The sequence below is a fragment of the Kitasatospora sp. NPDC001664 genome, from assembly GCF_053596675.1.
On sequence record NZ_JBSFGS010000003.1, the window covers coordinates 447,667 to 494,937 of the forward strand.

Here is a 47,271-nt window from a genome sequence, read left to right on the forward strand (position 1 = left end):
CGCGGTGGGCCTCGGCTCCGCCTCCGTGCTGGCTGCGGGCGGGGCCGTGGTGCTTAGGCGGCGTCAGAGCCGGTAGCGGTACCGGCCGAGACCGTCGCGTTAGGGCGGGTGGCGCGGTGTCGGACCGTCGTGCCACAGGAGCGGCGAGGGAGAAGGAGGGTCCCGGATGGCGACTGCCATGGGACGAGAGCGGCGGGAGGGCTGGCGCCGCCGGGCGCCGGGCGTGCTCGCGCTGGCCTCGGCGCTGTTGGCGCTGGGCGCCTGGGGCGTGGGGCTGGGCGCCTCGTCCGAGCTGCCGCCGGTTCCCGGGACGCCCGCCGCCGCGCCCGTCCCGGTCGTGGTGGTGCCGGCCGTACCGGCGCCGGTGCACGGGATGGCCCGGTCGGTGCCCCGGCGGCTGCGCATCCCCGAGCTGGACGTGGACGTCCCGCTGGTCGAGCTGACCCTCGGGACGGACGGGTCGCTCCAGCCGCCGGAGTCCGAGGAGACCGCGCTGGCCGGCTGGTACGCGGCCGGGACCAGCCCGGGCGAGACCGGCACCGCCGTGCTCGCCGGGCACGTCGACACCGTACGCGGCCCCGCCGCGCTGTACCGGCTGGCCACCCTGACGCCCGGTCAGGCCGTCCTGGTCGACCGGACGGACGGCGGCACGGCCCGCTTCGTGGTGGACGAGGTCGCCAACCACCCCCGCGAGGCCTTCCCCAGCGACCGGGTCTACGCCCCGGCCCCCAGGCCCGAGCTCCGGGTGATCACCTGCGGCGGCCGCTACGACCGGGCCCACGGCGGCTACCAGGACAACACCGTGGTCTACGCCCACCTGGAGCAGCGGCCGTGACGGCCGGTCAGCCGCCCGTCGGATCGGTGTAGTCGGCGGTCCGCCGCACCTCGCCGAAGCGCGGGAAGATCCGGCCGACGGCGAACTCGTGCTCGTCGGCCGCGAAGCCGGACATGGCGTCCGCGACGAACTCCACCTCGTAGCCGAGGTCACTCGCCGCCCGCGCCGTCGACTCCACCCCCATGGTGGTCACCAGGCCGCCCAACACCACCGTCCCGACGCCGAGTTCGCGCAGCCGCGCGTCCAGGCCGGTGCCCTGGAACGCGCCCACGGTCTGCTTCACCACGGTGACGTCCCCGGGCTGCACCAGGCCCTCGGCGAAGCCGCTGCCGGGCGGCTGCTCGGCCACCCCGGGGCGGTCCACCCGCACCAGCACCACCGGCCGCCCCTGTACGCGGAACGCCTCCGCGAGGCGGCGGCAGCGGGCCAGCACCTGCTCGCCCTCGTACGGGGCGAGCGGGAGCGCGACGATCCGGGGCATCAGGTCGATCAGGACCAGGGCGGTGTTCACGGGCCGAGCATAGGGGCCGCGCGGCGTTCGGCCCCGGCGGGGCAGGGGAAAACCCGTCGATCCGCCGGCCGGTCCGGCCTACGCTCCTGTCCATGTCCCACGCGAAGACCAGCTACGTCTGCCTGCCCTGCCGGGCCTCGTACAAGCAGCCGTACGAGGGTGCCCACGAGCGCCGCTGCCCGCGCTGCGCCGAGCCGCTGATCCACGTCGGCTCGGCCTTCGCCGCCCCCCGCCGCCGCGACACCGCCGCCTGGCGGGTCCTCTCGGTGCTGCTGCACGCGGGCGTCCGCTTCCACAAGTCCTGCTGCGGCGGCCCCGGTTACCGCCCCCGCACCGTCCCCGAGGTCCGGGAGCGGTTGATCCACGTCCGCCGCACCGGCCGCCCGGCGGCGGAGGCGCTGGTGCGGTACGGGCTCTGACGCGGACCGGCCGTGCCACGCCCTCAGGGAGGGGGTGGCACGGCCGGTCCGTCTCACACGGTGCTCAGCACTGGGGCCGCTTGCCGTGGTTGGCGCCGTGCTTGCGGCGGGCCTTCTTCTTGCGGCGTCGCTTGGAAGACATCGCGTCTGCTCCTCTCGGTGCGGTCTGCCGGTCCTCCGTTCAACCTCGCACGGGCGGGAGAGGTCGGCGAGGCGGCGCCGCTGTGCGGGTGACGGGGCGTGAGCGGAGGGGGACCGGCCGGTTCCGGCCGTCCGGTGACGGTCACGCGGGGGAGAAGGGTGGATGGTGTGGCGCAGGTGTACGGGTGGCGGGTGCGCAGGGACGGGTGGGGCGGGGAGCGGCGGATGGGGCGGGCCGCAGAAAGGCCGACAAGCGACCGGCCGGCGCATGCCAGAGGTCTAGGCCAACAGGGGCTCCGCTCCTAGGGTGTGACGCACCGTCAGCCGGGCCCGGGTGTCGACGGAGACCGTCCGCCACCACCACCCAGGGGGTACCCGCATGTCGCTACGCCTGTTCTCGCGCGTGGTCAGATCCGCGCTGCTCGCCGTGAGCGTGCTCGCCGCGCTCCTCGCCGCCACCCTGCCCACCGCCTCCCCGGCCGCGGCCGCCGTACCGGACCGTTACGGCTTCGCCTTCCTGGACAACGCGACCCCGCCGCCCGCCTACGTCCCGGACACCACCCGCCAGTGGGGCAGCTGGCCGTCGCCGGGCGCCAACCCGGTCAAGGTCGACCAGGTGGGTGTCGGCCAGTACGTCGTGCACTTCCCGCTGATCGCGGGCCCGGGCGGGATCGCCCACGCCACCGCCGTCGGTCGCACCGGCAGCTGGTGCCAGGTCAAGGGCTGGGGCCCGGTCGGGACCGGACTCGACGTGACGGTCCTGTGCTACAAGCCCGGCGGCATCCCGGTGAACTCGCTGTTCACCGCGCTCTACACCACCAGCAGCGGGGTCCCCGCCCCGGCGGGCGGCGGCTACGGCTACACCTACTCCGCCCCCACCGGCGCGGTGATCACCCAGTACAACTCCTCCGGCGGGGCCAACACCGTCAGCCACGGCTCCACCGGCATCTGGAAGGCCTGGCTGCCCGGCCTCGGCGCCGCCACCCCGCTCGGCAACTTCCAGGTGACGGCGGTGGACGGCGTGCAGGGCGCCCGCTGCAAGGTGGCCGACTGGTACCCGGCCGCCAGCGGCCAGACCGCGATCGTCGCCTGTTTCGACGCGGCCAACAACCCGTACGACACCCGCTGGACGCTCAGCTACTCGGTCAAGCGCGCCGTGCACGGCCCGGCCTTCCCGCCCAAGTACTTCGGCCACCTCTGGTACAACGGCGGCGTCCCGGCCGCGACCAGCTTCAACTCGGTCGGCGCGGTCAACTCCCTCGCCGGGTCGGTCCCGTACTCGGTGACCATGCCCGGGGTGGCGCAGGCCCCGGACACCTCGCACACCACCGCCTTCGGTCCCGGCCCGGACTACTGCGGCGAGGCCATGCCCTGGAACCGCAGCGGCAGCACCCTGACGCTCTACCCGATCTGCTTCAACGGCAGCGGCAGCCCGGTGACCGGGCGGTTCTTCACCGCCTACACCTCGGCGTTCTGACCCGCCGTCGGTAGACCCGGCCCGGGCGCTCAGGGGGTGTGGAAGAGCACCTCCGGGGCGTCCGGGCGCGGGCCGTCGAGCACCGGCTGCGGGCGGCCCTTGAGGTGGAGGTCGAGGAAGGCGCCGACGTAGCGCCTGGTCAGCTCCACCGAGCGGGCACCGGAGAGCGGGTAGTCCGGGTCGGGCAGGCCCAGCTGGTCACCGAGGGCCGGGTAGTCGCTGAAGGTGAAGTGGCCCGAGCCGGTGAAGGTGATCCAGCGCTTCCAGCCGCCGAACCGGCTCCAGTTGGCGTCCCAGCTCGGTTCGTGGCCCGGCGTTGTCTCGGCCGCGCCCAGCAGCAGGAACGGCCGGTCGTCGCTCGCGGGCGGGGTCATCAGCGAGCCGTCCATGTCGACCCCGGCCTTCACCCGCGGGTCGGCCGCCATGGTGGAGGCGGCCGAGGCGCCGCCTATCGAGTGGCCGGCCATCGCGATCCGCTCGCGGTCGATCATCCCGGCGTAGCGCCAGGCGGGGTGACGGCCGGTCAGTCGGTCGAGCAGGAAGGAGACGTCCTTCGCCCGGCCGTCGGTCACCTTGTCGTAGCCGACGGTCTCGGCCTGCTCGCAGGCCAGGCACTCCGGCAGCCGACCGCCCGGGAAGGCGGTGCCGACGCTCTCGTACGCGTGGTCCACCAGGGCGACCAGGTAGCCGCGCGAGGTGAGGTCCTCGGCCAGCGAGCTCAGGGTGGCCCGGTGGACGCCGAATCCGGGGGAGAGCACCACCAGCGGGTACGTCCCGCTCAGCGGCCGGGCATCCGTGCGCCCCGCCGTCCTGGTGGCGGCCACCACGGCCGGGTCGACGACGTCCTGGAGCTCGCGCGAGGCGAGCAGCCGCCGCGCCTCCTCCACCCGCAGGTACGGCGCCGGACGCCCGGTGCCCTGGCGGGCGGGGTAGTACATCGTCACCATCAGCTCGCGCGGGCCGGCCTTCGCCCACTGGTCCACCCGGCTGCGGTCCACCAGGTGCAGCACCTCCTCGCCGACCCCCAACGGGCCGGTGGGGTGCGGTAGTTCGAGCTGGGTCCGCACAGGCGTGGTGGCCGTTGCGGACGGGCCGGGCGCGGCCGAGGCGGTGGCGGCCAACGGCAGCGGGAGCAGCAGGGCGAGGGTCAGGGTGGCGGCGGCGGTGAGGCGTGGGTTCATGCCTTCGAACCTATGCGGCCATCCCTGACGGAACGTCAACTCGGCGGAGGAAGGGGGTCATCCGCTCGGATGACCCCCCGGCTCCACCCACGGTCTGACGGTGGGTGCCCGGGCTCATCGCCGGGGGGCGACCGCGGTCAGAGGAAGTTGTTGGGCCAGATCATGGTCCGCCACATGTGGGCCACCGGTGAGCCGTCGAAGCCGAGGCCTTCGCGCGGTTGCCGGAAGCACCGGCCCAGGGTGTCCTCGAACTCGCTGATGTCGATCTCCTCGGCCGGGTCGAAGTCGAAGGTGTAGACGTCGTTGAGCGTGATGAGGCGGGCCGTCATGTACCAGCGGTGGGCGCGCACGTCCCGGTAGGCGCGGTGCACGTGCCCGGGCGGGCGGTAGTCGGGGCCGAAGAAGGCGTTGTAGGCGTCCGGGTAGTCGTAGCCCACGGCGGGGTCGGGGAAGAAGCGGAGGATCTCGTGCTGGCGGATCGCCCAGGCGATCTCCTCGCTGACGTAGGGGGCGACCAACTGGGCGCCCCAGTGGCCGTGGTGACTGCGCAGCAGACCGCCGACGGCGATGTCGTGCAGCAGGCAGGCGGTGACGACCGTGTCGCCCAGGTCCAGGTCGCGGGCGCGGCGGGCGCTGTGGATCAGGTGCAGGGCGGTGAAGCGGTCCTGTGCGAGCCGCAGGCGGAAGAAGTCGGCGAGCGTGGGCCGGTCGGGCATCACGGGCAGCGCCGGGTTGTCGCCCATCATGAAGACGCGGTCCTCGCCGAGCTTCGCGATCCACTGGCCGCCGTCCAGGTGCTGGTCGGTTCCCAGGGTGGCGATGGCCGGGAGGGTGGTCATCCGTTCCAGGCCCTCCTGGCCCGAGGGCCGGGGTCGGAGGAGGAGTGAGGACCGCGGCGCGGTCCGCTCCCGCGCGGGGCGCGGCAGGACGAGGCGGGAGGGGGCGGGGGAGGGGAGGGCGAGCGGCGTGGGGAGGGCGTGCGACTGCGGTTCGGCCGTGCCGACCCCGGCCTGGTCGCAGAGCCGGCCGATCCGGGTGGCCGCCTCGGGGGAGACCGGTCCGGTCAGGGCGGCCCCGAGGTCCCCGGTCAGGGCCAGGACCGCGGCCTCGGCCTCGCAGGCCCACAGGTCATGGGAGTTGAGCAGCCCGGTGCCCGGTCCGTAGCGGTAGTCCCCGCGCCGGTGGAGCGGTCCCGGCGCGGGGGCACCGGTGCCGATCGGCCACAGCAACCGGGCGCCGCGCTTGTGCCACTGCTCGCGGTCGACCCGGCTGGGCTGGCTGTCGTCGATGAGGACGTGCCCGGTCAGGTCCTCGCCCAGTACGAGCTCGTCCAGGTCCAGCCTTTCGGTGACGGCGCTGACGGTCACCCGGCAGGTCCGCAGGACCTCTCCCACGTCGGCCGTGACGCGCGTGCGGGCCTCGCCGCCCGCCGCCCGGACCACCCGGTCGACCCGGCCCAGCCGGGTGGGCCGGTCGCAGGCGAGGAAGGCCGTGTCGGGTAAGGCGGCGAGCAGGGTGGTGAGGACGGAGCCGCCGATCGAGCTGGCCGCTCCGATCACGCCGATCCGCAGCGGACCGCCGCCGACGGCGACGGAGTCCAGGACGTCGAGCGTCAGGGACCGGATCAGGTGGACGGTGCCGCCGTGGCCGGTCGTGACGGCCGGAACGTTCCTGCCCGGCACGGCCGCGCCGACCCCGCGGGGGACCGCGTCGCGCCCGAAGCGGGTCAGCGCCGGGAGGGTGGCGCCGAGGCCCACCACGTGGGTGCCGAATCGTTTCCGTGCTAAGTCGACTGTGTCGCGGACGATGCCCGAGATCCGCTCCGCTGACGCCTCGGGGGTCAGGTCCGTGACCAGGTCCGCGGTGACCGGGGCCTGCAGCACGACCCCGCGGTGTCCGGCGTGTGCTCCGTAGTCGGCCAGCACCAGGGGCGGCAGGGCCGCCAGGAGGTGCTGGCCCCAGCTCGGGGTGACGCCGTACCGGGCGTCGAGCAGTGGCAGCAGGTGGTGGATCTCGGGGCCCCGGGTGGGGTCGTGACGGCTGATCAGGCTGGGCACCACGAAGGCCCGGTCGGCCGGCAGGTCGGGCGTGATCCGGCCCTCGTACAGACCGAAGGCCCGCTCGACGGTGGCGAGGCTGAGGGCCGCGGCGTCCGCCGGATCGGCGAGGTCCGGCCGGGCACCGGCCTGCCGGACCATCGCGTCGAGGAGCCGGAGCGCGTGCTCGCGGTCGGGCACGGTCCGCGGCGGACTCGTGGAGTGGAGTGCGGGAAGCATGACGATGACAACCCCCTGGGGCCCAACGGCCCGCGTGTGACGGATTCCTGGCAGAAGGGGGCATGCCGCGGTCGCGGCGGAGTGCCGCTGCGGTGATGGATTCGGATCCGGGTCTTCCCCTGCCCCCGAAGAAGATCAACGACGCTGTCGATCATGAGTCACGGTCGGGGGCGAGGAGATCGCGCCGGTGTCAGTTGATCGTCCAGCGGTGCAGGGCGCCGTCGACCAGGGAGGCCAACTCGCCTGCGGGGCGGTGGTGGTGGGAGGGGTGGAAGCCGGGGACGGTGGCGAGGCGGGCGCCGTCGGTGGGGTCCCAGACGGTGAGGCCTTCGGGGGTGGCGGCGTACAGGAGGCCGCCGACCGCGAAGAAGGGGCCGTCGGGGCCCGCGAAGGCGGTGAGGCGGAGGGGGGTGTTGAGGGCACCGGCGAGGTCGTCGACGTGGAGGACCAGTGCACCGGGGCGGAGCCAGGCGCTGTCGTCGCCGAGGCCGCCGAGGGCGAGGCGCTCGCCGTCGAGCCAGACCATCGGACGGTTCCAGAGGTAGTCGGGTTGGAGGGGGTCGCGCCGGCTGGGGCCGTCCTCGCTCTCGTAGGGGTTCGCGGTCAGCCAGTGGTGCAGGCTCCAGAGGGACGGGGCGCCGACGGGCTGCCAGATCCAGCCGTCGTCGGCGATCCGGCGGCCGTCGGGGCTGATGCGGAGGGCGCCGTGGAAGTAGTCGAGGGCGCGGTCCTCGTCGAGCTCACGGTCCGTCAGGAGGGTGCCGTCGGCGGGGTCGGAGACGTCGAGGCGGTTCCAGTCGGTGCGGTGGACCAGCAGGGTGCGGCCCTGGTGCTCGGTGAAGGCGAGGGAGAACGGGACGGTGTAGGTCCTGTAGGTGCCGCCGGACAGGGACATGGTGACGGCGCCGGTGGTGAGGTCGAGGACCTGGCCGAGGGACTCCTCGTCCACGTGATCCTGCACCACGGCGGCGTACCGGCCGTCGGCGCCGGCGTGCAGGCGGAGCGCGGGGACCATGTCGCCCCAGGTCCGTGCGTCCGGCGGCAGGGCGACCGTGGTGCGGGCGAGCTCCTGCCAGTGTTCGTCCCCGGGGTGCCAGCGGACGAGGGTGCCGTCGGCGAGCAGGAGCAGCCAGCCGCCGGCCGCGCCGCCGGGAGCCAGGTCGGTGACCGGGCCGAGCGCGGCGGGCAGCGGCGAGCGCACCACGGTCGGGTCGGTCGGGCGCGGGCGTTCCACCGGGCCCGGGTGACCGCGGGTGCCGAGCAGGCCGCGGGTGGCGGCGTCGGCGCAGGGGGCGCAGAACGGAGTCACCCGGACCATCGGGCCGACGTCGGTCGGCGGGACGCAGTCCTGGCAGACCCGGGCCTGGTCGGTGCCGTCGCCGGTGAAGTGCACGTACTGGTAGAGCGGTTCGGTCGTGGCGAGCAGGTGCTCGCAGACCGGGACCGGTGCCGACGTCAGGTGATGGCCGCAGGCGGGCGCGGCGGTGGTCCCCCGTGGATCGTTCACGGGGGCGAGTACAACACGGCCTCAGGCGTGATCGGCAGCGAATTTCCCGGCGTCCCAGAGGCCGCCGAGTGCGGGTGCGAGGGCGGACTCGGCGAGGGCGGAGAAGGAGGGCGCGTCCGGGGCGCCGTGCGGGAGGGCGCCGAGCAGCGGGGCGCCGGCGGCGGTGGGGAGGTCGGCGAGGTTGCAGCGCATGGCGAGGTCGGGGGCGGCGGGCCAGCTGCCGATGACCACGCCTAGGGTGGCCAGGCCACGGGCGCGCAGCGCCTCGGCGGTGAGGGTGGTGGTGTTGAGGGTGCCCAGGCCGGCGGTGGCGACCAGCAGGACCTGGACCTCCAGGCCGAGCGCCGCGGTGGCCAGTGCCATGTCGGCGAGGGTCTCCCCGGCCGGGTTGTAGCGGACCAGCAGGCCGCCCGCGCCCTCGACCAGGACCAGGTCGTGGTCGGCGGCCAGCGAAGCGGCCTCGGCGGCGGCCTCGGCGGCCGTCAGCGCCGGCAGACCGGAGCGCCGGGCGGCGGTCTCGGGGGCCAAGGGCTCGGGATAGCGGGCGAGTTCGCGCAGGGTCACGTGCGGGCCGGCCAGCCGGCCGACCTCCTCGGCGTCCCCCGGTTCGCCGGGGAGGACGCCGGTCTGACCGGGCTTCAGCACCGCCACCGAGGGGGCGAGCGCGGCCACGGCCGCGGTGACGGCGGTCTTGCCGACCTCGGTGCCGGTGCCGGTGACGAACAGGACGGTGCCGGGGCGGCGGGTCTGACGGGTGTTCACAGGAGCCTCAACGAAGAAGGAGTCAGCCGGCGGCAGCGGCGGCGGTCACGGCGGCCGTGATCCGCGCCAGGTCGGCGTCGGAGGTGACGTACGGCGGCATGGTGTAGACGAGGTCGCGGAACGGCCGCAGCCAGACGCCCTCGCGGACGGCGGCCTCGGTGGCCGCCCGCATGTCGACGGGGTGGTCGAGCTGGACGACGCCGATCGCGCCGAGCACCCGGACGTCCTTGACGCCCGGGACGGCGGTGGCCTCGGCGAGTCCGTCCCGCAGGCCGGTTCCGATCCGCTTGACCTCGGTGCGCCAGTCCTGGGAGAGCAGCAGCTCGATCGAGGCGTTGGCGACGGCGGCGGCCAGCGGGTTGCCCATGAAGGTCGGGCCGTGGGCGAGCACGGGGACCTCGCCCCGGCTGATCCCGTCGGCGATCCGGGAGGTGCACAGGGTGGCGGCCATCGAGAGGTAACCGCCCGTCAGGGCCTTGCCGAGGCAGAGCACGTCGGGGGAGACGCCCGCGTGGTCGGCGGCGAAGAGCTCGCCGGTGCGGCCGAAGCCGGTGGCGATCTCGTCGAAGACCAGCAGCACGTCGTGGCGGTCGCAGACCTCGCGCAGCACCCGCAGGTACTCCGGGGAGTGGAAGCGCATGCCGCCCGCGCCTTGCACCACCGGCTCGACGATCACCGCGGCGAGCGTGTCGGCGTGCTCGGCGACCGCCTGCTCCAGCTGGTCCGCGTACGCCTGCTCGAACTCCACCGGCGGCTCGGGGACGAAGACCTGACCCGGCAGCACCCCGCCCCAGAGGCTGTGCATCCCGCCCTCGGGGTCGCAGACCGACATGGGGTGGAAGGTGTCGCCGTGGTACCCGCCGCGCCAGGTCAGCAGACGCTGCTTGGCGGGGCGGCCGATCGAGCGCCAGTACTGCAGGCACATCTTCATCGCGACCTCGACCGCGACCGAGCCCGAGTCCGAGAGGAACACGTGCCGCAGCGGCTCCGGGGTGATCTCCACCAGCCGGGAGGCCAGCCCGACGGCCGGCTCGTGGGTGAGCCCGCCGAACATCACGTGGCTCATCCGGCCGAGCTGGTCGGTCACCGCGGCGTCCAGCACCGGGTGCCGGTAGCCGTGGACGGCCGCCCACCAGGAGGACATGCCGTCGATCAGCTCGTGGTGCCCGGCCACCGGCTCCGCCATCCGGAGCCGGACACCGGAGGCGGACTCCACCACGTAGGGGGTGGAGGTGCCGGGCATCGGGCCGTACGGGTGCCAGACGTGGGCGCGGTCGAGGTCGAGGAGGTTGTGCATGGGGGAGCGTCAGTTCCTAGGCGTTGGGCGCCAGTTCGGTGCCGGCGCCGCGGCGGCGGACCCGGACCAGGTCGGGCTGGGGCTCGTCGTTCGGGGTGCTCTGGGCGGGCACGGGGGCGGCGTGACCGCCGCACGGGCCGCAGCCACCGCCGGTGCCACAGCCGTGGGCGTCCTCCGAGGCCTCGGAGTCGGTCGAGCAGACCGAGCCGCAGCCGCCGCCGGCCGCGGCCTCGGAGCGGTGCCGCGGCAGGGTGGCCTCGCCCGCGCCCTCCACCACGAAGCCCGCGTCGGCGATCATGTCGAGGTCGGCCTGGCCGGCCTGGCCCTCGCTGGTGAGGTAGTCGCCGAGGAAGATGGAGTTGGCGATGTGCAGGCCGAGCGGCTGCATCGAGCGCAGGTGCACCTCGCGGCCGCCGGCGATCCGGACCTCGACGTCGGGGCAGACGAAGCGGACCATGGCGAGGATGCGCAGGCAGCGCTGCGGGGTGAGGTTCCACTCCTTGGCCAGCGGGGTGCCCTCGAAGGGGATCAGGAAGTTGACCGGCACCGAGTCGGAGCCGATCTCGCGCAGCGCGTAGACCACGTCGACCAGGTCCTCGTCGCTCTCGCCCATGCCGGCGATCAGGCCGGAGCAGGCGGAGAGGCCGGCGCCGTGCGCCTTCTGGACGGTGTCCACCCGGTCCGCGTAGGTGTGGGTGGTGGTGATGTCCCCGTAGGTGGCCTCGGAGGTGTTGAGGTTGTGGTTGTAGGCGTCGGCCCCGGCCGCCTTCAGCCGCTCGGCCTGGTTGTCGGAGAGGAGGCCCAGGCAGGCGCAGACCTCGACGGCCTCGTTGGAGTCCTTGATGGCGGCGATGGTGTCGGCGACCCGGTCGATGTCGCGGTCCGTCGGGCCGCGGCCGCTGGCGACCAGGCAGACCCGCTTGGCACCGCCGGCCAGACCGGCGGCGGCCGCCTCGGCCGCCTGCTCGGGCTTGAGCCAGGTGTACTTGAGGATCTCCGCCTTGGAGCCGAGCCGCTGGGAGCAGTAGTTGCAGTCCTCGGGGCAGAGGCCGCTCTTGAGGTTCACCAGGTAGTTGAGCTTGACCCGCCGGCCGAACCACTGACGGCGCACCCGCCCGGCGGCCGCGACCACGTCCAGCAACTCGTCGTCGGTGGTGGCGAGTACGGCCAGTGCCTCCTCCCGGGTGGGGAGTTCCCGGCGCAGGCCCTTGGCGGTGAGGGTGTCGAGCAGATCCATGGCCTTGATCCTGCCCGGGCGACGTCGCCCCGCGCCAGAGGGAACCCACCAAGAACAGGGCCTCGGAGGTGTGCGAGTTGTCACAGTTCCGCCATCCGGCGATCATCGGGCGATCCGCTCCGCGCCACCGGGCGGCCGGGCGCGGCGTGGCGGGCGACCCGGGTGCGGACGTGGTCGGATCATCCGCTTAGAATCTGCGCCATGACCACGCAGGGGGAGCGCCAGAGCCGCCGGGTCCGGGGCCGCCGCCGCCGGATCATCGCCCTGTGCACCGTCGGCGGTGTGGCCGTCGCCGTGGGCGTGGTGGTGGCCGAGTCGGGCGACTGGCTCCCGGGCGCCGGACGGACCACCAAGGAGGGCCTCAGCGCGGTGCCGGCCGACGCCGGTCCGCCGACCCAGCCGCTGACGGAGGAGCAGTTCTTCACCGTCGAGCGCTACTTCCCCGTCGGCCGGGCGGTCGACAACGGCGGCTTCAAGGCCCGCCGCACGGCGGCCCGCCAGGGCCAGGCCTGCGCCGAGGTGCTGGCCGACAAGGGCCGGGACGTGCTCAAGGACACCAACTGCCTCTCCTACGTCTCGGTCAGCTACACCCAGGACGGCAACCAGGTGCTGAGCAGCGTGACGGTGCTGCGCTTCCCCGACGAGGGGTCGGCGCAGCAGGCCGAGAAGGCGCTGGTCCCCAACGCCGAGGCGATCGCCTTCGTGCCGCCGGACCCGGGCGTCCTGCCGACGCCGTCCGGCTCACCGGCCCCCCTGCCGGGCGCTCAGCAGCAGACCAGCGTCCAGGTGGACGCGGTCGGTCACTACCTGACCGTCACCTCCTCGCGCTTCGCCGACCCGGCCTCCACCGCGGCGCCCGCCGCCCTGGACGAGGCCACCCGGGCCGTGGGGTACACGGCCCGGGCGCCCTTCATCTGGCTCTGACCCGGCCCTGAGGCCGCGTCACGGGCTTCAGGGGTAGCTGACCAGGTTGGCGACGTTGGTGGCGGAGTTGGACGGGCCGCCGGTGGAGTTCACCACGTGGGCGATGGTGCCGGTGCCGCCGAGCGAGACGGTCACCATGTCGTGGAAGCGCACCCCGCTCCGGTTCGGCGCCTCGATCGCGTGCTCGGCCACCACCCCCGGGTTGACGTTGAAGTAGCAGTAGCTGCCCAGGCCCCAGGCCTCGTGCGAGGTCACCGAGTCGGCCACCTTGTAGGCGGCGTAGCCGCGGGTCGCGCCGTTCTGCCAGGCGGCCTGGTTCGGCGGGTCGTAGGGCATCTCGTTCTGGAAGAAGTAGGTGCGGCCGCCGTTGCCGTTCCAGACCACCTGGTGCTGCTGGTAGTGCTCGACGAAGAGGCCGTAGAAGGTGACGGCGGTGCCGTTGACGGTCAGTCCGGTGGCGGCGGTGTTGGCCGTCCAGCCGACGCCGCTGCCGTGGTCGGCGCGCCAGATCCAGGTGTGGTCGCCGATCACGTCGGAGCTGTTCACCACCAGGCTCTGGGTGGCCCGGCCGACGCCCGCGCCGCCGATCCGGAAGAACACGTCGTGCAGGGAGGCCGGGTTCGCGGTGTGCCGGGCGGTGGAGCCGGCCGGGCCGAGCTGGAGCAGCACGGGGGAGTTCACCGGGCCGGCGTCGAAGAGCACTCCGGCGATCTTCACCCCGTCCACGTCGGCGACGGTCATCGCGGCGATGCCGTTGTCCGGGATCAGGGTGGCCAGGCCGAGGCCGAGCACCACGGTGTCGGGCCGGTTCACGTTCAGGGTCTGGTCGAGGTGGTAGACGCCGGGGGTGAAGAGCAGGTTCTTCCCCTGGCCGAGGGCGGCGTTGACCTGGGCCGCGGTGGCACCGGGCCTGACCACGAAGAACTGGTCGATCGGCAGTGAGCTGCCCGCCTGGCTGCCCGAACTCCACGACGTGCCGACCGAGTTGGTGCGCAGCGACGGGACGAAGACCCGGTAGGCCCCGGCCGCGTCCACGTACAGGAAGGGCTTCTCCCGGACCACCGGGGTCTGCGCCACGGTGGTGTAGGGCGGGCTGGGGAAGGTGTTGGCCGGGGCGTTGACGTCGCCGACGAAGACCATGTTCCAGTTGGAGCCCGTCCAGCTGCCCCACTGGGAGTTGCGGGAGAGCCACTGCTGCTGGGAGCCGGAGCGGACCTGGCCGTCGACCAGGCTGTCGGCCAGCAGGCCGCCGCTGGACCAGCCGCCGTCGTCCAGCTGGAGGTTGCCGCGCACGTGCATCCGGCGGTAGGGGGCGGCCTGCGAGACCGCCCAGCGGTCGGTGCCGGAGGGCGGGTTGACGGAGAGGCCCTCGGCGGAGCGCCAGAAGTTCTGGGTGGCGTTGCCCTGGAACCAGTCGGCCTCGGCGTGCACCCCGCCGTTGATGGTGACGGCGTCGGGAGTGAGGCCGAGGCCGGCCACCTGGGTGTAGAAGCCGACGTTGGCGTCGACGTTGTACGTCCCGGGCTTGAAGAGCAGGGCCTGGCGCTGGGTGCCGAACTGGTTGGTCTCCTGCTGCTGGAAGACCGCGTTCAGCTTGGCCTGCACGGTGGCGGCGGGCATCGAGGGGTCGAACACGGCGACGTTCGGGCCGAGGTCCGGATTGCCGGGGTTGCCCGGGTCGCCGCCGGCGCCGAAGGAGAAGGACTGCGCGGCGGTGCCGTTGCAGGTGTACTGCTGGAGCACCACCGCATCGGCGGTGGAGGCGGACGGTACGTCCAGGCACTTGCCGCTGTTGCGGTTGACGAAGTGGTACGAGCCGCCGCCCTCGTCCACCGGCAGCCACTGCTGGTTGGTGCCGCCGCCCCAGGTCCAGAGCTGGACCTTGGCGCCGTCGGCGGCGGACACGCCGGTGACGTCCCAGACCTTGGTGGAGTCGTTCGCGTTGGCGATCCGGACGTGGCCGCCGTCGGTGGGCAGCAGCTGCCACTGCTGGGCGGTGGTGGCGTTGCAGGAGTACTGCTGGACGGCGGTGCCGTTGGCGGTGGCGGCCGCCGCGGCGTCCACGCAGCGGCCGCTGTTGCGGTTGACCACGGTGGTCCAGCCGGTGGGGGTGGCCGCCTCGGCGCCGGTGGGAGCCAGCACGGAGGCGGGCGCGAGCAGCGTGGCGGCGGTCAACAGCCTTATGCCGTAACGCCGTTGTCGTTGGTTCATGGAGGTGGGGGCTCCTGGGTCGATGGGCGGGATCAGCGGCCGGCGGTGAGGCCGAAGCCGTAGCGGAACAGCGGGTCGTAGGACGGGTCGCCGACGTTCAGCGGCTCCTGGGCCTCGCTGCGCGGCCAGCTGACCGGGAGCTTCCCGGAGAAGCGGCGCTCGCCGAACAGCACGTCGGCCACCCCGCCGCCCTCGCTTCCGGGCAGCCAGGACATCACGAAGGCGTCCATGGCCGGGAGTTGGCCGGTGACGATCTGCGGACGGCCCGCCACGTCCAGCACCACGCAGGTGGGTACGGCGGCGCAGACCTTGTCGACGTTCGCCCGGTCGGCCGGGGAGAGCTCCAGGGTGTGCCCGTTGTTGCCGACGTCGCCCATGCCCTCGGCGTACGGCGTCTCGCCGACCACCACGACGCCGACCTTCGCACCGCCGACGGGCGCCGAGGCGTCCGCGCTGTACACGGCGGAGGGGGCGTACTCCCGGATGCCCTCCAGGATGGTGGTGGCGGGGATGGTGTCGCCGGGGGCGCCCTGCCAGGTGACGGTCCAACCACCGGCCTGGTTACCGGGGTCGTCGGCGTTGACGCCCGCGACGTAGATGGCGTCGGTGCGCCTGAGCGGCAGCGCGCCGTGTTCGTTCTTCAGCAGGACCTGGGACTTGGCGACGGCCTCCCTGGCCACCGCCCGGTGCTCGGGCGAGCCGATGGCGGACTGGTACCGCCGGTCGGTGAACGGGTGCTCGAACAGGCCGAGTTCGAACTTGGCCCGGAGGATCCGGCGGACGGCGTCGTCGATCCGGGACGGCGCCACCCGGCCCTCGTTCACCTCGGTGAGCAGGGCCTGCTCGAACTTCTCGGCGCTGTACGGGACCATGAACATGTCCATCCCCGCGTTGACCGCGGTGCGCACCTGCGTCGGGTAGTCGCCCGGGAGCTGGTTGATCGCGTCCCAGTCGCTGATCAGGAATCCGTCGAAGCCGGTCTTCTGCTTGAGCACCTCGGTGAGCAGCTCGTGGTTGGCGCTCATCTTCACCGGGTTGCCCAGGCCGTCCTCGGTCCAGTCCACGCTGGAGTAGGAGGGCATGATCGAGCCGACCCGGTGCCGCTGCACCGCCGTGACGTACGGGGCGAGGTCGATCCGGCGGAAGCGCTCGCGGGAGGTGACGGTGACGCCCTGGTCCAGCTTGTAGCTGCCGGCCGAGGAGCCGTAGGCGGTGGAGCCGTCGCCGGCGTAGTGCTTCACGGTGGCCAGCACCCGGTCGGGGCGGTCGAGTTGGGAGCCGCGGGTGCCCTGGAAGCCGTCGATCTGGGTCTCCATCGAGCTCACCAGCTCGGGCGTCTCGCCGAAGCTCTCGTAGGTGCGGCCCCAGCGGTCGTCCCGGGCCACGCAGACGCACGGGGCGAAGACCCACTGCGGGCCGGTGGCGCGGGTCTCGATCGCGGTGATGTGAGCGGCCCTGCGGGCGAGTTCGGGGTCGCGGGTGGCGCCGAGCGCGATGTTGTGCGGGAAGACGGTGGCGCCCACCAGGTTCCCGTGGCCGTGCACCGAGTCCACGCCGTAGAGCAGGGGGATGCCCAAGCGGGTCTCCAGGGCGCGGCGTTGGTAGCCGTCCACCATGTCGGCCCAGGCGGCCGGGGTGTTGGAGGCGGGGGTGGAGCCGCCGCCGGAGAGCAGGGAGCCGAGGGCCAGGGTGGTGATCTTCGCCGGGTCGCCGTCGACGGCGTTGCGCTCGGCCTGGGTCATCTGGCCGATCTTCTCGGTCAGGGTCATCCGGGCCAGCAGGTCCTCGACCCGGCGTTCGACCGGTTTCCGGGAGTCCCGGTAGGCCGGGCCGGGGGTTGCCGAGGCGCTGACGGGGAGGGCGGATGCGGCGATGGTGGCGGCGGCGAGCAGGGCTCCGCCGAGCAGGGGGCGCCGGTGCATGCGGATGTCTCTCCAGTCCTGGGTGGGGTGCCGGAGGTGCGATGTCAGGAGCATGTAAGCAGAGTCCCGAAAGCGTTGGTAAGGGGTCGGGGCGCTCTTTTTTCAGGACTTGAACTTAACCGTGAAGTAATGCCTGGTCAGCTGACGGGCCGCCAGGGTGTGGCCACGACCCTCGATGAACTGTTGAAGAGTGTGTGCCGCGGGGCTACCCGCCGTCCGTGCGGCGGTGCTTGAATGTCCGCCACCAATCCCAGCCCCCACGACAGTTCGGGACGGCCCTGTGACTACGCGCGTAACGCCCTTGGCACGCTGGCTCCTTCGTCCACTGCGCACCGCTGCCCTGCTCTCGGTGCTCGCCTCCTTCGCGGTCTTCTTCGCCGGCGTCCAGCCGGCCCAGGCCGCCCCCGCCTGCGGCGTGCTCTCCTCCGGCGCGGCCACCCAGGCCGTCGCCGCCGTCAACGCCGCCTGCGGCCAGATCGGCACCCCCTACTCCTGGGGCGGCGGCCACGGCAGCCAGCCCGGCCCGAGCTACGGAATCTGCGACGCCTCCAACGGCGCGCCGAACGACTGCCACGTCCGGGGCCTCGACTGCTCCGGCCTCGTCCGCTACGCCTACTACCTGGCGGTCGGCGCCGACGTCATCAACGGCACCACCTACACCCAGTGGCCCTCCTCGCGGGCGGTGGCCCGCTACTACCGCTCCGACGGAACCGCCCCGCTGCTCCCCGGTGACCTGGTGTTCTTCGGCGGCTCGCCCTCCACCATCCACCACGTCGCGATGTACCTGGGCAACGGCTACATCGCGGAGGCCCCGTACTCCGGCGGCTACGTCCAGGTCGCCGCACTCTCCTCGCACGGTGACTACTACGGCGCGATCCGCCTCTACGGCCCCGGCGGCGGCAGCCCCAACCCGCCCACCACGCCGGGCCAGTACTGGGTCGACACCTTCGCCAACGCCCCGGTCTACGGCTCGCCGACCTCCACCACCCAGACCGGCACGCTGTACCAGGGCACCAACTACGTGTTCTGCAAGGCGTGGGGGCGTGAGGTGGCGTCGGGCTCCTCGTTCAACCACTGGTGGCTGAAGACGGATCCGGACGTGGGGCCGGGGGGCCAGTGGGTGTCGGCGTTCTACCTGTCGCGCTGGGGCAACGACGTGGCCAAGGACAACAACGGCACCGTCATCCCCGACTGCGCGGGCGGCGGAGCGCCGCCGGCCACCGGGAAGTACTGGGTGGACACCTTCTCGAACGCCTCGGTCTTCGCCTCGCCCAGCTCCACCAGTGCCACGGGCACGCTGTACCAGGGCACCAACTACGTGTTCTGCAAGGCGTGGGGGCGTGAGGTGGCGTCGGGCTCCTCGTTCAACCACTGGTGGCTGAAGACGGATCCGGACGTGGGGCCGGGGGGTCAGTGGGTGTCGGCGTTCTACCTGTCGCGCTGGGGCAACGACGTGGCCAAGGACAACAACGGCACCGTCATCCCGAACTGCTGACGGCAGGCGGGTGGGGCCCCGCCGCTCGGCGGGGCCCCACCAGTGGTCGGCCTACTTCTTCGGGAAGAGTTCCGCGATCAGCAGCTTGGCCAGCTCGTTGGCCGGCGCGGTGCCGTCGGGGGACTGGTTGAGGTTGGCCAGCACCACGACGGTGGCGCGGTGCTCCGGGTGGTAGCCCATGAAGCTGGTGTAGCCGGGGATCTGCCCGTCGTGGCCGAGGAAGCCGAAGAACTCGGCGATGCCGAGTCCGTAGCGCGGGGCACCCGGAAGGTCCGAGGTCGGCACGAACTGCAGCCGCTCGTGCTGGAGTTCGGGCGACAGCAGGGTGCCGGTGGCCAGCGCCGGGGCCCAGCGCTGCAGGTCGCCCAGGGTGGAGGCGGCCGCGCCGGCGGCCCAGGCCCAGGAGGCGTCGACCCGGGTGACGTCGTACGGGTTGCCCGCCGACCAGTCCGCCCAGGCGGCGTCCTTGCCCGTCAGGGTCGGGGCGGTGAGGCTCTCCACGTTGGTGATGAACTGGTAACCGCGGGCGTTCGGCTCCGGGATCCCGGCGCCGTTCTCCAGGCTGCTGCCCGGCATGCCGACCGGCTGGAAGATCCGCTGCCGGAACAGCTCGGCGAGCGGCTGGTGGGTGAGGTGCTCGGCGATCAGGCCGAGGATCACGGTGTTGGTGTTGGAGTAGTGGAAGCCCTGGCCGGGCGGGAAGTACACGTCGTGCGAGTAGGCCAGGTCGAGCAGCTCGTGCGGCGTCCAGACCGCCTCGGGCTCCTCGTCCAGGCGCTGGTTGAAGCCCGGGTCCTCGGAGTAGTTGTAGAGCCCGCTGGTCATGTTGAGCAGCTGACGGATCGTGATGCAGTCGCCGTTCGGCACCCCGGGGTGGTGGGCACTCACCGGGTCGTCCAGACCGAGCAGGCCCTCCTGGACCAGCTGGAGGATCACCGTGCCGGTGAAGGTCTTGGTGATGCTCCCGACCCGCAGGTGGTCGGCCGTCTCGATCGGCTTGCCGGTGGTCAGGTCCGAGGTGCCCAGCGCGGTGGTCCAGGTCCCGCGCTCCGGCGTGGTGACCGCCACCAGCGCCCCCGGGATCCGCAGCCGCTGCATCAGCGCGATCAGATCCTGCGTCAGCTGCTCGTTCGAGGGGGCGTCCTGGCCCGCCAGCCGCACCACGGGCACGGGCGCGGGCAGCGGCTTCGCCACGGCGGAGGTGGCCGCAGGGGCGGCCAGTGACCCGACCAGCGCGGCCGCCAGCAGCGCCGAACGCCACCTCCGTCCTCGTCGTCCGTCGGGCTTCGGTCTCGTCGTGGCCTCGATGTGCATGCGTGCTACCCGTTCGCCGCAGGGGTGGTCGTCCTCGTGCGGGGTCCATTCAGCCCCGGCCGGGGGCGGACCGGCGCACGTTGCGCCATCGGAGGGCGTGGCGGGAGCGCGGCGGAGGGCGTCAGTCCAGGCCCTCCAGGAGAGTTCTCAGCAGGGTGGCGAGCTGGTCGCGGTCGGCGGTGGGGAGGGGGGCGAGCAGGCGTTGTTCGGTGGCGAGGTGGTCGGGGAGGGTCTCGTCGACAAGGGTGAGGCCGGCCTCGGTGAGGGCGACCAGGACGACCCGGCCGTCGGTGGGGCTGGGGGTGCGGCGGATCAGGCCGCGCTCCTGGAGGCGGTCCAGGCGCTGGGTGACGGCGCCGGAGGTGACCATCATCGAGCGCATCAACTCGGCCGGGGTGAGCGGGTGTTCGGGCCCGTTGCGGCGCAGGGTGGCGAGCACGTCGAAGGAGGGCGTGTCCAGGCCGTGGGCGGCGAAGGTGCGCTTGAGCTCGCCCTCCACCCGGGCGGTGAGCTGCTTGAGGCGGCCGATCACCGCCATCGGCGAGACGTCGAGGTCGGGCCGCTGCGCGGCCCACTGCGCGAGTACCTGGTCCACGTGATCGGTCATGGGAAAAGTCTAGCGACATCTCTTAGCGGTGAGATATGTTTGCTTAGTGCTAAGAGATCGGACCGCAGCGCTCCTGCTCACCGCCCTGGCCCCCGCCGTCTGGGGCTCCACCTACCTGGTCACCACCGAACTGCTCCCGCCCGGACGCCCGCTGCTGGCCGCGGTGCTCCGCGCGTTACCCGCCGGCCTCCTGCTGGTCGCCGTCACCAGGCAGCTGCCGAAGGGCAGTTGGTGGTGGAAGGCGATGGTGCTCGGCACCCTGAACATCGGCCTCTTCCTGGCCCTGCTGTTCGTCTCGGCCTACCGCCTGCCCGGCGGCGTCGCCGCCACCGTCGGCTCCGTTCAGCCGCTGCTGGTGGCCGGCCTCTCCGTCGCCCTGCTCGGCCAGCGCTTCACCCTGCGCACCCTGCTCTCCGCCGTGGTCGGCATCGCCGGCGTCGCCCTGCTGGTCCTGCGGGCGGACGCCGAGCTGGACGCCGTCGGCGTGGCGGCGGCCCTGGGCGGCGCAGCCGTGATGGCCACCGGCGTGGTGCTCAGCAAGCGCTGGACCTCCCCGGCCCCGCTGCTGGCCACCACCGGCTGGCAACTGGTCGCCGGCGGCCTGCTGTTGGTCCCGGTGGCCCTGTTCGTCGAGGGCCCGCCGCCCCCCTCGCTGACCGACCGGAACCTGCTCGGCTACGCCTACCTCGGCCTGATCGGCGCGGCCGTCGCGTACGTGCTCTGGTTCCGCGGCATCAAGGTGCTCTCGCCCAACGAGGTGACCTTCCTCGGCCTGCTCAGCCCGCTGGTCGCCGCCCTGCTCGGCTGGATCGTGCTCGGCCAGAGCCTGGCGCCCGCCCAGCTCCTCGGCGCCGCCCTGGCGCTGGGCGCCGTCGTCCTCGCCGCCCGGTCCGGCCCCCGGCTGCCCGCCGCCGAGGCCCCGGCACCGGCCCGCGTCCTCGCCGACCGCTGAACCCACCCTCGTCCCAGGAGGACACCACCATGCGCATCACCGTCTTCGGAGCCGCCGGAGCGGCCGGCAGCCGGATCGTCACCGAGGCCGTCGCCCGAGGCCACGAGGTCACCGCCGTGGTCCGCTCGCCCGAGCGCTACCCCGACCTGCACCCCGGGGCCCGCCACCGCAGCGCCGACGCCCTCGATCCCGACCGGATCGCGGAACTGACCGAGGGTCAGGACGTGGTCATCGGCGCCACCCGCCCCGTCCCCGGCCGGGAGGAGGAGCACGCCGCCGTCACCCGCGCGCTGCTCGCCGGGCTGGCCAAGAGCGGAGCCCGCCTGCTCCTGCTCGGCGGCGCCGGCAGTCTGCTGCTGCCCGGCGGCGGCGGGCTGACCGTGATCGACGGCCCCGACTTCCCGCCCTCCTGGCGGCCGATCGCCCTGGCCTGCAACGAGCAGCTGGCCGCCTGCCTCGCGGACGACACCGTGGACTGGGCCTACCTCAGCCCGGCCGCCGTCCTGGAGCCCGGCGAGCGCACCGGCAGCTACCGCCTCGGCACGGACGAGCTGGTCGTCGACGCCGAGGGCAACTCCGCCATCTCCATGGAGGACGTGGCCGTCGCCCTGCTCGACGAGGCGGAGCGGCCGCGGCACCACCGCACCCGCTTCACCGTCGGGTACTGACGGGGCCGGGAGCGTGAAGGTCTCCTGCACTCCCGGTCCGCTTCCGGTGGCGGGGAAGAGGGGCACGCCGACGGGACGTCAGGGGTCGGACGGGGGTCGACCCCTGACGTCCCGTCGGGCTAGGGTCGGGTCCATGACAGTGATCTTGAACGATGCCGTCCGCGCACTCCTGGATGCCCCGGTGGTGGCCGTGCTCGCCACCGTGAACCCCGACGGCGCGCCGCAGACCTCGGTGGTCTGGGTCGGGCGCGACGGCGACGACCTGCTGATCTCCTCCACGGCCGGACTCCGCAAGGTCCGCAACCTCGAGCGCGACCCGCGGGCCAGCGTGATCGTCTACGACCCGGCCGATCCGCTGCGCTACGTGGAGCTCCGCGGCCGGGCCACCGTCACCGAGGACGCGGGCCGGGCCCTGGCGGTGACGGTCGCCGAGCTGTACGAGGGGCCGGGCGCCGGCCGCGAGTACCTCGAACTCCCGCCCGAGGTCCAGCGGGTGGCGATCCGGATCACCCCGGAGCGGGTGCTCGGCTCGCTCGCCCGGGTCTGACGACGACGTCGGCCGCCCTCCCGTGTCGGAGGGCGGCCGGCCTCGTCCGGGCTACTTCTTCGGCTGGTTGAAACGCAGCGCGTTGCCCGACGGGTCGCGGAACGCGCAGTCGCGCACGCCGTACGGCTGGTCCACCGGCTCCTGGAGCACCTCGGCACCGGTGGCCCGGATCCGCTCGAAGGTGGCGTCCACGTCGTCGGTGGCGAAGATCGCGCCGCGCAGCAGGCCCTTGGCCAGCACCTCGGCCATGGTCTCGCGGTCGGCCGCCGAGGCGTTCGGGTCCGCCAGCGGCGGCTCCAGCACGATCGACACGTCGGGCTGGGCCGGCGAGCCGACCGTCACCCAGCGCATCCCCTCGAAGGAGACGTCGTTGCGCACCTCGAAGCCGAGGGCGTCCCGGTAGAAGGCGATCGCCGCGTCGTGGTCGTCGACGGCGATGAAGGTCTGGGAGAGCGTGATGTTCATGGGCCCCACGCTACGGGCGGGCCCGCGGATCTGCTTCTCCATTCCTGACCGCCTTCGCGGGCGGCGTACGGACCGGCCGCAGGTACATCTTGGCGATGTAGGAGGGGATGGCCGACTCGTCCACGTGCTCCCGCGCCCGGTACGCGCTCGGGCTCTCCCCGACCAGCTCGGTGAAGCGCGAGCTGAACGAACCGAGCGAGGTACAGCCCACCTCGAAGCAGACCTCCGTCACGCTCAGGTCCCCGCGCCGCAGCAGCGCCTTGGCCCGCTCGATCCGACGGGTCATCAGGTAGCTGTACGGCGTCTCCCCGAAGGCGGCCCGGAAGCTCCGGGAGAAGTGGCCCTCCGACATCAGCGCGGTGCGGGCCAGTGCGGCCACGTCCAGCGGCTGCGCGTAGTCGCGGTCCATCTGGTCGCGGGCCCGCCGCAGCCGGGCCAGGTCCTCCAGGTTGCTCATGGGATCACCCTCCCACAGCGTCTCCGCGCGCCGCGCGTTCCCGCAGCTCGCGGGGGAGGGCCCGGTGCGCCTGCCAGGCCGCCACGGCCTCGGCGCGGGACCGGGCGGGGTGCTCGGCGTGCCACTCCCGCAGGAACCGGTTGAACTCGAACTGCTCCCCGACCTCCTGCGGCCGCGCCATCTCCGCCCGGGTCCCGTACCAGTGCAGTACCGCCTCCCCGAGGGTCCGCCCCGCCCCCTCGGCCACGAACGCCCGCATCGCCGCGTCGAAGTGGAACCCGGGACCGATCTCCCGCTCGAAGTACGCCCGCAGCACCTGACTGCACCGCTGCCCCGCCGGAATCACGGTCGCCTCGTCCAAGGGCCCGGCCAACTGCCGGCCGGCCCGGGGCGGCCGGGGCGCCGCGGGGGCGGGCCGTCCGTCCAGGGCGGCGGCAAGGCGCTCGGTGAGCGCGGCCTTGCCGCCGCCCCGGGCGACGCCCATCGCCCGGGCGAGGGAAGCGAGTTCGTCCAGCGTCCAGTACCAACGGCGCAGCTCGGCACCGGAGAGCGCGGTGGTGAGGTCGGGCCGGGGCGGTGCGTCCATGGCCGCGACCCTATCCGGTGCGCGGGCCGCCGCCTGCGCCGAGGATCAGAACAGGTGACCGTAGTAGGCGTCGATATTGGGCAGCTTCCGCAGGGCCTCCTTCTCCGCCACCGAACGGTTGGCGACGAGGAAGGCGATCCGCTTCTCCCGCTCCGCCTTCGGGGCCTGGCCCGCAGGCTTGAAGTTCTTCTGCTTCAGGTAGGTGCAGAAGACGGCGACGGTCGTGAGGTCGGTGCTCGCTGCGGCCTGCGGGAGCAGCGTGGTCCTGACCCCGACCTCCCAGTGAGGGGGGAACTGCGCCTGCTTGCAGTCGGCCCCGGTCAGGCCCTTGATCCAGGCGCTGCCGATCAGCCCGGCGCTGTGGACGTTCTGACCGATCGTCAGCGTCTTCCCCGGGGTCCGGATGGTGCCCCAGGTGACGAGCGTCGGCATCAGCGAGGCCACCCATCCGGAGTGGCAGGTCGGGGCTCCCCAGGCCACCTTCGCGAACGCCTCGCTCTTCGCGATCGCCTGCAGCAGCAGCACGGGCGTGCTGAACTCCCCGTACGAGACGTCCCAGGTCACCTTGCCGACCGCCTCCAGGGCGTTGTACCCGCTCTCGTGCGGGTCGGGCGCCACGCCGAGGACGTCCTTCACGGCCAGGTCGGTCTTCGCCCGCTGCAGCCAGCCCTTGAAGTCGTGGTCGTCGCTGACGACGTAGAGCTTCCCCTTGGCGGAGACGAACACCCGGCGGCGGTCGCCGTCGACCGTGCCGAAGACGGGCACCTTGTCGTAGAACAGGCCCGCCTCGGTCGAGGTGAAGAGCTTGGGGTCGAAGGCCGGCTCCGGCAAGCCGAGCGCGATCGCGGTCAGACAGGCCACGCCGACGGCCTTCAGCTCGGGGCTCGCCAGGGCGGTCAGCGGCTGCTGGGACGCGAGGAACTGCGGCACGGCCAGGTCGAGTTCGGGGAAGGCCACCAGCAGGGCGGCCCGGAAGTGGTCCAGCTCGTCGTGGAGGCGGAGGGCCGTCAGCAGCCGCTCGTAGTGCGGCCCCTGCGCCATGAGCTCGAGCTCCTCGGCGAGCAGGGCGGCGTCGGGCGCCCCCGCGGTGAACCAGCCGAGCAGGTACGGGTACGGGGCGGGCGGGGTGTGGGTGCTCATCATGTCCCTTCCGGACGAACGCGCCGACGGTGATCCCTGCGGCCCGCACCGAGCGGCTCCGGCATCCGGTGGTCGGGGCAGCCGTGCGCGGCGTGACGGCGTGAGGGACAGGCCCCTCACCACCACGCGCGTCTACGGCAACCCGCCCCCCCGGCACGTCGTCGTTCCCCCGCTGCGGAACCGCGTCCGCAGGCCCGACCGGCACGCGACCGGAACGGGACACCCGCCCTCGCCCGGTCACTCGGTCGTCGTCGGCTCACTGCTCGGTGCAGCCGCCCACCACCGTACGACCCACGGCCGGGACACGCGGCCGTAATCCGAACACTGGTCGCGGAGGACGGGGCCCACTCCCGAGGCCCCGCACGACAAGTCGATTGCGGCCGCCGCCGCGGCGCACGTACCGTCCGGGTCCCGGAGAGCAGGTGGGGGTGTTGCGGCTGCTGACGGAGTACTGCCTGCAGGCGCGGGCGGTCACCGAGGACGGGCCGGAGAGCATCCGCAGGGCGGGGATCAAGCCCACCCACACGCCCGCGGTGCTGGTGGTGCGGGGGCGCCTGCCGGAGCAGTTGGCGAAGATCGTCGGGCTGCCGCAGGACGAACGGGTCAAGTCCTTCCGGCTGTTGGTGGCGCTGCTGGCCGTCGCCGACGAGCGGCGGCGGGCGCTGTACTGCGTGGGCGGCTGCTCGCACGACTGGCACCACCCGGGGCCTCAGAGCGGGAGCACCGGGCGGGTGGAGGTGTCCTCGTAGAAGGCGTCGCCGTCGGGGTTGTGCAGCCAGGCGGCGTAGTCGGGGTTGCGGTGGGAGGTGGCGAGGGGGAGCCAGGCGAGGAGGGTGCCGTAGCCGCCGCAGGTGGCTTCGCCGCCGTCGCCGCCGTACACCGAGGCGGGGTCGGTGGTGAGTTCGGTGCGGTAGGGGTCGTAGGCGATGTGCAGGCCGAGGGCGTTGGGGCGGTGCTGGGGGCCGTCGGGGGAGTGGTACGGGATGCGGTCGAGGGGGCAGGTGTCGCCCCAGCGGAAGAGGGTGCGGGCACCGGCGCCGCAGGCGTGCTCCCACTCGTCGGGGGTCGGGAGCCGCAGGCCGCGGGCGGCCAGGGCCTCGGCGGCGCCCTCCGGCTCCTCGCCGAACTCCTCGTCCTCGACGGCCATCAGCACGGTCGGGACGGTCACCTGCCGGTACGGGCTGAGCATGTGGGCGAGGTGGCCCCGCAGGTCGTCCGCGTGGCCGAAGCCCTGGTCCACGCTGGCCTGGTAGTCCTCCTCCTGCCCTGGCGCAGGCTGCCACGCGTCGAGCTCCAGGCCGAGGGTGACCTCGCCGCCGGGGACGAGGGCGAAGGCCTGGTCGGCGCGTTCCATCAGCGCGCGGTGGAAGGGGCGGCCGAGGTGGTGGACGGTCTCCACGGAGACCAGGTGACTGCCGGTCAGGGCGGCGGCCTCGCGGGCGGTGCGCAGGGCGGTGGGCAGGTCGAAGGACCGCCACTCCTCGAAGGTCAGGTCGGTGAGGGGCATGGGCGGAAGTCTGGCAGTGGGCGGTGACAGCGAGGCCGGGCGGTGGGGCGGGCCGTGTACGGTGGGGCCCATGCGTTCCCGGATCCTTCCTCCGCCGCCCGTCCGCTAGCGGGCGGCTGACTCCCTGACAGGTGCCGGACGGCCTTCCACGGCCGTCGGGCCGGTGAGTGGCGCCCGCACGGGGTGGACCTGATCCGGCCGGGCCGAGCCCGGCGCCTCTTCCGTGGAGAACGAACGCCATGACCACGCATGCCGCCACCGTGCCGTACCGGCACGGTGTGCTGTCCATTTCCGCCGCCGCCGTCGCCTGGGGCGCGGGCGGGGCCGTCGCGGCCCTGCTGATGAACACCGCCGGGCTCGGCCCCGTCGCCGTCTGCGCCTGGCGGTTCGCCGTCGCGGCCGGCTGCCTGCTGCTGCTCCCCGCCCGGGAGAGGTCCGGCGGATGGCGGGCCGCCGTGCTCACCGGCATCGGACTGATGGTGGGTCAGTGCGCCTACTTCGCCTCGGTCCGGTACGCGGGCCTGGGGCTGGGCACCCTGATCACCATCGGCGCCGGGCCCGTGTTCACCAGCCTCGGCGCCCACCTGCTGCTCGGCGAACGCCTCACCCGCCGGGCGCTGGCCGCCAACGGGCTGGCGCTCGGCGGGCTGGTGCTGCTCACCGCCGCCCCGGCGGCGGGGCCGCGCCCGCTGCTCGGCGTCGGACTCGCGCTGCTCTCCGGCGCCGCGCACAGCGGACTCACGCTCTGGGCCCGGGGCGGCGGCACCGCCCGTGCCTCGGCGGGTGCGTTCGGGACGGGGCTGGCCTGCCTGCTGCCGGTGGCGCTGCTGCTGGAGGGCGGCGTGCTGCCGAGCGCGGGGCAGCCGGTGCCGACCGCCGCCGCACTCCTCTTCCTGGGGACCGTCCCGACCCTGATCGCCTACCGCTGGTACTTCGCGGGCCTCGCCACCGTCCCGGGCGCGACCGCCGCCGTCCTGGTCCTGCTCGAACCGGCCACCGCCGCGCTCCTCGGCATCGCCTGCTTCGGCGAGCCGCTCACCTGGACGGTGGCGGCCGGCTCGGCCCTGCTGCTCACCGCCGTCGTCGCCCTGACGCGCCGCCAGGAATGAGGGCAGGCCGTGGACGGTGTCGGTCGCCGCAGGCGTCAGGCGGGCTGCCAGAGTTCGATGCGGTTGCCCTCGGGGTCGGTGACCCAGCCGAAGTGGCCGACGCCGTCCATGGACTGGGTCTCCTCGGAGACGTCGGCGCCCTTGGCGCGGAGCTGGGCGAGCATCGCCTCCAGGTCGCGGACCCGGAAGTTGAGCATGGTCTGCTGGGAGCGGGAGCCGAAGTACTCGGTGTCGGCCTCGAAGGGGGCGAAGACGGTGGGGCCGGGCTGCTGCTGCCAGAGGCCGTGCTCGTCGGAGTCCAGGCCGAGGTGGTCGCGGTACCAGGCGCTGAGGCCGGCGGGGTCGTTGGCGCGCAGGAAGTACCCGCCGATGCCAAGCACACGTTCCATGCGTCCCATCCTGCCAGCGCCCGGACCGCAGGGGTGGGAGGCCACGGAGGTCGCGGTGTCTATGCTGCACGGCATGGACATCGTGATCCCCCTCTTCGAGGACTTCGAACCGCTCGACGCCGTCGGACCGTACGAGATCCTGGCGTACGTGCCCGGGGCGACCGTGCGCTTCGTCACGGCCGAACCGGGCCTGGTGAAGGACGTGTTGGGGTCGATGCCGGTGCACGTGCCGACCGCGTACGGGGAGGTCGAGCGGTGTGACGTGCTGCTGGTACCGGGTGGTGGGAGCTTCCTGCGGATGGCGGCCGACCAGGAGTTCCTGGGGTGGGTGCGGCGGATGCACGAGGGCAGCCGGTTCACCACCTCGGTCTGCACCGGTTCGCTGGTGCTCGGCGCGGCGGGCCTGCTGGACGGACTGACGGCCACCACGCACTGGGCGGCGGTGGCCGACCTGGAGGCGTACGGGGCGACCTACACCGCCGAGCGGGTGGTCCGCCAGGGCCGGGTGATCACCTCGGCGGGGGTGTCCTCGGGGATCGACATGGCGGTGCAGCTGGCGGCGCTGCTCACCGACGAGGTGACCGCGAGGGCGATCCAGCTCTACACCGAGTACGACCCCCAACCCCCGTACGACTCCGGCTCGGTGGCGAAGGCGACCCCGGAGGTGGTGGCCCGCGCCCGAGCCCTCGGGTAGCGGAGCCCGTCAGTGGTCAGCGCGGTAGGAGACGTTCCACTCCGTGGGGAGCGGCGTCCCACAGAGGGCGCAGAAGAGCTCGCCCTCGCGGACGACGTTGAGCTCGCGGCAGGCGGGGCAGCGGCGGAAGACGAACGCGTGGGTGAAGTCCGGGGGGTGGGTGATCCCGGCGCGGTCGAGGGCGGCGGTCAGGGGCGGCCAGGCGGTGGCGGGGTCCGGGCAGTAGCCGGTGGACTGGTTGGTCACCTCCTCGACCGCCCAACTGCCCTCCGGCCGACGGGCGAAGGTGATCTCGCCGGCGCAGAGCACGGGGGCACCGCCCGCGCAGACCACGTGCTCGCTGCGGCGGGCGGCCAGGCGGAGCCGGCCGGTCAGGTCGACGACGTGGGTGAAGGGCTCGGCGAGCTCGGCGGCGGGGCGGGAGGCGAGCCAGGCGTCGAGGTCGGCCGGGGAGCGTATCGCGGTTCCTTCGGCGGCAGGGTGGAGGAGGTAGAGCAGCTCGGGCGGGCCGACGTAGGGGAGGGGGTGGGTGGTCATCCGAGGAGGAGCGGGGCGAGGGCGGTGCGGAGGCCGTCGGGGGTCGTGTAGTGGTGGCCCGTCATGCCGAGGGCGATCGCGGCGGTGACGTTCTTGGGGCTGTCGTCGATGAAGAGGCAGCGGTCGGGGGTGGCGCCGGCCCGGGCGGCGGCGTGGTGGTAGATGGCGGGTTCGGGTTTGGCGGTGCCGAAGGTGGCGCTGTTGACCACGTGGTGGGCGAGGTCGGTGAGACCGAGGTCGGCGAGGCCCTGGTCGGTCCAGGTGGTGCCGTTGGTCACCAGGACCAGGGGCCGGTGGAGGCGGACCTCGCGGAGCAGGGCCACCACGGCCGCGTCGGCGTGGACGGGCGTGGTGGTGAAGGCGGTCGCGAGGGCGCGGGCCGTCGGTGCGGCGGTGCGGGGCGCGAGGGCCTGGGCGATGAGGTCGGCCCACTCGGCTTTGGTGAGGCGGCCGAGGATGAGGGGTTGGGCGAGGTCGGGGGAGAAGGCGGCGGCGTAGGTGCTGCCCTCCGGGAGGCCTGCCGCGCGTTCGAGGGCGACGACCTCGGTCTGGTCGAAGTGGCGGATCACGCCGTCGAAGTCGCAGAGGACGGCGTCGAAGGGGGATGAGGTCACCCGGTCTGGATATCACGGCGGGGGAGGTCGGGGGTACGCATATCAGTGGGGAGACGGCGGCGCTGCGGCACGACGCGGGGCGGGCGGTCATACCGGGCGTGGGTAGGTGGTCATGCCGGGGGCGCGGGGAACTGCGCGCTGCGGAAGGACGAGACCCGTGTGCCGGGTACGGGGGCTCACGTGCAAGTGGTTCTCCGTACCCGGCACTTGGGTCGCAGTCTTCCGATTCGCGCAGTTCCTCGCGCCCCTGGTCGCCGTAGGTGGCCTCTCAGCAGGAGGGCCCGGTCACGGGCGCCAGTAGCCCTGGGCGTGGAGGCGGGGTTTGGGGAGGGTGAGTTCCTTGCGGGCGAAGGTGGCGAGGGTGCGGGTGGTGGTGGTGTCGCAGGCGATCCAGAGGTAGGCGTCGGTGGGGTCGCCGAGCAGGGTGGGGAGGGTGCGGCGGACCTCGGTGGCGAGGGCCGCGCCGGCGTCCTCGCGGGGGACGTGGCGGACGTCGTGGTGGTCCGGGCGGGTGCGGAGGGGGAGGCCGCGGTCGGAAGGGTGCTGGGTCTCCAGCCAGATGGTGGCGGGGGTGTCGGGCAGGGCGGTGAGGAGGGAGCCGAGGGCGGGGGCGGAGGCGGCGTCGCCGATCAGGAAGAGGTGACGGGGCGCCGGGTCGGGGAGGGTGAAGGCGGAGCCCTGGAGGGTGGCGTGGACGGTGTCGCCGGGGGCGGCGCCGCGGGCCCAGTCGCTGGCGGGGCCGTCGTGGAGGGCGAACTCGATGCTGAAGGTGCCGGCCGCCGGGTCGGGGTCGACCAGGGTGTAGGCGCGCTGGTGCGGTCGGCCGGCGTTGTCGAACCAGAGGCGCACCCACATGGTGGGGTGGACGCCGGTGGCGGCGAGCATGCCGCCGTCGGTGAGGTGGAGGCGGCGGCAGTGCGGGGTGACCTGCTCCGCACCGGTCACCGTGAATGTGAAGTCCCGGCCGCGCAGCAGCTTGAGGACGACGCCTTCCCAACCGTGGCCCATGAGGGTGCTCCCTGTCTCCGATCGCTGAAGTTCGGTTAGCCTAACCTAACTCAAGCGAGATTGGTCTGTCCGGGCCACAGGAGCGGATCCCTTGGTGCGTCCACGTCCTGACGGGGCATCGGCTGGCTAGCTTGAGGCATGCACACTGCGGCCACCCCCGCCCTGGCCATGCTCCGGCTGCTCGGCGGGTTCCAGCTCTCCCAGGCGGTCTACGTCGTGGCCCGGGCCGGGCTGGCCGACCAACTCCTCGACGGAGAACGGACGGTGGCGCAGCTGGCGGCCGCCACCGGGCTCCGGGCGGATCCGCTGGCGAGGATCGTCCGGGTGCTGGCCGGGCAGGGCGTGTTCACCCTGGACCCGGCCACCGGGCTGGTCGGCCTCGGGCCGCTCGGCCGTACGCTGGTCACCGGGGCGCCGGAGTCGGTGCGCGGCATCGCGGTGATGTGGATGGAGACCCACTACCCCGCGTTCGCCGAGCTGTGGCAGACGGCGGAGACGGGCGGGCCGGCCGCGGACCACCTGTTCGGGATGCCGTACTTCGCGTGGTTGGCGCAGGATCCGGAGAAGGTCGCCACCTTCACCGCGGCCATGACCGACTTCGCCCGGGCGATCCGTCAGGACGCCTTCTCGGCGGTCGAGTTGGACGGCGCCCGCACGGTGGTCGACGTCGGTGGCGCGGACGGGGCGGTGCTCGCGGCGCTGGCCCGGCGGTACCCGCGCCTGCGGGGCACCGTCTTCGACCTGCCGCACGTGGTGGCGGCCGCACCGCCGCTGCTCCGGGCCGCCGGGGTGGACGACCGGATCACGGCGGTGGGCGGTGACTTCTTCGTCGAGGTGCCGTCCGCGGACTGCTACGTGGCGGGCTTCATCCTGCACGACTGGTCCGACGGGGAGGCCGCGCGGATCCTCTCCCGGGTGCACGAGGCGGCCGCCGTGCCGCACGCCCGGCTGGTGCTGGTGGAGACGGTGCTCGACCGGGGCGAGGCCCCCGAGGTGGCCGCGCTGCTGGACCTCACCATGCTCGGGATGCTGACGGGCCGTGAACGTTCCGGCGAGGAGTGGCGGGTGCTGCTGGAGGGGGCGGGCTTCCGGCTGGACCGGATCCGGGAGACCGGCGGGCCGATGTGCGTGATCGAGGCCACCCGGGTGCCGTGAAGGGTGCCGCTCCTGGACGATGGAGGGCGGGGAAGCAGCGATGGGACACCGGGAGGACGGACATGCCGGCGAAGGTCGTCGTGGTCGGAAGCGTGAACGTGGACCTCGCGGTGCGGGTGCCGCACCTGCCCCGGCCGGGTGAGACCGTCACGGGTGGCGGGCTGGAGGAGAGCGCCGGCGGCAAGGGAGCCAACCAGGCGGTGGCCGCCGCGCGGCTCGGGGTGACCACGGTGCTGATCGCCCGGGTGGGGGACGACGCGTTCGGCCGCCGCGCGCGGGAGGGGCTGGCGGCGGCCGGGGTCGGGGTCGCGGCGGTGACGGCGGCGGCGACCGCCACCGGGACTGCGCTGATCGTGATCGACCCGGAGGGGGAGAACACCATCACCGTCTCCCCGGGCGCCAACGCGGACTTGGACTCGGAGAGCGTGGAGGCCGAGGCCGGTCGGCTGGCCGGGGCGGGGGCGATGCTGCTGCAACTGGAGGTCCCGGTGGCGACCTGTCTGACGGCGGCCGGGCTGGCGAAGGCCGCGGGGGTGCCGGTGGTGCTGAACGCCGCTCCACTGCCGGGGGTGATCGGCGCCGAGTTGAGCGAACTGATCGCGATGGCGGACGTGTTGGTGGTGAACGAGGTGGAGGCGGCGGACCTGCTGGGTGGCGGAGCGGGGCTCGACCTGCTCGAACTCCCCGCGGCGCTGGGAAGGTTGGGCCCGGCGGAGGTGGTGGTGACGCTCGGGGCGAGGGGTGCGGTGCACACCGGCCCGGACGGGGGCGGTGCCCACGTCCCGGCCTTCGCGGTGGCGGCGGTGGACGCGGTCGGGGCGGGGGACGCGTTCTGTGCGGCGCTGGCGGTGGCCCGGGCCGAGGGCGTCGCCGGACTCGGCGAGGCGGTCCGCCGGGCCTGCGCGGTCGGGGCGCTGGCCACCACGCGGCGCGGGGCGCAGGGGGCCCTGCCCACCCGGGCCGAGGTGGGCGCCTTCCTCGCCGGGCAGGGCGGTGCCCCGAGCTGACGGGGTGACGGACGGGCCGGCGGGCGGCTGACGGGGCGACAGGCCGGGCCTCGGGAGGCTTGATCGGTGTCGGCCGGGGTGGCTAGCCTGCGGGCATGGCCGAGACCACCGAGCAGGACCAGCAGACCCCGGGCCGTTCCGGCCCGTCCGCCACCGTGGAGGTCGAGGCGCACCAGGTCGGCCGGGTGCGGACCGAGTACGCCCCGGACCACGACGGCGATCCGGACCCCGGCGAGATTGTCTGGACCTGGGTGCCGTACGAGGAGCGGGACGGCCGCGGCAAGGACCGCCCGGTCCTGGTCGTCGCGCGGGAGCCCGGCGGCACGGTGCTCACGGTGATGCTCTCCAGCAAGGGCCACGACCACGATCCCGACTGGGTGCCGATCGGCGCCGGCCCGTGGGACCGCTCGGGGCGGGACTCCTGGGTGGCGCTGGACCGGGTGATGCGGGTCCACGACGACGGGATGCGGCGGGAGGCCTGTGCCCTGGACCGGGCCCGCTTCGACCGGGTGGTCGAGGCGCTCCGGCGGCGCTACCGCTGGAGCTGACGCCGGATAATGGCCTGGTCGCGGGGCCCGTGGGCGGTGCCGGACGGGTGAGCGAGCGGGCAGGAGCGGACGGATGGGTCTGACGGCGGGTCAGCGGGTGCGGCTGGTGGCGGACCTCGGGATCGGCGAGGCGGTGTCCGGCGAGGCCCCGGTCGGCTTCCTCTCCCTGGGGGCCGGGGCCGAGGGCACCGTCGAACGGGTCGACGGCGAGCTCCCCGAGCCCGAGGAGGTCCGCGAGTACCGCCGCCTGAAGGACCTCTTCGACGACTACGGCCACACCATGCCGGAGGAGAGCCGCAAGCGCCTGGAGTCCCAACTCGCCGCCCTCGAACCCGAGTGGACGGCCCACCAGGCCCACGGCCCCCGGGTGACCGCCAGGATCCGCTTCGACAACGGCCTCGTCCTGGACGCCGCCCCGGAGGACCTGCTCGCCACCTCCTGAGACCGGGGCGGCGGTGGCGGAAGTCCGCCACTCGCGGGAGCGCTCTCCGGGTGGCGGCTCCGCGTCGGTCGCTCCGAGGAGCCCGAACTCCCGGCCCGGCCTGCCGTGTTCGCAGGTCAGGGCCGGTTCTGACGGTGCGTCGCACCGCTGTCGATCGACCGGTCCGGGCCGCCGTGCCGGGCCCCGGGGGGCGCTCTCGCCCGATAACCGATGGGAAACTTTCCTAACTAAGGTCCTTGACTGCCGGTGGTCACCTGGACATCCTGAACACCGCGTCGCCGGTGGCCACCTGTGTCCGCACGTTCTGCCTCCCCCCTTCGATCAGAGAATCGAGTAGACGTGCAACGAATCAAGCGCGCCCTGATGGCCGCTTCCCTGGCGTTGACCGCGCCGCTGCTGGTCCCGAGCGTCACCGCCGGGGCGGCCGCCGCTCCGGCCGGGATGGCCGCCGCTCCGTACGAGTACCTGGGCTGGGGCAGCCCGCAGAAGCCGACCGACGTCATGGCGGCCACCGGGGTGAAGTGGTTCACCCTGGCGTTCATCCTGTCCGACGGGGGGTGCAACCCCAAGTGGGACGGGAGCCGGGCGCTGAAGGGCGGTTCGGACGAGGCCGCGATCAAGTCGATCCGGGCGGCCGGCGGGGACGTGGTGGTCTCGGTCGGCGGCTGGAGCGGCAACAAGCTGGGCGAGAAGTGCACCAGCGCGTCGGCGCTGGCCGGGGCGTACCAGAAGGTCATCGACGCCTACCAGTTGAAGGCCTTCGACATCGACATCGAGGACACCGAGTTCTCCAACGCGACGGTCCGTCAGCGGGTGGTCGACGCCCTGAAGATCGTCAAGACCAAGAACCCCGGGATCGTCACCTACGTGACCATGGGCACCACGCCGAGCGGTCCGGACGCCACCGGGAAGGACCTGATCAAGCGGGGCGCCGCGGCAGGGCTGGCCAACGACGGCTGGATCATCATGCCGTTCGACTTCGGCGGGCACAGCGGGACCATGGGCCAGGCCAGCGTCAGCGCCCTGGAGGGGCTGAAGTCGGCGGTGAAGAGCGCCTACGGCTACAGCGACGACGCCGCGTACCGGCACATCGGGGTCTCCTCGATGAACGGCATCACCGACGAGCCGGGGGAGACCGTCACCCTGGCCGACTTCAAGACCATCCTGGCCTACGCCCAGCAGCACCACCTGGCGCGCTTCGCCTTCTGGTCCGTCAACCGCGACCGCGCCTGCGGCTCCGGGTCGGACGCCGACGCCTGCAGCGGGATCGCGCAGTCGCCGTACGCGTTCACCAAGATCGTCGTCCAGTACAAGGGCTGAGGAGAGACCGATGAGTGAGATCCGCAGAACGGCAGCCCTCACCCTGGCCGGGGCCGGCCTGGTGGCCGGGATCGTCGCGGTGCCGCAGACGGCTTCGGCCGCCGCCACCCGCTACGAGGCGGAGAGCGCGGCGCTCTCCCAGGGCGTGGTGGAGGCCAACCACGCCAACTACTCCGGCACCGGGTTCGTCAACGGCGACAACGTGAGCGGCAGTTGGGTGGAGTTCACGGTGAACGCGGCCGCCGCGGGCACCGCCAACCTCACCGTGCGCTACTCCAACGGGACCGCCACCGCCCGCCCGGCCGACGTGGCGCTGAACGGCACCGTGGTCTCGGCCGCCCGCGCGTTCAACTCGACCACCAACTGGGACACCTGGGCGAACTCCACGCTGTCGGTGCAGCTGGTGGCCGGTGCGAACAAGGTCCGGCTCACCGCCACCTCCGCCAACGGCCTGGCCAACCTGGACTACCTGGACGTCGACCAGCAGTCCACCCCGCCCGGGGGCGGCGGTCCGGCCGTCCCGTTCGGCAGCCACCAGTTCGCCTACGCGGCGGGCACCCTGAAGCCCACCGGGGCGCAGGGCACCCTGGACCAGCAGGTGGTCGACAAGTACAACGCCTGGAAGTCCGCCTTCCTCAAGCAGAACTGCGGCAACGGCTGGTACCAGGTGATCTCGCCGGACGCCGACCACCCGTACGTGGCCGAGGCCCAGGGCTACGGCCTGGTCGTCACGGCGCTGATGGCGGGCGCCGACGCGAACGCCAAGACCGCCTTCGACGGGCTGCTGAAGTTCGTGCTGGCGCACCCCTCGGTGAACAACAAGGACCTGCTGGCGGCCGAACAGGACGTCAACTGCAAGTCCGTGAACGGCTCCGACTCCGCCACCGACGGCGACATGGACGTCGCCTACGGGCTGCTGCTCGCCGACAAGCAGTGGGGCAGCACCGGGACGTACAACTACAAGGACCTGGCGGTCAAGCACATCAACGCCATCAAGGCGAGCGAGGTGAACCCCACCACCAAGCTGCTGCTGCTCGGCGACTGGTCGAGCTCGGGTGACCAGTACTACTACATCTCGCGCTCCTCGGACTGGATGATCGACCACTTCCGGGCCTTCCGGAAGGCCACCGGGGACGCGAGCTGGGACACCATCCGGACCGCGCACCAGAACCTGATCACCTCCCAGCAGACCAAGTACGCCGCCTCCACCGGCCTGCTGGCCGACTTCGTGGTGAACACCAACACCACCCCGAAGCCGGCCCCCGGCGAGGTGCTGGAGAGCGCCAACGACGGTGACTTCGGCTGGAACGCCTGCCGCGACCCGTGGCGGATCGGCGCGGACGCCGTCACCAGTGGCGACTCCGCCTCGCTGGCCTCGGCGCGGAAGATCAACAGCTGGATCAAGTCGAAGACCGGCGGCAACGCCAACTCGATCGTCACCGGCTACAAGCTCAACGGCACCGCCTTCGACTCCGGCAACGACATGGCCTTCACCGCCCCGTTCGCGGTCGCGGCGATGACCGACCCGGGTTCGCAGGCCTGGCTGGACGCGCTCTGGGCCAAGATGGTCGCCACCCAGATCACCCCGTCCGTCTACTACGGCGGCAGCGTGCAGCTCCAGACGATGATCGTCGCCTCCGGCAACTACTGGGTGCCGTAAGCGATCCCGCACCACCGGAAGGCCGGGGCCGCCCCAACGGCTCCGGTCTTCCGGCCCGTCCAGCCTCCTCCCCCACACAGGAGTCCGACCCCATGCGCAGATCACTCCTTCCCGCCCTGGTCACCGCGGCACTCGCCGTCGGTGCCGGGCTGACCACCCTGCCCGCCCACGCGGCGGCGCCGCGGCTGACCGCGGCCTTCGCCAAGACCTCGTCCTGGAACAGCGGTTACGGAGCGCAGTTCACCATCGCCAACTCCGGCGACGCCGCCGCCACCGGCTGGAAGGTGGAGTTCGACCTCCCGGCCGGCACCACCGTCTCCAACAGCTGGAACTCCACCCGCTCCCAGACCGGGCAGCACTACACCTTCGTCAACGCGGGCTTCAACGGGACGGTGGCGGTCGGCGCCACCCAGAGCTTCGGCTTCAACGTCGGCGGCGGCCTCGGCGAGCCGCTCAACTGCACCGTCAACGGGCAGTCCTGCCAGGGCACTTCCACGCCGAGCCCGAGCCCGAGCTCCACGTCGAGCCCGAGCCCGAGTCCCAGTCCGTCGCCGACACCGACCCCGACCCCGAGCCCGACCTCCACCGGCCCCGTGGTGGAGGTGTCGACCGCCGCCCAGCTGACCGCCGCGCTGGCGGCCGCCGCCCCCGGGCGGACCATCCGGCTGGCTCCGGGGGAGTACCACGGCGCCTTCCTCGCCCAGAGCCCCGGCACCGCCGCAGCGCCGATCACCCTCACCGGCCCGCGCACCGCCGTGCTGGTGAACGACGGCCCGGCCGGTGACGCGCCGGACTGCCCGGTGCCGACGGCCGGCTGGGACCCGGGGTACGGGCTCTGGCTGTACGGGGCGCCGTACTGGAACCTCAGCGGGTTCACCGTGAAGGACGCCAAGAAGGGCGTGGTGCTGGACGCCTCGCCGCACGTGACGATCGACGGGCTGTACGTGCACCACACCGAGGACGAGGGCGTGCACTTCCGCCGCTCCTCCGCCGACGGGGCGATCCGCAACTCGGTCGTGGAGTACACCGGCCTGGTCCAGCCCGGCTACGGGGAAGGGGTGTACCTCGGTTCGGCCGGCTCCAACTGGGGGTGCCACGGCAACACCGACGGGGTGGACCGCTCGGACCGGGTGCTGGTGGAGAACAACCGGATCGGCCCGTACGTGGCGGCCGAGGCGATCGACGTCAAGGAGGGCACCTCGGGCGGGGTGATCCGGGGCAACACCTTCGACGGACGGGGCGTCAGCGGGCAGAACTCCGCCGACTCCTGGCTGGACGTCAAGGGCTTCGACTACCTGATCGAGGGGAACACCGGCACCTTCGCCGCCCCCGGCACCTTCGCCAACGGCTACGAGACCCACAACCCGGCCACCACCCCCGCCTTCCCGAACGGCTGCGGCAACACCTGGCGCGACAACCGCTCCGACCTCGGGGGCGTCGGCGGCTACGCGATCAAGATCACCTCGGTCTCGGCCTGCACCGCGAAGCCGAACCGGGTGTACGCCTCCAACACCGTCACCAACGCGGTCTCCGGGCTCACCAACGTCCCCGTGACGCCCTGAGCGGAGCCCGCACCGGTCAGAGGTCCACGTCCAGCCCGGTGGGCCGGGGGCGGACCAGCGACCAGACCGAGGGGCTGAGGTCGCGCTCGTCGCGGATGTGACCGTACATCCTGCCGAGGTCCTTCTCGGTCTCCGGGCCGAGCTCCACCCGGTAGGCGCCCGGCGCGAGGTCGGGGAACTCGGCCCGGACCAGGCCGTGGCCGAGCATGCCGGTCTCGAACTCGAACTCGCTGACGCCGATCCAGCCCGGCACCCCGGCCGCCCGCAGGCGCAGCGAGCCGGTGACGGTGGCCTCCGGGTCCCCGTGGTACTCCCACGGGGACCAGTACTGGGCCACCACGTGCCAGGTGGCGACCAGGCCGGGGCGGCCGTTGTCGAAGACGGCCCGCGCCACCACCAGCCGGTGTCGCAGCCGGGACCAGCCGCTCCGGCCCTCGTCGGTGAACTGGTCGGCCTCGAGGGCGGAGTCGATCCGGACCACGCTGGGGACAGCGTGGTGACCGGTGCCGGGTGGGACGGACACGGAGGCCTGCTTCGGGTGGGGTGCGGGTCGGAGTTCGTGCAAGTTCCGTGCAGGTTAACAGGGTTCGCACACGCTCACGGCCGGTTCGCTTGCGGCGAACCGGCCGTGAGGGTGCGTCACCCGGGAGTCACCCGGCGGTCACCACCGTCGTGCGGCGTACCGGGCGGCCAGGCCGAGCAGCAGCAGGGCGAGCGATCCGGCCGCCCACGGTCCCGGCACGCTGCCGGTGATCGGCAGCGGCGGGGGCGGCGGCTCGGTGGTGTCGAAGCGGTTGGTCACCTCGAGCGAGGCCGGGTCGGTGGTCAGGAGCAGCGCCCGCTCGGCGGAGTCGTGCTCGACGGTCACCTCGGCGGCCCCGTTCCGGTCCGGCTCGCCGAGCCAGCAGCGGGCCCCGGCCGGCAACGGGTCGGGCAGGTCGTCCACCGGACGGACGGTGCCCGGGCGGAGCTGGTAGCGCCGCCGGTCCGCCAGCACGATCGGGGCGGTGCCCGGCGCGGTGGTCAGGGTGCAGCTGAGCTCGACGGTGAACTCCCGGTCGGCCGCGGCGGCGGCCCCGGTCCCGGTGGTCCGCTTGAGCAGGGCCAGTGCGGCCGGCCGGTACTCGTTGACGGCGGTGACGGTCAGGTCGGGGGCCTCGGCGGTGACCACGGCCGCGTGCTGCTCGTCGGGGTGGGAGACCGTCACCGCGCTCGCGCCGCTCGGCAGTTCGGCCGCCCAGCAGCGGGTACCGGTGAGCAGCAGCTCCGGCAGGGTGACGGACCGGCCCGCCCGTACGGTGACGGTGCGGTCGAGCACCTCCTTGCCGTCCCGGCGGCAGATCACGCGCAGCTGGAACTCGGCCTCCCGCAGGTAGCCGGCCCCGGCCAGCGGGCCGGTGAGCTCCTTGGCGAGGGTCAGGCGTCCGGCGTGGAAGGTGTTGGTGAGCTCGGCGGTGGCCAGGTCGGTGAGGCCCTCCTTGACCTCGACCCGGCGGACCGGCTCGGCCGGCACGTCCGCGCCGCCGCTCGCGGTCTCGGTGACGGTGCACAGCGCGCCGACCGGCAGGCCGTCCAGACGCCCCGTCAGGTGGTCGGGCCCGGTGAGCTCCAGCTCGCGGGTGAGCACCGCGGCCCGCCCGTTGAAGTCGCAGACCACCTCGAACCGGAACGGACCGGTGGCCAGCGGGCTGCCGGTGCCGGCCAGCTTCTTGGTGACCTGGAGCGAGCCGACCGCGAACTCGTTGGTGATGATCACGGTCGCGGTCTCGCCCACCGTGGTCAGGGTGGCCGGGACGGGCCGGGGGGACCAGATCACCACCTTCGGCGAGCTCACCATCTGGTACTCGACCCGGGTGGCGCCACCGTTGTCGGTCTCGTCGACCTGGCACCGGCTGCCGTCGGGCAGGTCGGTGACGGCCTGCGAGGTGCCGCCGGTGAGCACCAGCTGCTGCGGGAAGCCCGGCAGCCGGGTGCCGTTGAAGGCGCAGTCCACGGTGACCTTGAACGGACCCTGGCCGACCGCCTCGGCGGCCGGGCCGGTGATCCGCTTGGCCACCACCAGGTCCTTGCGCGGGTACTTGTTGGCGATCTCCTCCTGCTGCCAGACGGTGGCGTCCGCCGCCCGTTCGACGGTGACCACGATCGCGTTGGCCTCGCCCAGGTGGTCGGTCTTCGCCCCGGCCGCCTCTGTCTCCCAGAACCGGCAGACCGCACCGGCCGGCACGCCGCCCAGGTCGAAGGGTTTGTCCGGGCCGAACTCGGCTGCGCCGGACCGGACTTCGACGCTCTCGCCACCGGCGGTGGTGAGCAGGCAGGAGTAGGCGAGCCGGAACGGCCCGACCGGCACGCCGGACGGCGGGTCGACCACGTTCTTGAGGATCCGGACATTCCCGAACACCAGGCCGATGCCCGCCTTCGGGGGTTCGGTGACCGGCAGCCGGGTGGTGTTCCCGCCGACCCGGACGGTCTCGGTGTGGGCGAAGGAGTTCCAGGCCACCGAGGCGTAGCCGGGTACGGTCAGGTCGGCCGGGGCCCGGAACGGCAGGGTGAAGGTGACCGCGCTGCCGGGGGCCATGCCGGACGGGAACTCCACCTCGGTCTCGAAGGCGGTGGCGTGCGTGGTGTCGGCTCCCCAGGTGGCGGCCGCGCAGGCGCGCTTGGGGGTCTCGACCTTGCGGCCGCAGGGGTTCGCGGTGCCGGTGTAGGTGATGGCCGCCGTGCCGGCGCCGTCGTAGCGGACCGGGCCGGTGAGGGTCGGCACGGTGTCCCACTGGGTGCCGCGCTGTTCGTCGCCGAGCAGCACCCCGGTGTCCTTGGGCGCCGGGAAGACGTCCAGCAGCTGGAGCGAACGGGCCGGTTCGGTGCCGGTGTTCTCGATCCGGACCAGGAAGGAGAAGTCCTGGCCGGGCCGGGTGAGCGCGACGCACGGGTAGCGGGTGTACACGGTGCCGCCGACCGTCAGCTCGGGGCAGCGCGGGTCGCCGGCCGGGACGGGCTTGCCGGTGTTGGCGTCCTGGTACCCGAGCGAGCGGTCACCGGTGACCCACTTGGCGGCGTCGAAGGAGACGCCGGAGCGGGAGGTGACCTGGGCCGAGGAGGTGCAGAAGGTGCCGGTGCCGTACCGGGGGTCGTCGGTGACGGTGCCGAGCCGGGGCGAGGACGGGTCGCAGTTGACCTTGGCGACCTTCTCCGAACCCGCGCCGAAGACGTTGGTGATGGTGGTCCCGGCCGCGACGCCGCCGTTCAGCTTCACCTGGTAGCCGAGCACCACCTCGCTGCCGGGGTAGAAGGTCCAGCCGGGGAAGCGCCAGCGCAGTTTGGTGATCCGGCCGCCCGCGTCCCGCTCGGGCTCGAACAGGACCTCGGTCGGCTGGGTCCCGCCGGGCGGCACCGTCACCTTCACGGTGTACGGGCGGCCCTGGTCGCCCTGGAAGGCGTCGTCGAAGCGCAGGCCGGAGGGGACCTCGTCCACCACCACCAGGTCGGGCACCGGTGCGGTGCCGGTGTTCCTGACGTGCAGGTTGAACGGGGCGACCGAGCCGGGGCTGAGCACGGTGGTGGCCGGCTCCTTCTCCACCCGGAGCAGGTTGCTGCCCTCGCGCACGCTGAGCGAGGCGGTGGAGTCCGGCACCGGGAAGGTGCCGCCGTCGGGCTGCAGCCGGCTCTCGCCGGCCGCGGTCGCGGTGTCCTCCAGCAGGTCGGGGACCGGGGTGCCGGGCGCGGAGCGCAGGCCCTCGCGCGGACGGACCGTCAGGCAGACGCTGCTGCCCGGGCAGTCCTGGTAGTTGGGCGCGGAGGTGGCGGGCAGGATGCCGTAGCCGCCGGTGGAGCTGCTGAAGGTGACCCGGAGGCCCTGGATGTCCGCCGGGTCCACCCCGGCGGGGAAGCCGGGCTTGGTGGAGGAGGTCGGGGTGCCGGTGACGAAGACCGGCGGGTTGCTGCGGCAGCCGGTGGTGCAGACGTCCACCTGGACCCGGTCGGCGCCGTTGGGGAAGGTGACCCCGGCCAGGGCGGTCACCGTCACGGCGTCGAAGAAGTCCGGGTCGGTGTCGCTGACGACCAGTCGCTTCAGGCCCAGGTTCCCGGTGTTGACGGTGGTGAGCCGGAGCGTGACGTCCTGCGGGGCGACGCCGGTGACGGGGCGCAGCACGGTGCTCGGCGCCAGCGTCTTCTGCAGCGAGGCGGCCGCCTTGGCGGGCTTCACGTCGACGGCGGGGGAGCAGCTCGGATTGCCCTCCGCCTTGCCGTCGATCGTGACCGCGGCGCAGTTGTCGATCCGCCCCGAGGTGACGCCCGGGCGGAGCCGGACGGTGAGGGTGGCCCGCATGAAGCCCTTGGGCGGGATGCCGTCCGGCTCGGTGATCCGGACGCCCTTGGCCCGGGCCAGCAGCGCGCTGTCCGGCGGGACGTAGGCCACCCAGGAGCTGACGGCCGGGTCCCAGAGCTCGACGCCGATGTGCAGGGAGCGCGGGCTGCCGTCGGTGGAGACGCCGACGATCTCCAGCTGGTCGAAGGGGTTGTTCGGCGCCAGCGGGTCGGCCGGGTCGGTGACCTGGACCTTGGGCTGGGTGACGTTGCCCGAGTTGGTGTAGCCGAGGCTGAAGGTGAGGTCCTGGCCGGGCGGGACCTCCGTCCAGGAGGAGGACTTGAAGCCGTTGCCGTCGGGGTTGCGCTCCTCGACCTTGAGCACGGCGCAGTCGGTGACGGCGGCCGAGCCGGAGCCGTTGGCCGGGTTGGAGGCCGAGGCGTCGGCGCAGTCCTGCACGCCGTCCCTGGTGTCCTCGGCGGTCACCTTGGAGTTGAGCGTGCCGTTGACCGACAGCTTGGCGACCGCACCGGGCTGGATGGTGCCCTTGCCGCCCTGCTCGCCCTTGAAGGTGATGGAGATCCGCTTGGGCGGGCTGCCGGCCGGGCAGCCGGTGGAGGCGCGCACCTGGGAGGCGGGCGGGTTGGTGAGGGTGACCGGCGCCGGGGTGGAGCCGTCCCGGCAGGTGACGGTCAGCGTCGCGGTGGTGGCACCGGGCGGGAAGTCGACCTTCAGCTTGGCGGCGTCGAACTTGTCGAACTCGCTGCCGGCGGTGGCGGAGTCGGAGGGCTCGGTGACGGTGAGCTCGGAGACGGCGAAGGGCGAGGTGTTCTTGGCGTTCAGCTGGGCGGTGACGCTCGCGTTCTCGCCCCGGACGGCGGTGCCGTTCTGGGTGAAGTCGCCCCGGGCGTCCGGGAAGAAGCGCTTGTCCAGGTCGACGGTGGCGATGTTCGGCAGGATGTCGTGGTCCGAGCAGGCCGGCAGGCCGATCACGGTGAACCGGCTGCCCGCGTCCTTGACGGCGGAGTCGGCGCAGTTGTGCACGGTCTTGCGGGCGGCCGGGCTGATCTGGGCGCCGCTGGTGCGCTCGGTGCGGCGCAGCTTCACCTGCATCGGCACGGCGGCGCCGGTGCTGTCGTACGGGAGCGTGGCGCCGGTGGAGTTGGTGAACTCGTAGCGCACGCCGGTGACCTGACCAGCCGTCACCCCGGCGGGCAGGGTGAGGTCCGGGCCGGGGACGGCGGTGCCGCGCACCCACTCGTTCTCCGCGCAGCGGCTGCCGGGCGGCTTGGTGCACACCAGCACGGTGACCCGGTCCGCCCCGGCGGGCATCCGGCTCACCGGGCCGACCGAGACCAGGTCGAAGTTCTCGTACAGCTCGGCGGTGTCGTCCTGGACGTCGAGGCGGCTGATCCCGTCCGGGGTGGCCGAGGTGTTGGCCGCGCCGAGGGTGACGGTGGAGACGCCGTCGCTCTGCGCCACGTCCGAGGTGGGCTGCCACTTCTTGGTGGCCTTGGCGTCCAGCATCTTCGGGACGGTCACGGTCTGGGTGACGCTGCCGACCACCTCGGTGGCGTTGTCGGCCCTCGCGGTGGCGGTGTTGGTGACGGTGTCGCCGTCCTCCAGCGGCCCGGTGGCGGGGACCTTCATCCCGACCGACACGTCCGCAGTGGTCCCGGCCGGCAGGCCGACCGAGCCGGCGGGGTTGGGCGGCGAGGCGAGCGGGCTCCTGAAGTCGATCCGCAGCCTGCGCGTCGCCGGGTCGTACGTCACCTGCTGGGTCGGTGTGGAGGGCGGCAGCGAGGTCATGTCGAACTCGGGCGGGAGGACGTCCTCCAGGTACGCGTTCACGCAGGAGACCGAGAGCGAGGAGCAGGAGAGCGTCAGCTTGTACGAGAACGCGGACCCGGGGATCAGCGGGTCCGGCGCCCCCTCCACCGCCTTGGTCAGCGACATCACCGGCCCCGCCGCGTGAGCCGGCGGCGCCCCGACGAGCGCGGCCGCCAGGCCGAGCGCCACCGCCGCGGCCGCCAACCCGCGCAGCGGCCGTCCGGCCCGGCGCCCGAAGTCCAACCCGACCATGCGCATCCCGTCGTCCGACGTCATCCGGCCTGAATGATCGTCAGATTAGGTAGCGGGCCCCTGCGCCGTTCAGGTCGACGCGCCCGGGTTGCCCCGGATGGCGCAGGCCGACCGAGGGGTCACGGCCCCTGAGGACGGTCGAGGCGGTAGACGTAGTGGCGGCGGTCGTCGGCGGGGTTGTCGGGCTCCAGGTCGGCCTCGACGTAGCGGTGGAAGCCGGCCTTCTCCAGGGCGCGCCAGGAGGCGCGGTTGTCGGCGTGGACGGGGATGACGAGGGCGGTCGCGGTCGGATGGTCGGTCCAGGTGGCCTCGGCGACGGCGCGGAGGATGCGGGTGCCGATGCCCTGGCCGGTCCGTTCGGGGCCGCCGATGAGGTAGTCGAGGGTCATGGCCCGTTCCGGGATCTCGGCCTGGTCGGCCAACTCGCCCATGTACTGCGGGTAGTCGGCGATCCAGCAGCGCTGCACCAGCGCGACCGGCTCCCCGTCCACCGCCACCAGGAGGTCCTCCGACGGCTCCTCGCCCCGGGCGGCCGGCCCGAAGTCCCGCTCGACCGCCTCGGGGGAGGTCTCGTGGTTCCACCAGCGGGCGACGTGCGGCCGGGCCAGCCACTCCGCGAGCAGCGGGAAGTCGGCGGTGGTCAGCCTGCGCCAGGTGAGGGTCATCAGGCCGTTGTCCCACACCAACGGCCCTCGCGCCAACGGGATTTCGCCAGCGTGTCGTGCTCCTTGCGTTCCCCTCAGGGGGCCGGCGCGGACGGTGGCCGGACGGAGACGCTGGTGCTGGTCAGGCGCAGCGCCCCCGCGGCGGCCGCCCAGAGCTGGACACGCTGCGGGGAGGTGAACGGCTCCGGGGTGCCGGCCAGGCAGCCGGTGCCGAGGCGGCGGAGCCAGTCGGAGTGGAGGGTGTCCCAGGCGCCCCAGAGCTGTGGGGCGTCGCCCTCGCGGGGGAGGGGACGGGGTTCGTAGCGGTCAGGCATCGGGGGTCATCCGCCAGGGGAGAGAGGTGACGTGCTGGAAGGTGCGGTGCTCGGGGTGGGTGGTGAGGTGGGCGAAAGCCGCGCCGCGGGCGTCCTCGAAGTGGGTGGACGGCAGGGTGTTCCAGCCGCACGGGGCACCCTCCTCGTTCTCGCTGGCGCACTGGAACAGGTGCAGCGAGGGCAGCGCGTCGGGCTCCGGATCGGGAGCGAAGGTCCAGCTGGACACGGGAGTTCGGTCCTCTCGGGTGGGGTGTCAGTCGTCCGCGACCTCGGCCCAGACGGATGGCCGGCCGCCGTCTGGGCCGAGGTCGGTGGTGCCGTACCCGGTGACGTGGGCGCCGCCGAGGACGGCCAGCAGGCCGGGCCAGCGCTCCGGCGGGACGTCGGCGAGCGGGAGGGAGAGCCGGATCCGGGTGCCGTGGCGGGTGGTCTCGGCCAGGAGGCCGGTGGCCTCCTTGATCGCCGCCTGGACCTCGGACACGCGTGCGCCGTGCACTCGCCCCCCTCTATGCGTAGGGCTTCACTATATGCATAGAGTAAGGGTGAGTGGATACTCTGTCACCAACCTGCGACAACTGGGAGGACGCGCCCCATGAGTGACGAGCCATCCCCTTACCTCCACGTCGCGGAGCGGATCCGCGAACGCATCGTCGGAGGGGAGTTCGGCTCGGGTGACAGGCTCCCGTCCCTCACGCAGCTGATGGCCGACTACGGCTACAGCATCAGCGTCGGCCAGAAGGCGTACGGCCTGCTGGAGCAGGAGGGGCTGGTGGTCGCGCACCACGGGCGCGGCTACTTCGTCAGCTCGCAGGACGCACCCGCCCTGCTGATCCGCCGTCAGGGCGACGGCGTCACCGGCTCCTGGCGCTCCGAATCCGCCACCGCCCGGGCCACCGAGACAGTCGCGGCCCGCCTGGAGATCGAGGCCGGCGACCCGGTCATGCACACCAAGTACGTCCACCTGCTCGACGGCGCCCCCTCCTACCTGATGGAGAGCTGGGAGCCGATGGCCGTCACCGGCGGCACCCTGGTCGTCCTCCCCGAAGCCGGCCCCTACGGCGGCATCGGCGTCGTCGCCCGGATGGCCGCCATCGGCATCGAGGCCGGCCCGCCGGTCGAGCGCGTCACCGCCCGCGTCCTCACCCGCGCCGAGGCCCAGACCCTCACCACCACCCCGGGCACCCCGGCCCTCGCCATCGAACGCACCCACCACGACGCCGTCACCGGCCGCCCGGTCGAGACCGCCGACCTCCTCCTCCCCGCCGACCGCTGGGCCACCGAGTACGGCGACCGCCCACCCCGACGCGGCTGAACCCGGACGGCCGGGGGGGGGGCGGCGGGGGCCGGCGGTGGGCCACCGGCCGGCCGGCGCCGGCCCGGGGGGCGGGGGGCCGGGGCGCCGCGGCACGGGGGGGGTGTGG

At 73.3% G+C, this 47,271-nt stretch carries 47 protein-coding genes (1 of these 47 only partly in view); 20 read left to right on the top strand and 27 right to left on the bottom strand.

What is annotated here, in order from left to right; genetic code table 11:
- Positions 1–76, top strand: partial view of a hypothetical protein gene (locus ACWCYY_RS06800; protein WP_449795340.1) — the 3' end only. Its footprint begins 236 nt before the window's first position; only the last 76 of its 312 coding nucleotides appear in the window; the start codon falls outside the window, past its left edge; the stop codon is at positions 74–76.
- A gap of 90 nt (positions 77–166) precedes the next feature.
- On the top strand, positions 167–835 hold the full coding sequence (locus tag ACWCYY_RS06805) for a class F sortase (RefSeq protein WP_345289742.1): 669 nt from the start codon (positions 167–169) through the stop codon (positions 833–835).
- Between the two features lie 7 nt (positions 836–842).
- Here the strand turns inward: ACWCYY_RS06805 and ACWCYY_RS06810 are convergent, their stop codons facing one another.
- On the bottom strand, positions 843–1,346 hold the full coding sequence (locus ACWCYY_RS06810) for an isochorismatase family protein (protein ID WP_449795341.1): 504 nt from the start codon (positions 1,344–1,346) through the stop codon (positions 843–845).
- A gap of 92 nt (positions 1,347–1,438) precedes the next feature.
- Between ACWCYY_RS06810 and ACWCYY_RS06815 the strand changes: the two genes are divergently transcribed.
- Positions 1,439–1,765, top strand: coding sequence for a deoxyxylulose-5-phosphate synthase (locus tag ACWCYY_RS06815; RefSeq protein WP_449795342.1), 327 nt, complete (start codon positions 1,439–1,441; stop codon positions 1,763–1,765).
- 64 nt (positions 1,766–1,829) lie between these two features.
- On the opposite strand, the gene ACWCYY_RS06820 is transcribed toward ACWCYY_RS06815, so the two are convergent.
- Entirely contained in the window at positions 1,830–1,907 is a 78-nt protein-coding gene (locus ACWCYY_RS06820) for a 50S ribosomal protein bL37 (protein ID WP_380149272.1), read from the bottom strand.
- A gap of 378 nt (positions 1,908–2,285) precedes the next feature.
- Between ACWCYY_RS06820 and ACWCYY_RS06825 the strand changes: the two genes are divergently transcribed.
- A complete protein-coding gene (locus ACWCYY_RS06825) occupies positions 2,286–3,383 on the top strand; it encodes a hypothetical protein (RefSeq protein ID WP_380149135.1) in 1,098 nt (365 codons plus the stop codon).
- Positions 3,384–3,412: 29 nt separating this feature from the next.
- Here the strand turns inward: ACWCYY_RS06825 and ACWCYY_RS06830 are convergent, their stop codons facing one another.
- From ACWCYY_RS06830 to bioB, 6 genes are all read right to left on the bottom strand, one after another.
- Positions 3,413–4,564, bottom strand: a complete 1,152-nt coding sequence (locus ACWCYY_RS06830) for an alpha/beta hydrolase family protein (protein ID WP_449795343.1) — start codon at positions 4,562–4,564, stop codon at positions 3,413–3,415.
- 137 nt (positions 4,565–4,701) lie between these two features.
- Entirely contained in the window at positions 4,702–6,840 is a 2,139-nt protein-coding gene (locus ACWCYY_RS06835; RefSeq protein WP_449795344.1) for a hypothetical protein, read from the bottom strand.
- Positions 6,841–7,030: 190 nt separating this feature from the next.
- Positions 7,031–8,347, bottom strand: a complete 1,317-nt coding sequence (locus ACWCYY_RS06840) for a hypothetical protein (RefSeq protein ID WP_449795345.1) — start codon at positions 8,345–8,347, stop codon at positions 7,031–7,033.
- A 21-nt stretch (positions 8,348–8,368) separates the two neighbouring features.
- Complete coding sequence (gene bioD / locus ACWCYY_RS06845; protein ID WP_449795346.1) at positions 8,369–9,109, bottom strand: dethiobiotin synthase; 741 nt, start codon at positions 9,107–9,109, stop codon at positions 8,369–8,371.
- Positions 9,110–9,131: 22 nt separating this feature from the next.
- Positions 9,132–10,406: an adenosylmethionine--8-amino-7-oxononanoate transaminase gene (locus ACWCYY_RS06850; RefSeq protein ID WP_449795347.1), complete on the bottom strand. Its 1,275-nt coding sequence runs from the start codon at positions 10,404–10,406 to the stop codon at positions 9,132–9,134.
- Positions 10,407–10,422: 16 nt separating this feature from the next.
- Positions 10,423–11,643 carry a biotin synthase BioB gene (gene bioB, locus ACWCYY_RS06855; protein WP_345289731.1) on the bottom strand — a complete coding sequence of 407 codons (1,221 nt, stop codon included), beginning with the start codon at positions 11,641–11,643 and terminating at the stop codon, positions 10,423–10,425.
- Positions 11,644–11,844: 201 nt separating this feature from the next.
- Between bioB and ACWCYY_RS06860 the strand changes: the two genes are divergently transcribed.
- Complete coding sequence (locus tag ACWCYY_RS06860; RefSeq protein WP_345289729.1) at positions 11,845–12,567, top strand: hypothetical protein; 723 nt, start codon at positions 11,845–11,847, stop codon at positions 12,565–12,567.
- Positions 12,568–12,594: 27 nt separating this feature from the next.
- On the opposite strand, the gene ACWCYY_RS06865 is transcribed toward ACWCYY_RS06860, so the two are convergent.
- A complete protein-coding gene (locus ACWCYY_RS06865; protein WP_345289728.1) occupies positions 12,595–14,778 on the bottom strand; it encodes an RICIN domain-containing protein in 2,184 nt (727 codons plus the stop codon).
- Between the two features lie 32 nt (positions 14,779–14,810).
- Positions 14,811–16,700 (bottom strand): glycoside hydrolase family 3 protein, encoded by a 1,890-nt coding sequence (locus ACWCYY_RS06870; RefSeq protein ID WP_345289727.1) that lies wholly within the window; start codon positions 16,698–16,700, stop codon positions 14,811–14,813.
- Between the two features lie 301 nt (positions 16,701–17,001).
- Here ACWCYY_RS06870 and ACWCYY_RS06875 point away from each other — a divergent pair, with 301 nt between their 5' ends.
- Positions 17,002–18,195, top strand: coding sequence for a C40 family peptidase (locus ACWCYY_RS06875; RefSeq protein WP_449795348.1), 1,194 nt, complete (start codon positions 17,002–17,004; stop codon positions 18,193–18,195).
- A 51-nt stretch (positions 18,196–18,246) separates the two neighbouring features.
- On the opposite strand, the gene ACWCYY_RS06880 is transcribed toward ACWCYY_RS06875, so the two are convergent.
- Together ACWCYY_RS06880 and ACWCYY_RS06885 are read right to left on the bottom strand one after the other, a co-directional pair.
- On the bottom strand, positions 18,247–19,509 hold the full coding sequence (locus ACWCYY_RS06880; protein ID WP_449795349.1) for a serine hydrolase domain-containing protein: 1,263 nt from the start codon (positions 19,507–19,509) through the stop codon (positions 18,247–18,249).
- Positions 19,510–19,630: 121 nt separating this feature from the next.
- Complete coding sequence (locus ACWCYY_RS06885) at positions 19,631–20,116, bottom strand: MarR family winged helix-turn-helix transcriptional regulator (protein WP_345289723.1); 486 nt, start codon at positions 20,114–20,116, stop codon at positions 19,631–19,633.
- Between the two features lie 46 nt (positions 20,117–20,162).
- On the opposite strand from ACWCYY_RS06885, the gene ACWCYY_RS06890 reads away from it, so the two are divergent.
- From ACWCYY_RS06890 to ACWCYY_RS06900, 3 genes are all read left to right on the top strand, one after another.
- Positions 20,163–21,068, top strand: a complete 906-nt coding sequence (locus tag ACWCYY_RS06890) for an EamA family transporter (protein ID WP_449795350.1) — start codon at positions 20,163–20,165, stop codon at positions 21,066–21,068.
- Between the two features lie 29 nt (positions 21,069–21,097).
- Positions 21,098–21,736 carry an NAD(P)-dependent oxidoreductase gene (locus ACWCYY_RS06895; protein WP_449795351.1) on the top strand — a complete coding sequence of 213 codons (639 nt, stop codon included), beginning with the start codon at positions 21,098–21,100 and terminating at the stop codon, positions 21,734–21,736.
- Positions 21,737–21,869: 133 nt separating this feature from the next.
- The gene (locus ACWCYY_RS06900) at positions 21,870–22,283 is read left to right on the top strand and encodes a PPOX class F420-dependent oxidoreductase (protein WP_345289720.1); all 414 of its coding nucleotides are present in this window, start codon (positions 21,870–21,872) and stop codon (positions 22,281–22,283) included.
- A 51-nt stretch (positions 22,284–22,334) separates the two neighbouring features.
- Here ACWCYY_RS06900 and ACWCYY_RS06905 read toward each other — a convergent pair whose 3' ends face one another.
- The 4 genes from ACWCYY_RS06905 to ACWCYY_RS06920 are packed head-to-tail and all read right to left on the bottom strand — an operon-like array spanning position 22,335 to position 24,934.
- Positions 22,335–22,748, bottom strand: coding sequence for a VOC family protein (locus ACWCYY_RS06905; RefSeq protein WP_345289719.1), 414 nt, complete (start codon positions 22,746–22,748; stop codon positions 22,335–22,337).
- 10 nt (positions 22,749–22,758) lie between these two features.
- Positions 22,759–23,205, bottom strand: coding sequence for a helix-turn-helix transcriptional regulator (locus ACWCYY_RS06910; RefSeq protein ID WP_345289717.1), 447 nt, complete (start codon positions 23,203–23,205; stop codon positions 22,759–22,761).
- A 4-nt stretch (positions 23,206–23,209) separates the two neighbouring features.
- Complete coding sequence (locus tag ACWCYY_RS06915; protein WP_345289716.1) at positions 23,210–23,791, bottom strand: DUF6434 domain-containing protein; 582 nt, start codon at positions 23,789–23,791, stop codon at positions 23,210–23,212.
- Positions 23,792–23,836: 45 nt separating this feature from the next.
- Positions 23,837–24,934, bottom strand: a complete 1,098-nt coding sequence (locus tag ACWCYY_RS06920; protein ID WP_345289715.1) for a hypothetical protein — start codon at positions 24,932–24,934, stop codon at positions 23,837–23,839.
- A 425-nt stretch (positions 24,935–25,359) separates the two neighbouring features.
- Here ACWCYY_RS06920 and ACWCYY_RS06925 point away from each other — a divergent pair, with 425 nt between their 5' ends.
- Positions 25,360–25,680 (top strand): DUF5958 family protein, encoded by a 321-nt coding sequence (locus ACWCYY_RS06925; protein WP_449795371.1) that lies wholly within the window; start codon positions 25,360–25,362, stop codon positions 25,678–25,680.
- Here the strand turns inward: ACWCYY_RS06925 and ACWCYY_RS06930 are convergent.
- Complete coding sequence (locus tag ACWCYY_RS06930) at positions 25,641–26,438, bottom strand: hypothetical protein (protein ID WP_449795352.1); 798 nt, start codon at positions 26,436–26,438, stop codon at positions 25,641–25,643. The two genes, ACWCYY_RS06925 and ACWCYY_RS06930, sit on opposite strands and share 40 nt — an antisense overlap.
- A 239-nt stretch (positions 26,439–26,677) precedes the next feature.
- Here ACWCYY_RS06930 and ACWCYY_RS06935 point away from each other — a divergent pair, with 239 nt between their 5' ends.
- Positions 26,678–27,547 carry a DMT family transporter gene (locus ACWCYY_RS06935; protein ID WP_449795353.1) on the top strand — a complete coding sequence of 290 codons (870 nt, stop codon included), beginning with the start codon at positions 26,678–26,680 and terminating at the stop codon, positions 27,545–27,547.
- A 35-nt stretch (positions 27,548–27,582) separates the two neighbouring features.
- Here ACWCYY_RS06935 and ACWCYY_RS06940 read toward each other — a convergent pair whose 3' ends face one another.
- Positions 27,583–27,936 (bottom strand): VOC family protein, encoded by a 354-nt coding sequence (locus ACWCYY_RS06940; RefSeq protein ID WP_345289710.1) that lies wholly within the window; start codon positions 27,934–27,936, stop codon positions 27,583–27,585.
- A 73-nt stretch (positions 27,937–28,009) separates the two neighbouring features.
- Between ACWCYY_RS06940 and ACWCYY_RS06945 the strand changes: the two genes are divergently transcribed.
- Positions 28,010–28,630: a DJ-1/PfpI family protein gene (locus ACWCYY_RS06945; RefSeq protein ID WP_345289709.1), complete on the top strand. Its 621-nt coding sequence runs from the start codon at positions 28,010–28,012 to the stop codon at positions 28,628–28,630.
- A gap of 9 nt (positions 28,631–28,639) precedes the next feature.
- Here ACWCYY_RS06945 and ACWCYY_RS06950 read toward each other — a convergent pair whose 3' ends face one another.
- The 3 genes from ACWCYY_RS06950 to ACWCYY_RS06960 all read right to left on the bottom strand — a co-directional run bounded on the left by ACWCYY_RS06950 (position 28,640) and on the right by ACWCYY_RS06960 (position 30,789).
- On the bottom strand, positions 28,640–29,167 hold the full coding sequence (locus ACWCYY_RS06950; protein WP_449795354.1) for a hypothetical protein: 528 nt from the start codon (positions 29,165–29,167) through the stop codon (positions 28,640–28,642).
- On the bottom strand, positions 29,164–29,781 hold the full coding sequence (locus tag ACWCYY_RS06955) for an HAD family hydrolase (protein ID WP_380149145.1): 618 nt from the start codon (positions 29,779–29,781) through the stop codon (positions 29,164–29,166). Before ACWCYY_RS06955 ends, ACWCYY_RS06950 begins: the two co-directional genes overlap by 4 nt.
- A 285-nt stretch (positions 29,782–30,066) precedes the next feature.
- The gene (locus ACWCYY_RS06960; protein WP_449795355.1) at positions 30,067–30,789 is read right to left on the bottom strand and encodes a siderophore-interacting protein; all 723 of its coding nucleotides are present in this window, start codon (positions 30,787–30,789) and stop codon (positions 30,067–30,069) included.
- A gap of 138 nt (positions 30,790–30,927) precedes the next feature.
- Here ACWCYY_RS06960 and ACWCYY_RS06965 point away from each other — a divergent pair, with 138 nt between their 5' ends.
- The 7 genes from ACWCYY_RS06965 (at position 30,928) to ACWCYY_RS06995 (ending at position 38,483) form a co-directional block, all read left to right on the top strand.
- Entirely contained in the window at positions 30,928–31,944 is a 1,017-nt protein-coding gene (locus ACWCYY_RS06965; protein WP_449795356.1) for a methyltransferase, read from the top strand.
- A gap of 62 nt (positions 31,945–32,006) precedes the next feature.
- Entirely contained in the window at positions 32,007–32,951 is a 945-nt protein-coding gene (locus ACWCYY_RS06970) for a PfkB family carbohydrate kinase (protein WP_380149149.1), read from the top strand.
- A 95-nt stretch (positions 32,952–33,046) separates the two neighbouring features.
- Positions 33,047–33,499, top strand: coding sequence for a type II toxin-antitoxin system PemK/MazF family toxin (locus ACWCYY_RS06975; RefSeq protein WP_380149151.1), 453 nt, complete (start codon positions 33,047–33,049; stop codon positions 33,497–33,499).
- 73 nt (positions 33,500–33,572) lie between these two features.
- Positions 33,573–33,941, top strand: coding sequence for a hypothetical protein (locus tag ACWCYY_RS06980; RefSeq protein ID WP_449795357.1), 369 nt, complete (start codon positions 33,573–33,575; stop codon positions 33,939–33,941).
- Between the two features lie 339 nt (positions 33,942–34,280).
- On the top strand, positions 34,281–35,261 hold the full coding sequence (locus ACWCYY_RS06985) for a chitinase (protein ID WP_449795358.1): 981 nt from the start codon (positions 34,281–34,283) through the stop codon (positions 35,259–35,261).
- A 10-nt stretch (positions 35,262–35,271) separates the two neighbouring features.
- Positions 35,272–36,921, top strand: coding sequence for a glycosyl hydrolase family 8 (locus ACWCYY_RS06990; RefSeq protein ID WP_449795359.1), 1,650 nt, complete (start codon positions 35,272–35,274; stop codon positions 36,919–36,921).
- A 92-nt stretch (positions 36,922–37,013) separates the two neighbouring features.
- Positions 37,014–38,483, top strand: a complete 1,470-nt coding sequence (locus ACWCYY_RS06995) for a cellulose binding domain-containing protein (protein WP_449795360.1) — start codon at positions 37,014–37,016, stop codon at positions 38,481–38,483.
- Between the two features lie 16 nt (positions 38,484–38,499).
- Here ACWCYY_RS06995 and ACWCYY_RS07000 read toward each other — a convergent pair whose 3' ends face one another.
- From ACWCYY_RS07000 to ACWCYY_RS07025, 6 genes are all read right to left on the bottom strand, one after another.
- On the bottom strand, positions 38,500–39,006 hold the full coding sequence (locus ACWCYY_RS07000; protein WP_380149158.1) for a hypothetical protein: 507 nt from the start codon (positions 39,004–39,006) through the stop codon (positions 38,500–38,502).
- A gap of 138 nt (positions 39,007–39,144) precedes the next feature.
- Positions 39,145–44,895 carry a DUF5979 domain-containing protein gene (locus ACWCYY_RS07005; protein WP_449795361.1) on the bottom strand — a complete coding sequence of 1,917 codons (5,751 nt, stop codon included), beginning with the start codon at positions 44,893–44,895 and terminating at the stop codon, positions 39,145–39,147.
- Between the two features lie 95 nt (positions 44,896–44,990).
- Positions 44,991–45,536 (bottom strand): GNAT family N-acetyltransferase, encoded by a 546-nt coding sequence (locus ACWCYY_RS07010; protein WP_449795362.1) that lies wholly within the window; start codon positions 45,534–45,536, stop codon positions 44,991–44,993.
- Positions 45,537–45,610: 74 nt separating this feature from the next.
- Positions 45,611–45,850: a hypothetical protein gene (locus ACWCYY_RS07015; protein ID WP_345289694.1), complete on the bottom strand. Its 240-nt coding sequence runs from the start codon at positions 45,848–45,850 to the stop codon at positions 45,611–45,613.
- Complete coding sequence (locus ACWCYY_RS07020; RefSeq protein ID WP_345289693.1) at positions 45,843–46,076, bottom strand: DUF7848 domain-containing protein; 234 nt, start codon at positions 46,074–46,076, stop codon at positions 45,843–45,845. Before ACWCYY_RS07020 ends, ACWCYY_RS07015 begins: the two co-directional genes overlap by 8 nt.
- A 27-nt stretch (positions 46,077–46,103) precedes the next feature.
- A complete protein-coding gene (locus tag ACWCYY_RS07025) occupies positions 46,104–46,331 on the bottom strand; it encodes a hypothetical protein (RefSeq protein ID WP_449795363.1) in 228 nt (75 codons plus the stop codon).
- A gap of 111 nt (positions 46,332–46,442) precedes the next feature.
- Here ACWCYY_RS07025 and ACWCYY_RS07030 point away from each other — a divergent pair, with 111 nt between their 5' ends.
- On the top strand, positions 46,443–47,162 hold the full coding sequence (locus ACWCYY_RS07030; protein WP_345289690.1) for a GntR family transcriptional regulator: 720 nt from the start codon (positions 46,443–46,445) through the stop codon (positions 47,160–47,162).
- Positions 47,163–47,271: the final 109 nt, after the last annotated feature.

Bases quoted from the DNA above. Each gene is read 5' to 3' on its own strand.
- ACWCYY_RS06805 (WP_345289742.1), top strand. From the start codon at position 167: ATGGCGACTGCCATGGGACGAGAGCGGCGGGAGGGCTGGCGCCGCCGG.
- ACWCYY_RS06815 (WP_449795342.1), top strand. From the start codon at position 1,439: ATGTCCCACGCGAAGACCAGCTACGTCTGCCTGCCCTGCCGGGCCTCG.
- ACWCYY_RS06820 (WP_380149272.1), bottom strand. From the start codon at position 1,907: ATGTCTTCCAAGCGACGCCGCAAGAAGAAGGCCCGCCGCAAGCACGGC.
- ACWCYY_RS06825 (WP_380149135.1), top strand. From the start codon at position 2,286: ATGTCGCTACGCCTGTTCTCGCGCGTGGTCAGATCCGCGCTGCTCGCC.
- ACWCYY_RS06830 (WP_449795343.1), bottom strand. From the start codon at position 4,564: ATGAACCCACGCCTCACCGCCGCCGCCACCCTGACCCTCGCCCTGCTG.
- ACWCYY_RS06835 (WP_449795344.1), bottom strand. From the start codon at position 6,840: ATGCTTCCCGCACTCCACTCCACGAGTCCGCCGCGGACCGTGCCCGAC.
- ACWCYY_RS06850 (WP_449795347.1), bottom strand. From the start codon at position 10,406: ATGCACAACCTCCTCGACCTCGACCGCGCCCACGTCTGGCACCCGTAC.
- bioB (WP_345289731.1), bottom strand. From the start codon at position 11,643: ATGGATCTGCTCGACACCCTCACCGCCAAGGGCCTGCGCCGGGAACTC.
- ACWCYY_RS06860 (WP_345289729.1), top strand. From the start codon at position 11,845: ATGACCACGCAGGGGGAGCGCCAGAGCCGCCGGGTCCGGGGCCGCCGC.
- ACWCYY_RS06865 (WP_345289728.1), bottom strand. From the start codon at position 14,778: ATGAACCAACGACAACGGCGTTACGGCATAAGGCTGTTGACCGCCGCC.
- ACWCYY_RS06870 (WP_345289727.1), bottom strand. From the start codon at position 16,700: ATGCACCGGCGCCCCCTGCTCGGCGGAGCCCTGCTCGCCGCCGCCACC.
- ACWCYY_RS06880 (WP_449795349.1), bottom strand. From the start codon at position 19,509: ATGCACATCGAGGCCACGACGAGACCGAAGCCCGACGGACGACGAGGA.
- ACWCYY_RS06885 (WP_345289723.1), bottom strand. From the start codon at position 20,116: ATGACCGATCACGTGGACCAGGTACTCGCGCAGTGGGCCGCGCAGCGG.
- ACWCYY_RS06895 (WP_449795351.1), top strand. From the start codon at position 21,098: ATGCGCATCACCGTCTTCGGAGCCGCCGGAGCGGCCGGCAGCCGGATC.
- ACWCYY_RS06900 (WP_345289720.1), top strand. From the start codon at position 21,870: ATGACAGTGATCTTGAACGATGCCGTCCGCGCACTCCTGGATGCCCCG.
- ACWCYY_RS06905 (WP_345289719.1), bottom strand. From the start codon at position 22,748: ATGAACATCACGCTCTCCCAGACCTTCATCGCCGTCGACGACCACGAC.
- ACWCYY_RS06910 (WP_345289717.1), bottom strand. From the start codon at position 23,205: ATGAGCAACCTGGAGGACCTGGCCCGGCTGCGGCGGGCCCGCGACCAG.
- ACWCYY_RS06915 (WP_345289716.1), bottom strand. From the start codon at position 23,791: ATGGACGCACCGCCCCGGCCCGACCTCACCACCGCGCTCTCCGGTGCC.
- ACWCYY_RS06920 (WP_345289715.1), bottom strand. From the start codon at position 24,934: ATGATGAGCACCCACACCCCGCCCGCCCCGTACCCGTACCTGCTCGGC.
- ACWCYY_RS06930 (WP_449795352.1), bottom strand. From the start codon at position 26,438: ATGCCCCTCACCGACCTGACCTTCGAGGAGTGGCGGTCCTTCGACCTG.
- ACWCYY_RS06935 (WP_449795353.1), top strand. From the start codon at position 26,678: ATGACCACGCATGCCGCCACCGTGCCGTACCGGCACGGTGTGCTGTCC.
- ACWCYY_RS06940 (WP_345289710.1), bottom strand. From the start codon at position 27,936: ATGGAACGTGTGCTTGGCATCGGCGGGTACTTCCTGCGCGCCAACGAC.
- ACWCYY_RS06945 (WP_345289709.1), top strand. From the start codon at position 28,010: ATGGACATCGTGATCCCCCTCTTCGAGGACTTCGAACCGCTCGACGCC.
- ACWCYY_RS06950 (WP_449795354.1), bottom strand. From the start codon at position 29,167: ATGACCACCCACCCCCTCCCCTACGTCGGCCCGCCCGAGCTGCTCTAC.
- ACWCYY_RS06960 (WP_449795355.1), bottom strand. From the start codon at position 30,789: ATGGGCCACGGTTGGGAAGGCGTCGTCCTCAAGCTGCTGCGCGGCCGG.
- ACWCYY_RS06965 (WP_449795356.1), top strand. From the start codon at position 30,928: ATGCACACTGCGGCCACCCCCGCCCTGGCCATGCTCCGGCTGCTCGGC.
- ACWCYY_RS06970 (WP_380149149.1), top strand. From the start codon at position 32,007: ATGCCGGCGAAGGTCGTCGTGGTCGGAAGCGTGAACGTGGACCTCGCG.
- ACWCYY_RS06975 (WP_380149151.1), top strand. From the start codon at position 33,047: ATGGCCGAGACCACCGAGCAGGACCAGCAGACCCCGGGCCGTTCCGGC.
- ACWCYY_RS06980 (WP_449795357.1), top strand. From the start codon at position 33,573: ATGGGTCTGACGGCGGGTCAGCGGGTGCGGCTGGTGGCGGACCTCGGG.
- ACWCYY_RS06990 (WP_449795359.1), top strand. From the start codon at position 35,272: ATGAGTGAGATCCGCAGAACGGCAGCCCTCACCCTGGCCGGGGCCGGC.
- ACWCYY_RS06995 (WP_449795360.1), top strand. From the start codon at position 37,014: ATGCGCAGATCACTCCTTCCCGCCCTGGTCACCGCGGCACTCGCCGTC.
- ACWCYY_RS07005 (WP_449795361.1), bottom strand. From the start codon at position 44,895: ATGACGTCGGACGACGGGATGCGCATGGTCGGGTTGGACTTCGGGCGC.
- ACWCYY_RS07010 (WP_449795362.1), bottom strand. From the start codon at position 45,536: ATGACCCTCACCTGGCGCAGGCTGACCACCGCCGACTTCCCGCTGCTC.
- ACWCYY_RS07015 (WP_345289694.1), bottom strand. From the start codon at position 45,850: ATGCCTGACCGCTACGAACCCCGTCCCCTCCCCCGCGAGGGCGACGCC.
- ACWCYY_RS07030 (WP_345289690.1), top strand. From the start codon at position 46,443: ATGAGTGACGAGCCATCCCCTTACCTCCACGTCGCGGAGCGGATCCGC.